A 57,671-nucleotide genomic window follows, 5' to 3' on the forward strand; every position below is an offset into this window, starting at 1 on the left:
GATACCCCGCGAAATATCCTCACGCTCAGCCAACGTCAACCCGCGACCACGCATCAACACTCTCCCTCACCTGGAACCACACATCATCCCAAGCGAGGCACTGACCCCTTTACCCCAAGGGTTGAGACCGGTGATCTTCTGGTGGGCACTCCGATGGTGCTAGATTCATCCCATGATGTTGAGAGGTTGATAGGTCACCCCCTTAGCAAGGATCAAGTCCTTGCTTTTAATAAAGGCGGCTTGCTTGTTCCTGACTCACATAAGTCAATTCAGTTGAAAAGTCTGAAGTCATTGCCAACGAAAGATCATCAAGGTCGGGATACCGGCGTGCTTCATATTACTCATATTCAGGATGTCCCAGATGCTTACGCTCAATACTTGGGATTTATATCGTCAGGTAAGGCACGGCAAGCTGGTTGGCGTCTCGATCAAGCTTTCACAGTATATGACAATGTGAGTCCTATTCAAATCTCCGACGCTTTAAAAGCTCCTGATAAAAAAGGATTTGATCCAAACTATGTTCAGATTTATAAGGTGCCTGAGAAAATTACAGTTCCAGAGACTCTTGTTTGGTCAGCGACAGGTACAGGAGTTCTGTTTGTCCTGCTAACATGCTGGGTCGCAGCTTCCCACACAAAAGCACTTCGTGAATATAGGAACTCACTTATTGCGATTGGGCTAAGCCACCGACTTTTATTTGGGATTACTTTGACGGTGTTGTTATTCGTTGTAGCAATTCCCGCCTTTGTTGGACTGGGAGTGGCTTTGCTCGCAAATCATTTGGCTTGGGGTATGATTCTTGAGTCTGGAAGAAGTGCATTTATTCCATGGGAGTGGATTATGAATGGAATGCTGATGACTGCTCTAAGTATTACGTTCGGCACCTTGGTTGGAGCTTTCATGCTTCGCAGGCAGTCCTGATTGCGTTGTATTTTTTGCCTACGCCATGAGAGGTGGATGTTACTCACCCTTCTCGCGTTTCAGCGCGTCAGTCCTGGTAGGGCGTGGCCTGGGGGCGTTTCGCGGTGCGGGTGTCGCCAGAGCTGCGGCCGGTCAACCGGCGGTGCACCCACGGCCCGACGTGGACCCGAGCCCACTCGCGGTCGGCGCGTAACTGGGTAGTCCACGTTTCGGGTGCGGCCGCAGGGAGGGGAACGTCCCAGTCAGGATCGTCCGGGGTGTAGCCCAACGCGGCGAAGGCAGCGAGCGCGACGCGGCGGTGTCCTTCGGGGGTCATGTGGATGCGGTCTGGTGCCCACATGCGCAGATCTTGTAGTGGTCGCATGCCCCATTGGTCTATGACGTGACAGCCGTGGGTGCGGGCGATGGTCCAGATGTTCGCGGTGTGCAGGGCGTGGCGTTGGCGGACGTGGCGCAGCAGGGGCGCGCCTCGGGTGTCGGTGGAGGTGGCGAGGATGACGTCGGCGCCGGTGGCGCGGATGGTGCGGACGGCGTGGTCGAGTTGGTGGGCGAGTGCGTCCATGTCGGCGTTGGGTCGCAGGATGTCGTTGCCGCCGCCGACGAGGGATACCAGGTCGGGTTCGAGGGCGAGCGCGGCGGGGAGTTGGCGGTCGGTGATATCGGTGAGGAGGCGGCCGCGTACGGCGAGGTTGGCGTAGTCGAGCTGGTGTCCTTCGCGGGCGGCGACCTGGTGCAGCAGGGCGGCGAGTCGGTCGGCCCAGCCGATGTATTCGTCGTCGTGGTCGGGGTGGGTGTCGCACATGCCTTCGGTGAAGGAGTCGCCGATGGCGACGTACCGCTGCCAGGGGGTGTGCGGTGGGTGCGGCAGCGTGGGGCTCATGGCAGCCTCCAATCGATGGGGGACGCGCCGAGCTGGGTCAGCAAGTGGTTGGCGCGGCTGAACGGGCGGGAACCAAAAAATCCCGAATGCGCCGACAGCGGTGAGGGGTGGGGCGATTCGATGCGGGGTACGCCGGGAAGCGCGGGGGCTAGGTTGCGGGCGTCTCGGCCCCACAGGATCGCTACGAGGGGTTGCCCGGCGGCGGCGCGTTCGGCGAGGACGGTGATGGCTCGATCGGTCACTGCTTCCCATCCTTTGCCGCGGTGGCTGCCGGCGGCGCCGGGGCGTACGGTGAGGGATCGGTTGAGGAGCAGGACACCGCGTTCGGTCCAGGGGGTGAGGTCACCGCAGCTGGGCGGGGGCACGCCGAGGTCGGTCGTGAGTTCTTGGAAGATGTTGACCAGGCTGCGCGGCAGCGGCCGGACATCGGGGGCGACGCTGAAGGACAGTCCAACGGCGTGTCCGGGAGTGGGATAAGGATCTTGACCGACGATGAGGATGCGCACTTCGGGCAGGGGGCGGGTGAAGGCGCGCAGCACGTGCTCGCCAGCGGGGAGGTAGCCGCGGCCGGCAGCGAGCTCGGCGCGAAGAAAGTCTCCCATCGTGTGGATCTGTTCGGTGACGGGTTCGAGGGCCTGCGCCCAGGTGGGATGGATCAGGTGGTGCAAGGGGCGAGGCGTGGACACCCGCCCACCCTAACGGTCGTGGCGGCTCCGACTCAGGGTGGGATCTGATCCCACTCAGGGAGGAATCCGGTTGTTCCCCTGGTGCGCTCCGTGGTTCGGGTTCTTACAGTGGGTAGCAGTGCGTCAGGGGCGGGTTCGGGTCGTCCGGGGTGGCGCCGGGCCGACGGTTCATCAGAGCGTCGGATGTCCACGACAGCAGGGATCATCATGGCACTTTTGGAACGTCGTACTGAGGGATCGGGCGGGCCGGGCACGGTCGCCGCTTCAGCGCGGGACCTGGTGAAGGTCTATGGCACGGGGTCGACTCAGGTCGTCGCATTGGAGAAAGTCGACATTGACATTTATGGCGGGGAATTCACTGCGGTGATGGGCCCGTCAGGGTCGGGGAAGTCGACGTTGATGCACTGCATGGCCGGGTTGGACCGGATCACGCAGGGGGAGGTCACTGTCGGTGGAACCCCGTTGGGCCGGTTGTCGGACAAGGAGCTCACCGCGTTACGTCGGGACAAGATCGGTTTTATCTTCCAGGCGTTCAATTTGATTCCGACGTTGACGGCGCAGGAGAACATTTTGTTGCCGTTGTCTATTGCTGGTCGTCAACCTCAGGAGGACTGGTATCGCACGGTGATTGAGACCACGGGCCTGGCCGATCGTCTCGGGCATAAGCCGAGCGAACTCTCCGGCGGCCAGCAGCAGCGGGTCGCCTGCGCCCGAGCGTTGGCTTCTCGACCGGACATCATTTTCGCTGACGAACCCACCGGCAACCTTGATAGCCGGTCTGGGGCGGAGGTATTGGGTTTCTTGCGGCGCAGCGTGGACGAGTTCGCGCAGACCATCGTGATGGTCACCCACGATCCAACGGCAGCGGGATACACCGATCGGGTGATTTTCTTGGCTGACGGGCATGTGGTCACCGAGCTGCGCCAACCCACCCCGCAGAAAGTCCTGGAAACGATGACCTCATTGGACCGTCAGACCGCTGCTGCGGTCCTGGGTGAGCGTCCGGGGGCCTGACGTCATGCTCAAGGCTTCATTCAAGAGCTTGTGGGCCCGCAAGGTCGCGTTGCTGTTGTCGACGGTCGCGATCATGTTGGGTACCGCATTCGTCGGGGGGTCGTTGACCTTCACTGACATGTTGGACAGCACATTCAAGGGCATCGTCGGCGGCAGCGTCGCTGACGTCAATGTCCAGGCCAAAGGGTCGTCTTTCAGCTCTGACGGGTCAGAACAATCAATCGACCAGACGGTGGTCGACAAGGTCGCCAAAGTTGAGGGAGTCGCGTCCGCTCACGGCACGATCGCGTCCAATAGCACCTACCTGTTGGGCAAAAACGGCAAGCCGATGACGACCGGCGCACCAGGCATCGGGACTAACTTCGTGGATGCCCCGGCGTCTGGTGGCCAGCAGGGCCTGGTCATGAAATCAGGACATCGTCCTGAAGGGTCAGATCAGGTGGTCATCGACCCCGAGTCGCTGACCAAGGCAGGGTTGTCTCTTGGCGACCGGATCAAGATTTACACCACTGGCAAACAAGGCGTTGTCGAAAAAACCATCGTCGGGACAGCCCTCTACGGCGCTAAAGGGTCCAGCGCCGGAGCGTCGTACGCGATCTTTGACACCCATACCGCCCAGCAGCTGCTCCTCGACGGCAAGGATGCCTACCAATCGATTTGGGTGGTGACCGCTCCTGGTGCTGACCCGCAGGAAGTGGCTCGCCGGATCAACGGCCAATTGCCGCAGGGAATGGAAGCGCTCAGCGGTAAGGAACTCTCGGAAAAAATCAATGAAGTGATTTCCTCCGGGCTGCGGTTCGTCACGGTGATGCTGCTGGTTTTCGCGGGAATTTCTCTCCTGGTCGGATCTTTCCTCATCGTCAACACCTTCACCATCCTGGTGGCTCAGCGGGCTCGTGAGCTGGCTCTCTTCCGCGCCATGGGGGCCTCCCGTGGGCAAGTGATGCGGTCAGTGGTCTTTGAGGCGTTGATCCTCGGCCTGGTCGGTTCGACTCTCGGCCTCGGGTTGGGACTCGCTCTCGCCTTTGGGATCTCCCAGGTCTTCGGCACATTGGGACTGGATATCTCCGGGAGTTCCATGCAACTCACCGGCCAAGCCGTGCTGGCGACGTACCTGGTTGGTGTTCTGGTGACGATCGGTGCCGCAGTGATTCCCGCGGTGCGGGCCAGCCGAGTGCCACCGGTGGCAGCAATGAGCGGCGACTTCGCCACCGGCGCGTCCGGTCTGGGATGGCGAGCTGTCGTAGGTAGCACAGTGACGGCGATCGGCGGTGCCGTCCTGGCCTATGGGTTGTTCGGTCAGCCCGAGTTCAACCGGATGTGGGCGATTGGTCTTGGCGCGCTCGCCCTGGTCCTGGGGATCGCCGCGGTCAGCCCGATTGTTGGTGCGCCGGTCATTTGGCTGATTGGCCGGGCTGGTGAGGCCGTGTTCGGGACGACTGGGCGACTCGCTGAGCTCAATGCCGCCCGCAATCCCCGCCGTACGGCGATCACCGCGTCGGCGTTGATGGTGGGATTGGCGCTGGTGACGGCGTTCGGGGTGGTCGCTGCGTCGGTGAACGTGAGCACCCAGAAAGCGGTCACTAAGAACCTGCGTGGTGATTTCGTGGTCACCAGCGCCAACCAGCAGCCGTTCTCCCCGTCCATCGGAGATGCGATGGCCAAGGTCGACGGGGTTGAGCAGGTCCACCGGGTTCGTTTCGTCCCGGGGACCATCGGCGGTGAGGAAACTTTCCTCGGGGCGATGCCACCGACGAGTTTCGACAAGATTCTCAAGCAGACGATGACGTCAGGATCTCTGTCGGATTTCGCCAAGAACACGGTGATTCTCCGGGATGAGTACGCCAAGGAGAAAAATCTGTCTGTCGGCAAGGAAATGGAGGTGACTCTCAATGGGAAACAGGTCGCCTTACGGGTCGCTGGCATCTTCTCCATGGAGAAGGGAGCTGGCCTGAATTCGGTGATCACGACCGTCGACACCATCGAAGGTGTGGGGATGCGCGCCACGGACAGTATGTTGACTGTCGACCTTCGATCGGGCGCAGACAAAGCGAGCGTGAAAAACAAACTGAACGACATCATTTCGCCGCTCCCTTTGGCGTCGGTCGCTGATCAAAAAGAATTCGCTGATTCGCAGTCGCAGCAGATCAACACGGTGTTGTATCTGATCTACGCTTTGTTAGGATTGGCGATTGTCATTGCGATCTTCGGTGTGGTCAATACCTTGGGATTGTCGGTGATTGAACGGACTCGGGAAATTGGTCTACTGCGTGCGGTCGGACTGAACAAGAGCCAGGTCCGGCGGATGATCGTGCTGGAGTCGCTGACGATCTCACTGCTCGGTGCCGTGCTGGGTATCGGTCTGGGACTCGTGCTGGGTATCGCCGCACAACGGGCCCTGGCCGGTGACGGGCTCAGTGATCTGGCGTTGCCGTGGGAACAGCTCGGGATCAGCGTGCTGGTGGCTTTCGTGGTGGGTGTGCTGGCCGGGCTATGGCCGTCAGTGCGGGCCACCAACCTGGATGTGCTCAAGGCGATTGCAGCCGACTGATTCTCGGATGCGCTTGTCCCGCGGTGGTTTTCTCGGGGCCGGCCGGGCTCTTCCTGCCCGGTCGGCCCCGAGGCGTGCTGACCCGCCCGTCGGGAACACGTCGAACAGTGGACATCTCATGACATCGATGTCATTCCCTGGCACAGTTGTATACATATGCCGGTCTGCAGAAGGGGTACGTCGATGGAGGTCGTCGCTGCCGATCGTGGCAAAGGCCAGGGTGAACTCGGAGAACTGCAGCGAGAGATCTTGGCGTTCGAGCGGCAATGGTGGAAGTACGCAGGGTCGAAGGAACAGGCCATCAGTGACCTGTTCAAGATGAGCGCGACCCGGTATTACCAGGTGCTCAACGCCTTGCTCGATGAGCCTGCGGCGCTGGCACACGATCCGATGTTGGTCAAACGGTTACGGCGGATGCGTGCGGCCCGTCAACGACAGCGTTCTGCGCGTCGCTCGGGCGCGCGGAGCTAACCTCAGGTTTGGACGCGACTGCCAGCTGTGAGCAAGCCTGAGTCCCAGTGCCTCAGAGCTCAGCAGCGAGGCGCGTGGCCTGATCGATGGCACGTTTCGCATCAAGTTCAGCAGCCTTGTCGGCGCCGCCTACGAGATGAGTGCGAATCCCAGCGTGGCGTAACGGTTCTACAAGCTCTTGGACTGGCTCCTGACCGGTGCACAGCACGATCGTGTCGACCTCTAGCAGTCGTTGCTGTCGAGGACTATCCGGGGAGGTTTTAGCGCCCTGGGGATGGGTGAATCGCCGGTGCCATGTCGTGGCGTGTGTGGCTACGGTGTGGATGCCCCGGCCGAGGGAAGCGCGAGCCTCGGTGGGGAGCCCGATCCAGGCGAGGGTGCCCAGGTGCGCAGTGGCCGCCACGAGAGGATGACTGCGCTGATGCATCTCTTCGGCAAGCTGACCGAAAAACCCACCCTGTCGCAGCATCGCCTGCGGTGACTGATCTTTTCCAGCGGGAGGAGTGACCGGCGGTGGGACAGGCACGCTCACGAGAAGTCCGGTGTCGTCGATGCGCTCGTATCCCACGCCAGTGAGGAGGTGGACTTTTTTGGCCCGTAATGACGCCCGGTGGATCCAGCCGGTGGTCGGGCCGAGTGAGTGGCCGATCGGGTGGTGGCTGCGCTGCATGAGATAGACCTCTCGCGGGCTGGGGGCGTGGCTCGCGCGGGTGAGGCCTCCTGGGTTGTTGTCGGGGTCGCCGACGCCCCATTCACGACGCCAGGTCGGCACGTCCAGAGTGGGGGATGTGGAGTGGGTCAGGTATTCGCAGACGTCGACGCCGATGCCGCCAGCGCCGAGGACAGCGACGCGGTGGCCGGCGGTGCGATCACCGCGAAGAAGTTGGGCATATGTGATGACGCGGGGATGGTCAATGCCAGGGATGTCGGGGATCCGAGGGGCGACGCCGGTGGCGAGGACCACGTCGTCGTACTGGCCGTGGATGAGGGTGGCGGCATCAATGGAGGTGTTCAGGTGCAGGTGAGCCCCGCTCTCCTGGATGCGATGGGTGAAATAGCGGATCGTCTCGGCGAACTCTTCTTTGCCGGGGATGGCGGCGGCGAGGGCAAACTGACCACCGATGGTGCTGGCCGATTCGTAGAGATCAACGTGATGTCCGCGGTCAGCGAGAGTGGTCGCCGCAGCTAACCCTGCCGGTCCGGCTCCGACGACGGCGATACGACGTGGGCGCGGCGTGGATGTGATGGTGAGGCTTCGTTCGTGGCCAGCACGTGGGTTGACCAGGCAGGACACCGGGCGGCCGGTGAAGGTGTGATCCAGACAAGCCTGATTGCAGGCGAGGCAGGTGTTGATGCGCTCCGGGTGACCAGCGGCGCTTTTGGCGACGAAGTGCGGATCTGCCAGCAGCGGGCGGGCCATGGAGATGAGGTCGGCTTGACCTGTGGCCAGGATCGTCTCGGCTAGATCAGGGGAGTTGATCCGGTTTGACGCGACGATGGGGATGCGCAGGTGGCTGCGCATCCGTGCCGTGGTGTCGACGAATGCGGCGCGAGGCACGCTGGTCGCAATGGTGGGCACGCGGGATTCATGCCAGCCGATGCCAGTGTTGATCAGGGTGGCGCCGACAGCCTCGACGGCAAGAGCGGTCGCGACGACCTCCTCCCAGGTTTGCCCTTCCGGTACGAGGTCCAGCAGGGACAGCCGATATTGGATGACGAAATCAGGTCCGGTAGCGAGACGGACCGCCTGGACGATGTCGGTGGCCAGGCGGCGCCGGTGGCTGGCGGTCCTGCCCCAGTCATCGGTCCGCCGGTTGGTGCGCAGGGCCAGGAACTGGTTGATCAGATATCCCTCGCTGCCCATGATTTCTACCCCGTCGTAGCCCGCTTCTCGAGCGAGTTCGGCAGCGCGAGCGAAGCCGTCAATCTGCTGTCGGATCTCGGTGGGGGAGAGCGCATGCGGGGTCAACGGGTTAATGGGAGCTTTGACGCGGGAGGCCGACACCGTGAGGGGGTGTCGGCCGTACCGGCCCGAGTGGAGCAGCTGGAGCAGGATCGCTGCCCCGTGCTCGTGAGTGGCGGCGGTGAGGGCGCGATGCTCCGGGACCTGCCGACGGTGGTAGAGCCCTGCAGCGCCGGGATAGAGCGATCCTTCAACAGTGGGGGAGACGCCACCGGTGACGATGGTGCCGACGCCGCCAGCTGCTCGTTCGGCGTAAAAAGCAGCCAAGTCGTCGACGGAGCCGGGCTGCCCTTCCATGCCGGTGTGCATTGATCCCATCATCACGCGGTTGCGCAGGGTGAGGAATCCCAGGTCGAGGGGTTCGAGCAGCCGGGGATACGAGGTCATGGGCGCCTCCTTCGGTCTCGGCTCGGACGCTAACACCACGCTCGGTCGGGAGGTGACGCTGTGTCGACGTGACCTGGGCCACCTGGTGCAGGTGGTCGCGGGGCGGCGATGTGGCGGCCGACCATTTGCACTCCCCAGGGGCGAGTGCTAATCATGGACTTAGCACTCTGGGCGCCCGAGTGATAACGGCAGTGTCGATTGCGACACCGGATCAGGCGTCATGGAGTGAGCAGGACAGCCCTGACCGGTGCCGGTGAGGCCCGGTGGCGACGGCGTGAACGGCGCGCCGTCCGATCCGGTCCGTCCGTCGCGGGCGCCGCCCGGTCGACATATCCGTTCGCGTGGGAGGAAACCACCGACAATGGCCAAGATCATCGCCTTCGACGAAGAGGCCCGCCGCGGTCTCGAGCGTGGCATGAACCAGCTCGCCGACGCGGTCAAGGTCACGCTCGGCCCGAAGGGCCGCAACGTCGTCCTGGAGAAGAAGTGGGGCGCCCCCACGATCACCAACGATGGTGTGTCCATCGCTAAGGAGATCGAGCTGGACGACCCCTATGAGAAGATCGGCGCCGAGCTGGTCAAGGAGGTCGCCAAGAAGACCGACGACGTCGCCGGTGACGGTACGACGACGGCAACCGTGCTGGCCCAGGCCCTAGTGCGTGAGGGGCTGCGTAACGTGGCCGCTGGCGCCAACCCGATGGCGCTCAAGCGCGGCATCGAAAAGGCCACCGAAGCCGTGAGCAACGAACTGCTCGGCATGGCCAAGGATGTGGAGACCAAGGAGCAGATCGCGGCGACCGCGTCGATTTCCGCTGCTGACACCCTGATCGGCGACATGATCGCCGAGGCCATGGACAAGGTCGGCAAGGAAGGCGTCATCACCGTCGAGGAGTCCAACACCTTCGGCCTGGAGCTGGAGCTCACCGAGGGAATGCGCTTCGACAAGGGCTACATCTCGGGTTACTTCGTGACCGACCCCGAGCGGATGGAAGCGGTCCTGGAGGACCCGTACATCCTGGTCGTGAACTCCAAGATCGGCTCCATCAAGGACCTGATCCCGATCCTCGACAAGACCAAGCAGGCCGGCAAGCCGCTGCTGATCATCGCTGAGGACGTCGAGGGCGAGGCGCTGGCCACGCTGGTGCTCAACCACCTGCGCCGCAACATCTCGGTGTGCGCGGTGAAGGCCCCCGGCTTCGGTGACCGTCGTAAGGCCATGCTCGGTGACATCGCGATCCTCACCGGTGGCCAGGTCATCTCCGAGGAGGTGGGCTTGAAGTTGGAGTCCACCGAGCTCGACATGCTGGGCACCGCCCGCAAGGTCGTCGTCACCAAGGACGAGACCACGATCGTCGAGGGTGGCGGTGACGCCGACCAGATCGCCGGTCGGGTCAAGCAGATCCGCGTGGAGATCGAGAAGTCCGACTCTGACTACGACCGGGAGAAGCTCCAGGAGCGTCTCGCTAAGCTGGCCGGTGGCGTGGCCGTCATCAAGGCTGGCGCGGCCACTGAGGTCGAGCTGAAGGAGCGCAAGCACCGCATCGAGGACGCCGTCCGCAACGCGAAGGCTGCCGTCGAAGAGGGCATCATCGCCGGTGGTGGCGTGGCGCTCATCCAGGCGGGCGACGCGGCGTTCGGCAAGCTGTCGCTCGAGGGTGACGAGGCCACTGGCGCCAACATCGTCAAGGTCGCCATCGAGGCGCCGCTGAAGCAGATCGCGATCAACGCTGGCCTTGAGGGTGGGGTTGTCGCAGAGAAGGTGCGTCACCTGCCTGCGGGGCACGGCCTGAACGCGGCCAACGGTGAGTACGTCGACCTGATCGCCGCTGGCATCATCGACCCGGCCAAGGTGACCCGCTCGGCGCTGCAGAACGCAGCGTCCATCGCGGCGCTCTTCCTGACCACCGAAGCCGTCATCGCGGACAAGCCGGAGAAGTCTGCTCCGGCGATGCCTGGTGGCGACGAGATGGGCGGCATGGGCTTCTGATCCGATTTCAGGATCAGCTGGAGCTCGTCGTCGAGGCCCCGGGAGTTTTCCCGGGGCCTCGGCCATGCTGGCATGCAGCCCTACGATCCGGCGTGGACAGTTGGAGTCTGGGCGCGCAGAGCAGCGTTATTGCGGGCTGACTGGCCATCCGCCGTCGCGGAGTCGGCTACCGACACGGTGCATCTCTTCCGGCGAGGGGACTTCGTCGGTGCGTTTCATGATTCCCGCGCCGACGTCGTATCGGTCCGCTGGGATCATGCCGTTGCGGACGAGCTCCTGACCGAGGTCCTCGACCTCGTCGTCAGAGAGACGGCGTCGCAGCAGCGCCATGAGCGGGATGTAGTCCTGTGAGGGGACACCGTGGGGATAACCGGCACGCACCCACGTGATGAATCGGTCCAGTGGGCCCATGGTCCCTCCCTTCGGCGCGGACATGCGCAGATCCAGGTGCACCGACCACGGTGATCGTCCGGGCGCGTCCTATCGCTCTTCCCCTGGCGCCGTAGCCGGTTGGGGACCAGCGTAACTCTGCACGGGCGATGGTGTTTCCCCGTTCCTCCTGCTGGTCAGGAAGGCGGGTTATCGGTGGAGTCCTCGTCGGCGGTGGTCGGCCACCCGCCGGCTGCCAGGTGGGACACCACCCGCTGGATGTCCTCGTCGGCAGCGTGGCCTTTGAGGATGTTTTCGATGGTACGGCGAACCTCATCTTCCGTGGGAGGCGCCTCACCCCGGGCTTCCCGGAGTTCGCACGCCGCCTGGACGATCTCAGCCTCGGTCAGATGGCGCTGCAGGACACCGAACAACGCGATGTAGTCCTCCTGCGGTATCCCCTGGGGATAGCCAGCGCGCAGCCAATCGAGGATCGAACGGAAGGTGAAACTCATGGGGACCTTTCGACACCGAGACGGTGAGGGGACACAAACTCACCGGGGATCACCGCATCGTAATGGTTGTCTCACCAGGGCTGCGACAACCGTCGCAGCGGTGGACGATCAAGGCACGATCCGGTAGCGATCGAGGGGTGCCGGTCTTACTTGGTTTTAGGGATGAACGTCGGAATGACGTACTCGAAGCTCACCTGCATGCCCAAACCAGAAGCAACGACGATCGCGATCCCGGAGCAGATGGCAAAGAGCACCACTGCGAAGATCGCAATGCCCAGAATCTTGCCGATCGGATGCGGTGAGCCATGGCCCACTTCGGCTTCGTCGCCCACTCCGTACGCCATGGCACGGACGCCGGCGGCGAAAAGAGCCGGCAGGCCAGCGCCAACGACGATGGAGACCATCAGGACCTTGCCTGCCGCAGTCGCGAGCAAACCCAACATGATCAGTTCCTCGTGATGTCGTGGAGCGGACGAACGTCACCTGCAGTTGGCATCGGGCGACCAGGGGTCACGCCTGCCGAGACCAGAGCGGACTCAGGGGCGGCCGGGGTAGGGCGGCTCTCACCGCCGTCACGGCTCTCGCCGGTCGACTCCTCCCAGTCATCGTTCACGTTGTTGTGGTCCACCGGTGCTCGGCGGGCCCGCAACCACATGTAACCGGACAGGGCGACCAGGATCAGGAAAACAATGCTCGGACCGGCGTAACCGCCGAAGGCGTTACCGATATACCAGGTGACCGCACCGACAATGCCGGCGCATGGGAGAGTGATCAACCAGGCAGCGGCCATGCGTGCCGCCACGCCCCAACGCACCTCTGCGCCGGGCTTACCGATGCCGGTGCCAAGGATCGAGCCCGTTGCCACATGGGTGGTCGACAGTGCAAACCCCAGATGGCTGGACGTCAGGATCACCGCTGCCGAAGCGGACTCCGCCGCCATACCTTGCGGCGAGGAAATCTCCACCAAGCCCTTACCGAGGGTGCGGATGATCCGCCATCCACCAAGGTAGGTGCCCAAGGCAATCGCGAAGGCGCAAGCGACCTTCACCCACAGCGGGATGCTGTGCGTGTCGCTCCACGAACCGTGGGCGATCAGCGCCAACGTGATGACACCCATGGTCTTCTGTGCGTCATTGGTGCCGTGAGCTAGGGAGACCAAGGAGGCCGTCCCGATCTGGCCCCATCGGAAACCGCTCTCCTTGTAGCGCTCGGCCACGCCTTCAGTGATCCGGAAGATCAACCAGGTGCCCACAGCGGCGACGAGGCCTGCCACGACCGGGGAGACCAGCGCCGGCATGATGACCTTGCCCACCACGCCATCCAGCTTGGAGCCATCACCGGACCAGTTGACCCCGCCCCAGCCGATGCCTGCCACGGTCGACCCAATCAGGCCGCCAAACAAGGCGTGCGACGAGCTGGAGGGCAGCCCCAAGAGCCAGGTGAGGAGGTTCCATACGATGCCACCCACGAGGCCGCACAGGATGATCAACAACAGACCTTGGCCGTGATCGGCCAGGAACTGTGCCTTGGGAGCACCCGTCTTGTCCTGGATGTTGATGACCGCATTGGTCACCGTGAGGGCTACCTCGACCGACAAGAACGCGCCGACGAGGTTAAGAACGGCGGAGAGGGCGACGGCGGTCTTCGGCTTCAACGCACCCGTAGCGATGGACGTCGCCATCGCATTGCCGGTGTCATGGAAGCCGTTGGTGAAATCGAAGGCCAGCGCCGTGATGACCACGAGGGCCACAAGCAAGAGAGCTACGTCCACGTGCCAATTGTGCGGCCCGAAAGTGGCGACATGTGCACCTGTCCGAGGTCGTTTCCTGGACGAAACGCTCTGACCTGGGACTGCCTCAGAATTGTTCAACGAAAGTTTGCTTAAGGGTCTGGGACGGTTTACCTGGACGGGTGCCCCACAGGCCTCTCACCCGTGCTGTTCACGCGGGAACAGCACGGGTGAGAGGGGGTGTGAGACGACTGTCTCACCGACGATCAGCGGGCGAACAACGTCGGGTTCGGCGTCGCCACGTCGGCGTCCTGAGAACCGGCACGGGAGAGGACCACCTTGATCTGAGCGGACATTCGCCTCGTGTCGCTTGCTGCGCCGGTGATCTGCTGGGTGTCGACCTGGAGCTGGGGGCTCAGGTGCCGCCTTTCGGTGGGGCGGCCGGTAGCCGTGACCATTCCACCGTGGGAGGACGACGACGGGCACCCCCGAAGTGATCCACAGGGGATCGCGGGGGTGCCCGAGGCGACTCAGGAGTTGCGTTCTTCCAGCGTGACCTTGATGTCTTGACGCTTGCCATCACGGACCACAGTCAACGTGACGGTGTCGCCGACCTGCCGCTCTCTGATTTGTGCGCTCAACGCCAAACCGCTGTCGACGGGCTCGTTGTCGACCGCGATCACAGGGTCGCCGACCTTCAGGCCTGCCTTGTCGGCTGCCGACCCCGGCGACGTTGAGGCGATCTTGGCGGCGGCGCGCTTGTCCTTGCCATCGTCGGCGACGGTGTCATCGACAGTCACTCCCAGCAGCGCATGTTTCGCCTTGCCAGTGGCGATCAACTGCCCAGAGACGTTCTTGACCTCATTGACGGGGATGGCAAACCCGATGCCGATGTTGCCGCCTTGCTGCCCTGGTTGCGCACCCATCGTGGCGATCGAGGAGTTGATCCCGATCAGTCGCCCTTGACCATCCACCAATGCGCCACCAGAGTTCCCCGGATTGATCGCGGCGCTGGTCTGGATGGCATTGGTCACCACTGGGTTGGCGTTGGGCGTTGCGCCCGGGGCTTGGTTCCGGGTGCGGACCGGACGATTCAACGCGCTGACGATACCGGTGGTGACTGTGCCAGACAGGCCCAACGGGTTTCCGACCGCCATGACTGGATCGCCGACGTGCAGTTTTGTGTCATCCCCTAACGCGATAGGGCGCAAGTTGTCGGGGGCATTGTTGAGCGTCAACACCGCCAGATCGGTGTCCGGGTCGGTCCCCACGATGGTGGCGTCGTACACCCGTTTGTCGTCCAGGACCACCGTGATCTTGCCGCCTTCAGCACCAGCAGCCACCACGTGGTTGTTGGTGACGATATGCCCCTTCTTGTCGATGATCACCCCGGACCCATCTCCACCTTGGGTGGCATTGGTGGCCCGAATCGACACGACAGAGGAACCCACCGCTTTGGCCGTCGCCGACCAGTCCGGGTGGGCCATATCGCTCTGTCGGACCACCGTTTCAGGAGTTTCCTCGCTGGTGGACAACTGCGCCGCGGCAAACAGTCCAGTGCAGGCCAGCGCCGCGACCACCACGACTCCCACCCCGATCAGCATCGTGCGACGGCGACGACCCGGCCGTTCGGGGGCCGGACCCACGGGAGTCGGGGAGCCGAACGCTTGCCCCGGGGGGGTCATCGGCCAGGGGCCAGAGCTGCCGGGCATCCCTGGCGAAGGGTTCCCTGGCGGGGGGAAGATCGGCGGGCCGCCTGGTGTCTGCTGCGTCGGCGGCCCAAAGCGACCATCTGCCGGTGGAGGCGGAAACAGTGGGCGGGTCGTCGGGTTATCGCCCTGCGCCCAGGTCGTGCTCTCACCGGTATGGGGGTCAGCGGGCCGTGGTGGGGGTTGGCCAGCCGGTGATTCCTGGGGGTTCTGGGGATGCTGCGGGTAAGGCCCTCCAGGAGCGGCAGCCTGCTGAGGTGGACCGGACGGCGGCATGGGCGGCCCCGACGGGGCAGGATGCTCCGTCTTCGGGACGTCGGGGTTGCTCATCGTGCTCCTTCGGTGTGCTGATCACGGGTAGTGCCCTCAGGGCGGTCGTCGTGTTCACGACCGGGTGTGGGGGTGCTGCGGGGCAGCTCGACGACGAACGTCGCGCCACCTCCCGGCGTGGCCCGTACCCCGACCCTGCCGGCGTGGGCGGTCACGATGGCCATCACGATGGCCAAGCCGAGCCCGCTTCCGCCGGAAGCACGGCCACGAGAGGGGTCGCCACGGTAGAACCGTTGGAAAACCCTTTCGATTTCATTCTCGGCGATACCAGGTCCATGATCTCGAACTTCGATGCGATAAGCCGCTCCTGCGTCGTGGCGTTGAGCCTTCGCGGCAGCGGAGCGGCCGGGTCGGCGGGCCGGTTTGGCTGTGGGCAGCGGGCCGACCGCGATCTCTACCGGCGAGCCCGCCGGGGTGTGCTGCAGGGCATTGGCGATGAGGTTAGTGACCACCTGGCGCAATCTGGCTTCGTCGCCGCGCACCATCGCTGGCCCCAGCTGACGATCGCCGAGGCCGATCAGGCGCAAATTGCGTTCGGGTTCCCTGGCCCTGGCGTCCTGAACTGCATCGGCTGCCAGCACGGTCAGGTCCACTTCGCCGATGTTCATCGGGCGCCGGTTATCCAAACGGGCCAAGGTCAACAGGTCCTCAACGAGGCCACTCATCCGGGTCGCCTCGTCCTCAATGCGTTTCATGGCCACTGCGGTCGCTTCCGGGCCAGAGGCAGCGCCCTGACGATACAACTCGGCGTACCCCCTGACCGTGGCCAGCGGAGTACGCAATTCGTGGGAGGCATCGGTGACGAAACGTCGCATCCGCTCCTCCGACGCTTCCCGGATGGAGAACGACGACTCGATCTGAGACAGCATCGCGTTCAACGACCGCGACAGGCTGGCGACCTCATCATCTGCGGGATGTTCAGGGACCCGTTGGGTCAGATCGCCATCAGCGATCGCCGCTGCCGTGTCTTCCATCTGACGCAGCGGCCGGAATGCCCGTTTGACTCCGAGGAACCCGACGGTGGCACTTGAGGCTGCGACCACCAGCCCGATGGCCAGAGACAAGGCCTGCAAGCGGGCGATAGTCTCGTCGATTCCTCGCAAGGGCATGGCGACCGCATAGACCCCGGAACCGTCCGTGAGTCGTCCAGCAACCACTTGCCATTTGGTGTCTGGGTCATCGCTGGACCCGACGATGAAGGGCTTGTTCCCGGTGACCCGCTGATCGTTGAAGGTCAGAGAGGGGATCGTCGGGGTGTTGTTTTCGTCAGCGGCAGCCAACCCGACTGGTGAGCCACCCTCCGAATTCATAAACAACAGCGCGTAGCTGGTGGGGACACCAGGGGTGTAGACGTGACCGCGGGTCGCCACCTGGTACAGGGAGTTCTCAGCGGCAACTTTGCCCGCTGAGTGCAATTCGGCAGCAGCACGGTCCATCAGGTAGGTGCGCAGCACGATCTGAGTGGCGACTGCGTTCAGCCCCAATGCGGTCACCAACATCACCACCAGAACCGCTACCAGACGCCACGTCAACGGCCAGGTCCGCAGCGGATCCGCCAAGTTACGGCGGGTCCGCTGGAACCACTCCCGGGAGGGGCGATAACGACGCTGGACTGTCTCGGTGTCTACCGCGGCCATCGGTGAGGGAGGCGGCGCGGGCACAGGCGACGTCACGGCGGACCTGTCAGCTGTTCTCTGGGGGCAGGCGCAGGACGTATCCGACACCCCGGCGGGTGTGGATCAGATGCGGCTCCTCCACATCGATCTTGCGTCGCAGGTAAGAGATGTACGACTCGACGATGCCTGCTTCCCCACGGAAGTCGTAATCCCATACGTGGTCAAGGATCTGAGCTTTGGAGAGCACTCGGTTGGGGTTGAGCAGGAGGTAACGCAGCAACTTGAACTCAGTAGGGGAGACGTCAATGACCCGCCGGCCACGTCGTACCTCGTGTGAATCCTCGTTGAGCTCTAGGTCGTGGAAGCGCAGCACCTCGTCCTCAGTGCTATCGCCTCGGGTACGCCGAAGAACCGCGCGGATCCGAGCCACGACTTCTTCGAGGCTGAACGGTTTGGTGACATAGTCGTCGCCGCCGACAGTGAGCCCCTTGACCTTGTCCTCGATCGAGTCCCGGGCGGTGACGAAGACGATGGGCATCAACCGCCCGGTCTCCCTCAGCCTGCGGGTCACCGCGAAACCGTCCATGTCCGGGAGCATCACGTCGAGGACCAGCAGGTCGGGCTGCTCCCGTTCCGCCACCGCCACCGCGGTGGAGCCGTCCCCCGCTGTGAACACTTCGAAACCTGCGAAACGCAAGGACGTCGCGAGGAGTTCTCGGATGTTGGGTTCGTCTTCAACGACGAGGAGGCGCGCTTCAGGGGTCGTGGTGCTCACACCATCAAGTGTGAGAGCGATCCCTGGACGTTTGCTGTGAGGCTCCCAGACGTAGGGCTGCCGCAACCTGATCGGCTGCCGGACATCACAAGAGCATCAACAGGGCCAAGAACATTCCAAAGAGTGCAAGAGCTAACGTGGTTAAGCCGATCGAAATCCAGCTCATCACGATTCCGGCCGTCACCTTGCCTGATCCACCAAGATCAGCGGCTTCAATCTCCTTTCGGGCTTTACTTCCCATGATGATCGTCACGATCCCCAGGATGAATCCCAATCCTGTCAAAGAAGTCAATATGATGGCGCCGATCCCTAATCCTAAAATCGCTCCAGCCTGGGGATGTTCGGGCACATGGAGTGGCTGGGAGGGCACCGATGCGGTGCCATACCCACGGTAGGGGACCTGGTCCTGCATCGTGAAGGAAGATTGCCCCTGAACGTGACCGGACGACGGATGGCCCTGCTGATGACCTACGGGTCCCTGATGAGGAGAATATGGCGGCAGACCCTGAGGGTGCTGGCCAGGGTAAGTCATGGGATCCCCTTTGTTGAGTCGTCATCATCTCGTGCAGGGATAGCCATCAACTATGGTCTTGACCCCCAGCGTCCAGGATAACCACGAAGTCCGTCAGCCGCTCTCGCCGATCAAGAACAGGGATGATGAAAGCCCGAGCACCCCCGCCCCACCCCGTCGACACTCCCGACGAGGGCTTCCGGAGGAGGCCACCATGACGTCAGCACACTGTGAACCGTTGCCAGGCATGCCCCACGAGCTGCACCTCTATGAAGTCGGCCCCCGGGACGGCCTGCAAAACGAAAAGACGACCGTTCCGGTCCACGTCAAAGCCGAATTCGTGCGAAGGCTCCTCGCTGCTGGTCTGCAAAGCATTGAAATCACCAGCTTCGTCCACCCCCGTTGGGTGCCCCAACTCGCCGACGCCACCGAACTACTCACCGCGTTAGGTGCCGAAGGCCTCGGCCCCAACCGACCTGTCCTCGTCCCCAACGAAAACGGTCTGAATCGCGCTCTAGACCACGGTGTCAGTGCCATCGCGGTCTTCGGCAGCGCCACCGAAACTTTCAGTCAACGTAACCTCAACAGGTCCATGACGGAAGCGATGGCGATGTTTACCCCGGTCATCTCCCACGCCAAAAATGCCAATGTCTGGGTGCGGGCCTACATCTCCATGTGCTTCGGTGACCCCTGGGAGGGACCGGTACCCATCCATCGCGTCGTAGATGTGGCACACCGCTTCATCGACCTCGGCGTCGACCAACTCTCACTCGGCGACACCATCGGCGTAGCCACCCCCGGGCACGTCGTACGTCTCCTCGATGAACTCGCCGCAGCTGGAATCGGCCCCAACCAACTCGCCGTCCACTTCCACGACACCTACGGACAAGCCCTGACCAACACCCTCGAAGCAATCCGATACGGCGTGACCACGGTCGACACATCCGCCGGCGGTCTGGGCGGATGCCCCTATGCCGCATCAGCCACCGGCAATCTCGCCACCGAAGACCTCCTCTGGGCCCTAGATGGCATGGGCATCCACACCGGTGTGGACCTGCCCGCCCTAGCCGACACCAGCCGGTGGATGGCCCAACAGCTCGGCCGCCCCCCGGCGAGCAAGGTGGTCACCGCGCTCGCCGGGGGTGCCAGCGACTACAACGAGTAGGACTCGACCAGAGCCATCAGCGAATTGGCGCGGGTGGACAGCTCTGCAGCGGCCCCGTCGGTGACCTGAGCAGCCTCCCGGGTGGCATGGGCGCTCGCGGAGATGCCACCCACCTCGCCGGCGATCCGACTTGCTCCAGACGCAGCCTCAGACACGTTCCGTCCCATCTCGTTGGTGGTAGCTGTCTGCTCTTCCACCGCCGAGGCAATCGTGGCCTGGGTGTCGTTGATCTGCGCGATGATCATCGAGATTTCTCCGATGGCAGCAACCGCTGCTTCCGTGTCCAACTGAATTTGTTCCACCTTGCGTGAAATATCCTCAGTTGCTTTTGCCGTTTCCTGCGCCAAGTCTTTGACCTCGTTAGCGACGACGGCGAAACCCTTGCCCGCTTCTCCAGCCCGGGCAGCCTCGATCGTGGCGTTCAACGCCAACAGGTTGGTCTGTTCGGCGATGGAGGTGATGGTCTTGATGACCTCACCGATCTGGGTGGAGCTGTCGCCGAGGGTGGCGACCGTGCCCGTGGCCCGATCAGCGACTTGCACTGCCCCGGCGGCGACCCCGGCAGCGTCCGTGGTGTTTTTTGAGATCTCGCGGATGGACGCGGTCATTTCTTCGGTGCCGGCGGCCACAGTTTGTACGTTGGTGGAGACTTCATCAGCGGAAGCGGAAACCGTCTGCAAGGTGGCTGCTGTTTCATCGGCGCTGTGGCGCAGGTCACGAGCTGCTCCTGCGATGACCCCTGACGCAGATTGCACCAAGGTGGCATTTTCCCGGACTCCGTCGACGGTGGTGTGCAAAGCGGCGATCGTGGCATCCAGACCAGTGGATAGCCGGCACAGTTCATCTGTTCCAGAGATATCGCATCGGGCGGTCAGATCGCCATGCCCCACACGCTCCACAGTGCGTTTCATGACCTCAATGGGGCGCAAGATACTGACAGCCACAGTGGTGACGCCACCCACGGCCAACACAATGGACAATGCCAAAACGATCAACAGAGTGAGGCGGCTTCGTTCGTATTGTGCGGTGGCATTGGCGCGTAGCTCGTCTGCGCGGGCAGTTTCTTTCGCGACCAGTTTCATCACGGCGGCGTCAGCTTTACCAGACGGGCCGATAGCGTTGGCGTCTCGATAGGTGCCGTATCCGGCAAAGTCCAGTTTGTCGCCGTAAGCCATCAACGGGTCAAGGACCGGCAGGTATGCCGTCCACGCCTCTTCCAGCTCTTTCACCAGTGACGCGTCAACCGTAGTGCTCCGATAGGCAGCTAGGTCTTTCTGGAACTGCTGTTGGGCAGTTTCCTTCCGTTTCTTGTGAGTGTCCTTGGCTTTGGGGTCAACGGAGGTGACATAGTTCAGCGTGCCAATGCGGACATCTTTCATGTCGGCGCGTAGCGCTCCGAGCTGGCTGACTGGCACCACCGAGGTGGTGTACATCTCTTCGGCAAGGGCAGAAACCCTGGAGAGGGACATCACGGAGAACGTGCCCAGACCCACCGCGATCACCAGTACCAGGCCGACCAGAGCGCCAAGACGCTGCTTGATCGACAGGCGTGACAGCCAGGTCAGGGCATGACGACTGGTCCGCGGCGGCGAAATGGTGGGGAAGGTGGGACTGAAGTCCGTGGTGGCCATGGGGGTCCTCATCGACGTGGCGGGGCGGATGTGCTGCTTCTATCGGTGTGGATCGGCAGGTTCATCAGATGTCCAAGAGAATCCCGTTTTTTCACTCAATCCGCGGGTTGCGGTGGGATGGAGGTGAAGTGCGCCGTAGCGTGGGCCACGTCGTCGACCTTGTTGAGGAGTTGCAGATGCGCTCGGGAATCGTCCCTGACCAGATGGATACCGCGGTACGGCCGCAGGATGACTTATACGGCTATGTCAATGGAGGTTGGCTCGCCGACGCGACGATCCCCCAGGACCGCAGCAGCTATGGCACCTTCGACATCCTGCGGGAACGCGCCGAATTCGACATGCGCGCCCTCCTGGAAGAGTCTGGGGACAGCGACGGGGCATCCCCTGCACCGGGGACCTTGGCACGTCGGTTGTACGCGGCTTTCCTCGACGAGCAACGGGCCGACCAGCTGGGCATCACCCCGATTGCCGACCTGCTCGCCCAGGCAGATCAGGTCGACGATGGTGCTGCCGCAATGGTCTTGCTGGGTCGGTTGCAGCGGTACGGCGTGGGGGGTCTGGTGGAGGCGTACGTCGACACTGACCGGGGCCAGCCAGACCGATATGTCACCTATTTGGAGCAGGCTGGGATAGGGCTACCTGATGAGTCCTTCTACCGGGAAGAGGAATACGCGCAGATCCGAGAGGCATACGTTGCCCACGTGACCCGGACCTTTGTCGTGGCGGGCATGTCGCAGGCTGCCGCCGAGGCCGATGCTGCCGCCGTGATGACTCTGGAGACGGCACTGGCTGCGGGACATTGGGACAACGTGGCCTGTCGGGACGTGGTGAAGTCCTACACCCTGACTGATCTGTCCGGCCTGGAGGAGCTTGCTGGTGCTGTCCCGTGGCGGGCCTGGCTTGATGCGCTGGGCGCGCCAGAATCGGCTGCCACAGCTCTAGTGACACGTCAGCCGTCAGCATTGCAAGCCTTGTCCGAGCAGATCAGTGCGGTGGCGGCACCGGTGTGGCGGGCCTGGGTGCGCTGGATGATCCTGCACGCCTACTCGCCGTACCTCACCCGAGAGCTGTCTGCGGAGAGTTTCGACTTCTATGGGCGGGTGCTGTCCGGCATCCCGGAGCAGCGGGACCGCTGGCGGCGAGGGGTGGCACTGGTCAACGACCTCGTCGGTGAAGATGCCGGACAGCTGTACGTCGCCCGACACTTCCCAGCACACGCGTCCGAACGGATGTCCGTCCTCGTCGATAACCTCATCGAGGCCTATCGCCGAGACATCCGCGACCTGGCGTGGATGACTCCAGACACCAGGGAACGAGCGTTGGCGAAGCTGGACTCGTTCACCGCAAAGATTGGGCATCCGCAACGGTGGCGTGACTACTCAGGCCTGAAATTTGATGCTGATGATCTGGTCGGCGCGGTCCAAGCAGCTCAGAACTTCGAAGCCGACCGGATGTGGGCCAAGCTTGATGGTCCCGTAGATCGGGACGAATGGTTCATGAACGCGCAGACCGTGAATGCCTACTACAACCCGGGGATGAACGAAATCGTCTTCCCGGCGGGGATCCTCCAGCCGCCATTCTTCGATGTGGACGCCGATGACGCCGTGAACTACGGGGCGATCGGTGCTGTCATCGGCCACGAAATCGGACATGGTTTTGATGACCAGGGCAGCAGGTACGACGGCCGCGGTGAGCTCGTTGACTGGTGGACCGCTGAGGATCGAGCGGCATTTGATGAGCGCGCGCAGGCGCTCATTGTTCAGTACGACGGTTTTCACCCGCGCAATCTGCCCGACGAGAAAGTCAACGGAGCCCTCACTGTCGGGGAAAACATCGGTGACCTGGGCGGAGTCACTATTGCGCACCTGGCCTACCGGATTTCATTAGCTGGCCACGAGGCGCCGGTGATCGACGGGCTGACTGGTGACCAACGATTCTTTGCAGGGTGGGCTCAGATCTGGCGGATAGTGTCACGCCCGGAGGAAGCCAAGCGCCGGTTGGCTCTGGACCCGCACTCGCCGGGGGAGTTCCGCGCGAACATCGTGCGTAACCTCACTGAGTTCCATGACGCCTTCGAGGTGCGGGAGGGTGATGAGTTGTGGCTGCCGGAGGATCGTCGGGTGCGGATCTGGTGAAAATGTGCTGATGAGTGAGGTCGGCCCTGCCGGGATGTTCTAGCAGGGCCGACGCTTACCAGCAGATGAATAGCAGGGCGATGATGATGGTCAGTGGTGCGAAGAAGTGCATGGGGATGAAGAAGAACGAATGCTGGTTGCGCAGCCTGGCTCTCAGTTGGCTGGTTTCGTGGGCGACCACCATGTTTGCTTGGTAGTAGGCCTCATCGAATGACTGCGGTGGCGCGTGTCCGGGGCCGAGGGTGAAGGCGCCGGCAGCCACTACCCCGTGGAGTTCTTCCGTGCGGGCTTGAGTGAACTGGTCTGTGCGCCTTCCGGGAAGGACGGTATTCAGATAGTGGCCTAGGAACCAACACGCAGTGCCGCCTAAGAGGGTGAGCAGGACCGCGAGCGTCCGGTAGGCCCACAATGACGAATGCGGATTGAGAATGAGGAACGTGAACGTCCCGCCAAGCACGAACACCGGGGCGAGAATCCCCCAACCACGCCAGATGATGATCACATCGCCATAAACTAGTTGATCGCTCATGCTTCTTGCCGGGGCTGTCCACGGATGAATCGATTCTGTTGTGCCCCATCTCACCTGGCCATCTGTCCCTGGATGCACAGTTCGTCGCTCGGCGTGGCAGCGCCGGTCCGGCGTACCCGATAGCCTGGTGAAGCCGGCCGCACGGGCGGACCGGCCGATGACGTCCGTGTGAAGGTAAGGTCCCACAGTGCCTACAGGCAAAGTGAAGTTCTTCGATGAGCAGAAGGGCTTCGGATTCGTCTCCTCCGACGAGGGGGGCGACGACGTGTTCGTGCCCGCGAAATCTCTCCCGCAGGGAGTGACCAGCCTCAAGGCCGGCACCAGGCTGGAGTACAGCATCGCCGCTGGTAAACGCGGCACGCAGGCGATGCAAGTCAAGGTGATCGGTCCGGCGCCGTCCGTCGCTGCCGCCGTGCATGCCAAGCACCGCAAGGCTGCTGAGGAGATGGCAGTCATCACCGAAGACCTGATCAAAATGCTCGACAAGATCGGCAACAGCTTCCGTCGCGGCCACTACCCCGACCGCAAAGAATCCGAGAAGGTTGCGGCGGTGTTGCGTGCCGTGGCCAGCCACCTGGATGGGGCCTGATGGCCAGCCGTGACGCGATTCTGGCCGGTGCCGTCGACCAGGCGCGGGACGCGGCAGTAGCTATCGCGGAGCCAGGGACTGTGGGCGACCACCTCGGCGTACGGATGGAAGCTGAGCGTCTAGCCACGCATTTGTTTGTGTGCACTGCTCCGGCCTATCGGGGCTGGACGTGGGCGGTCACTGTGGCACGGGTGCCGCGGTCTCGTCGGGTCACTGTGTGTGAGGCGCATCTGCTTCCCGGGCCTGATGCCTTGCTCTCCCCGGATTGGCTGCCTTATGCCCAACGGTTGCAGCCGGGCGATGTCGGTCCCGGGGATGTCCTGCCTTATCAAGCAGATGATGCCAACCTTGAGGTGGGTTTCGAAGCCACCGGCCAGGACGATGTCGACCAATTGGCCCTGACCGAGTTGGGCCTCGGTCGGGTCCGAGTGCTGTCCCCTGCTGGGCTAGAGGCGGCCGCGCAACGGTGGTACGACGGCAGTCATGGACCGAGTTCGGCGGATGCGTCGAAGGCACAAGCCCACTGCTCGTCATGTGGTTATTTCCTGCCCATGTCGGGGGCATTGCGTCGGCTTTTTGGGGTGTGTGCGCATGCGTGGTCGCCCAGTGATGGCACCGTGGTCAGCCTGGACCACGGATGCGGTGCCCATAGCGAAACCGATGTGGTGGCTGAGCCACCGGTGCCGGTCAGTGCGCCGTTGGTGGACGACCTCTGCTGGGAGAGTTTGGTCGAGGGGCGAGCCTGATCTGTCGTCGATGTCCTGGCGGTGACCAGATCGCCTACAGGGATATGGCGAGTCACACGCCGGAGGCGTTGCCGCGTCCGCGTCGGACGTAGACATATCCCAGCCCGCCTAGGACCAGCCCAGCCACGCAGCACCAAGGCCACCAGGAGCGTTCACCGGTGTGCAGGCTGGGGATGGTGAGGGTGACCAGCAGGGCTATCGCCCACCAGGCCAGCAGGGGAGCGAGTAACCAGGCGATAGGCCACCGTAGCGGCTCTGGGTCGGGCCGCCAGCGACGTGGGGATTTCCTGGTCACCTGTCCACCGTAGCGGTTGATGATCGAGCCTGTCCGATCCGTGATTCATCATGCTCGGGGCGGTTCGCCTCACCAGCCGAACGTATTCCATGACTCCGCCGACGACCCCCTACGCTGTGCAGTTATGTCACTCCCTGTCACGCCCACACCTGGGAAAACTCGACGTGCTCTTGACGAGTTTTTCCTGATCAGCCGCCGTGGATCCACGATCAGACAAGAGATTCGCGGTGGCGTTGCCACCTTCTTCACGATGGCGTACATCGTGGTGCTCAACCCGTTGATCATCGGCACGGTCAAAGACGGGACCGGGATGTATCTCGGTGGGGGGACAAGCCCCAATTTGGCGATGGTTTCTGCGGCGACGGCGTTGATCGCCGGGGTGATGACGGTCCTGATGGGCGTCGTCGCGAACTTCCCGATGGCGTTGGCGACCGGGCTGGGGCTCAACGCTTTCGTTGCTTTCAGCATCGCGGCGCTGCCCCGGATGACGTGGGCCGACGCGATGGGACTCGTGGTCCTAGAGGGTGTCATCATGCTGTGCCTGGTGCTCAGCGGCTTCCGTCGGGCAGTGTTCCGGTCGATTCCCGGTCAGTTGAAGACGGCGATCAGCGTCGGCATCGGCTTGTTCATCACGTTGATTGGCTTGTACGACGCGGGGATCGTCCGGAAGGCTCCGGCGACGCCGGTGCAGCTGGGGCCGGGTGGTTTCCTCGCGGGGTGGCCGAGCCTGGTCTTTGTGGTTGGACTGATGGCGATCATCGTCATGATGGTGCGGCAGGTGAAAGGTGCCATCCTTTACGGCATCGTCGGCGGAACCCTGTTTGCCATGACGGTGGAGGCGGTGGCCCATGTCGGTGGGCAGACTGATGAGTCTGGGAAGGTCGTCAAACCGACTGGATGGGGGCTGAACATCCCCAAGATTCCCGAGCACATCATCTCTACCCCGGACTTCGGGCTGCTCGGCCAGATCGATGTGTTCGGGTCGGTAGGCAAGATCGGCGTCGTGTCGGTAGCTCTGCTGGTGTTCACTCTGATCTTGGCTGACTTCTTCGACACGATGGGCACGATGGTCGCGATCGGATCAGAGGCGGGTTTGCTTGACGAGGAGGGCAACCCGTTAGGCACTGAACGGATTTTGGTCGTCGATGCGGCTGCTGCCATCGCTGGTGGGGCGGCAGGGGTGTCGAGCAATACGGCGTATATCGAGTCGGCATCTGGTGTCGGCGCTGGCGCTCGGACCGGTCTGGCTTCGGTGACCACGGGTGTCCTTTTCCTCGCAGCCACGTTCTTGGCGCCCTTGGTCGAGGTCATCCCCTATGAGGCGGCAACGCCCGCCTTGGTGATCGTGGGCTTCTTGATGATGCAGCAAGCCGGTGAGATCTCTTGGCGCGACCCGGAGATCGCGATCCCCGCGTTCTTGACGATCGTGTTGATGCCGTTCACGTACTCCATCACGGCAGGAATCGGTGCCGGGCTGGTCACTTACGTCGTGATCCAGGTGGTCACGAGGCGAGCCCGGCAGCTGCATCCGCTGATCTGGCTGATCGCGACACTGTTCGTCTGCTATTTCGCGATCGATCCGTTGCGGCAGCTCTTGGGAGCGTCCTGATCGCTGGGGGCGTCTGAAGTCTCGTAATCCGTTAAGGATGACTAACCAGTATGCTTGTCGCACATAAATTCCCATGGCCTGATGTCAGGGCTTGGGGTGTGATGTGCTGCTGGCAAGGGGAGATCATGGGACGCTCGGGCGGTGACAGTCGCGATCTGAAGGTCGATGTCACCGCCCATGCAGCGCCGGAGCACTCTGAGGACGATGTGCTCGATGACAAACCCCGAGACCTCGACGACCTGGCCCGTCAGGGACTTGAGCTGCGCCTGGCCTGTCAGCTCATTGCCCGCCGAATCCGTTATGAATCGACCCCGGATCTCATTGCTCCTCACCAGTTCGCTGCCCTGGCCAGGCTGGAGGACGGCGAAAAAGCTCCGGGTGAGATCGCCGAACTTGAACGGGTCAGCCCGCCGAGCATGACCCGCACTGTCACCAAACTTGTGGAGGACGGCTACGCCCGCCGTACCCGCCATCCCACCGATGGCCGGGTCGTGCTGATCGGACTGACGGACGCTGGCCGAGCATTGCTTGAGGAGACTCGACACCGCAGAGACCTGTGGATGACTTCCAGGTTGGGGAAACTCAGCCCTGACGAGATCGCGCTGGTACCTGATGTGGCTCGCATCCTCACCCGCGTCGCCGCATGGTGATCGGTGCGGTGACGGTGGTCCTGCCCGTCAGGATCAGCGACGGCGAGAAGATGCGGTGTGTGACGCCGAGACGACATGGTCAATGCACCTGGTCAGTGCGCTGACATCGTCCGGTTCGATGGAGGGAAACAAGGCCACCCGCAGTTGATTGCGGCCGAGTTTGCGATAGGGCTCGACATCGACGACTCCATTGGCCCGTAAGGCCGCCGCGACCCATGGGGCATCCACGGCTTCGTCCAGATCGATGGTCGCCACAACGTGGCTGCGCCATGCTGGTTCGGCCACGAAACACTGTGCGTAGGGCGTCGCGGCCACCCAGTCATAGAGGCGGGTTGCGCTCTCGGTGGTACGTCGGGTGGCCCAGTCCATACCGCCGTGATGGAGGAGCCAGCGGACTTGGCTTTGCATCAACACCAAGGTTGTCAAGGCTGGGGTGTTGAGAGTTTGGTTGCGACGTGATGACGCGATCGCCGTGGATAGTCGTAGCGTCGCTGGGATCCATCGGCCGGTCGCTTCGATGTGATCGACCCGCTTGATGGCTCGCGGAGATAAGAACGCCCACCATAGGCCGCCGTCAGAGCCGAGGCATTTTTGGGGCGCGAAGTAATACACATCGGTCTGGCTGACATCAACGGGTAGACCTGCGGCAGCGCTGGTGGCATCGACGAGGGTGAGGGTGTCCTCGCTGGTTCCTGGGGGGCGCAGCACGGGGGCCATCGCTCCGGTGGAGGTCTCGTTGTGCGGCCAGGCCAGCACGTCCACGTCAGGGTCTGCTTCGGGAAGGGACACCGATCCGGCTGGCGCCCGTCGGATCTGGGGTGTCTCCAGGAATGGGGCTTGCTCGGTCACCTCGGCGAACTTCGCGGAGAACTCCCCAAAGACACAGTGTTGGGCGCGTCGACGGATCAGGGAGAACGCTGCCATATCCCAGAAGGAGGTGGTCCCGCCGTTACCCAGCACCACCAGGTAGTCCTCGGGTAGTTCAAACAATGTGGCCAGGTCCGCCCGCAACCCACCGACCAGCTCGGTGACCGGAGGTTGCCGGTGGGAGGTGCCCAGCACCTGACTGGCCATCAGATCGGTGAGCTGCGCGGGACGAATCAGGCTGGGGCCACACCCAAAGCGGCCGTCGCGGGGGAGCAGCGGGGCGGGGATGGTGGGCAGGGATACAGCGGTCACCGGGTCATCATCGCCCAGGACCGCTCCGCTGTCAGGGGGTGTGTCGTGGCAAGGCGGCTGATGTCATCGGGCTCGTGGTGGGGGGATGTCCTCCCAGCCGGGCACTTCCGTTGCCGGTCGGGCTGGTTCACCGACGTACGTCGCGACCGGTCGGATGGGTCGACCGAGAAGTTTCTGTTCCAGGATGTGGGCTGACCAGCCGGCGGATCGAGCGCAGATAAACATGGGAGTGAACAGTCGTGGTGGGACGTCGGCGCCATGGAAAAGGACCGCGGCCCAGAACTCCATGTTGACGCCAATGGGTTGGTCAGGTCGGCGCTCGGCGAGGGCGTTGAGCGCGGCAGTTTCCACGGCTTCGGCGATTTCGCAGAGCGGTGCGTCGAGCCGCCAGGCGAGGTCCCGGACTGCGCGGACCCGGGGGTCTTCGCCTCGATAAATGCGGTGCCCGAAGCCCATGAGTCGTACGCCGCGTTCCAGCAGTCCCCGGACGTAGGCGTCGGCATCATCTTGCAGCGCTGCTTCTTGGATCATTTTGAGCGCTCGGGAGGGTGCGCCGCCGTGCAACGGGCCGGAAATCGCGCCCACGGCCCCAGAGAGGCACGCTGCGACATCGGCGCCGGTGGATGCGATGACTCTGGCAGTCAGGGTGGAAGCGTTCATGCCGTGTTCAGCCGCCACGGTGAAATATCCGTCGAGAGCTGCCACATGGGCCGGGTCGGGATCCCCGCGCCAGCGGGTCATGAATCGACCCACCACAGTCTCGGCGGTGTCGATCTCACGTTCGGGTACGACGGGCAGGTCAGCACCTCGTGCCGATTGCGCGATGAACGACATGGCCATGGTGGCGGCGCGGGCGAGTTGCTCACGTGCGGTGACGGAGTCAATGTCGTGCAGCGGCCGAAAACCCCACACTGGTGCGAGCTGAGCGAGCGCGCTTTGTACGTCGACGCGGACGTCGCCGGTGCGCACCGGGAGGGGGAATCGTTCGGCGGGGGGCAGGCCGGAGCCGAAGCGACCGTCGACGAGGAGCCCCCAGACCTCGCCGAAGGTGACGTTGGCGACCAGTTCGTCGACATCGACGCCGCGGAAGCGGAGTCGACCGGAATCATGGTCGGCCTCGGCGATGGCCGTGGTCAGCCGGTCGGGAGTTTCGGGCGCTGAGGGCATGAAAGTCATTGTCGCGCAGAGTTGCTGCAGCTTCTTCCTGGGGTGTCCGCGTTGAGGGTCTCCGGAGCTCTCTCGAGATGTCATCCCGTGAGGAGGGCTGCGACGTCACGATTGCGGCGTGGTGTCTGGGCAAGCGTGGTGACGGGGGAAGCCGTCGGGAACAGGCGAAGGGCCGAGACGAGTGAACGTCTCGGCCCTTCGCGACCGACGTGGAGGTCGGTCGGCGCTGACTGCCAGGGGGTGCGTCAGCGCGTGCCACCGACGAGTGTGACCTAGCTCGGGGGTCCTAGGCCACACCCGTCTGGTGTGCTTGAAGAATAAAGCGTGAGCTGAAGCGGATTCAAGTCTTTGCCCAAATATGGCGTGTCTCTTGCATGGTGAATTCTTGTGCACCGGAGACTCGTCCGAAATGGCGGTTTCCTTGGGCGGCTGAAGGGTTCCCCAGAGGCCTGAGGGGAGTGGACGCCACACTGACTCCTGATGCCGCTGAGATGGGATCAAACAGGCGAGGCGGGAAGAGATCCATGGGGTCGTGATGTTCTTCTCTTCATACGCAGCGAAGCCGGAGTACTTTTCCCCGGACGAGGTGTGTTCGTCCTCACCCGTCGTGACCGAGAGCACGTCCACCTGAGAGAATGTCACTGTGACCGAACTGATCGACACCACGGAGATGTACCTGCGGATCATCTTCGAACTTGAGGAGGAAGGGACGCCGGTGCTGCGTGCCCGCATCGTGGAGAGGATCGGTCACTCCGGCCCCACGGTGTCCCAGACTGTCGGGCGGATGGAGCGCGATGGTCTCCTCACCGTCCAGCCTGACCGAAGCCTGCTGCTGTCCCAGGAGGGGCGACTGCGAGCGACGCGGGTGATGCGCAAGCATCGCATCGCCGAGCGACTGCTCGCTGATGTCATTGGACTGGAATATGAGTTCGTCCATGCGGAGGCCTGTCGCTGGGAGCACGTGATGAGCGAACGAGTGGAGCAAAAGATCCTGGCGTTGCTCGAGGAGCGAACGCATAGCCCATACGGGAATCCGATTCCGGGGTTGGAAGAGCTTGGTGTCCGTCCGGGGCGCGGAAAGAACGCACGCCTGATGCGCCTGATCGACCTGGACCTCGCGCAGCCACGGCAGGTGGAGATCCGCAAGATCGGCGAGTTCGTGCAGGACGACACCGAGGTTCTCGCGCTATTGGGGGCGGCGGGGGTGACGGCTGGGACGGTCGTTGAGGTGCTGCGCGACGAAGGCGGATGGCGGATTGGTGCCGAAGAAGCTGCGGTGGTGGATGCTGACGTGGCGGCGCAGCTGTGGGTGGTCGAGGCCACATCCGTTGGTCGGTAAGCAGACGGGCGCTAGCCCGGGTCTGAACGGGGGCACGCGGTCGGGGTGACCCCATGGGACGAAGCGGGGCGCTGAGGGTGGCTCCTGGGGTGTGTCGACACCTCGGGAGCCACCCTTTGGCATTCCGGTCTCAGGTGGGCGCTGAGTGTGCCGATGGGAGGGGGACGAGCGTCTTGATGATCTGTCCAAGGTCTCGCCAAGGTCACGCTTGTGACGCAGTTCACACTTGCGAACTCACCGTTACTGAGCTGGGAAAAAGCAGTCAGTTCGATGAGAAGTGTGACCACACCTTGTACTTTCTGTGATCTGAGCGTGACATCGCAGCCACTCGTGCCGTAATTTCAGGTCGTCACCCACCCCTGGGGTGGCTCCAGACGCGGATCGCCACATCCTGCCAGCCGCAGACGGATCAGCATGGCAATCACGGTCGGCAGGAGTGAGTGAGCCCTCGGGCTCCGCGTAAGACACGTTCCACCTGATCGCGGTCCTTCGTCGCGGTCGTCCCGGAGTTCCGGGCGGATCGAGTCTTGCAGCGCAGGCGGCCGGAGAGGTCATTCATCCGTGTCGAATCGCACTGTTGGGCGCCATCGAGCCCCGGGATCAAGTAATCCTGTCGCTTCTTTGTCCTCGGCTGTTGTTCGTGGCGCTCGCCCTGCTGTGGCCGCCACCGCGACTGTCGCTGCCACTGGCGGTATCGCCATTGTCGGCCTCACGGGCACGGCGAACGCCGCCCAGGCCGCCCCGAACGCCCCCACGGCCGAAGCCGTGGTTCTCTCCGGTGACACCAGCGCGAGCGTCTCCTACGGCGCCCCGGTGATGGCTACTGACGAAGACCACGCGCAGGTCGAGAAGGACGCCAAGACCACGTCGTTCACCGCGGTCACTCTTTCTAACCGCGCCAAGCCCGCTCCGCAGGCTGACGAAGAGGCTCCTAGCCGCTCTGGTGGTGCTATCGACACCATCGGTGGCAACTACAACCAGGCTCCGGCCAGCAAGGGCCGCAACATTCCCGCGACCGGTGGCGTGCTCGGTATCGCTGCCAGCCTGAGCGGTATTCCGTACGTCTGGGGTGGCACCAGCACCGCTGGTTTCGACTGCTCCGGGTATGTCCAGTATGTGTTCCGCCAGGCTGGCATCAGCCTCCCGCGGACCTCCGGTCAGATGCGTGCATCGACCACATACATCTCCAACCCCCAACCGGGTGACCTGGTCTTCTTCGGTGACTGGCACGTTGGCATCTACGCTGGCAACGGCATGATGTATGACGCACCCACCGCTGGTCAGACCACTGGTCTGCACAAGATTTGGTCCAGCGGAGTCTCCTACGGGCGAGTTGGCTGACCTCACGCTTGACCCTTGAGCGGGGCGAGGATATCACTCCTCGTGTGGTCGGCGGCCTTTACGACATGTCGTAGGGGCCGCCGCTGCTCGCAGGTGCGCCGGTGCGCAGTGCATGTGTCTGCCCTCCATAGTCACCACGCCAGCATTCCGATGTGAATCTCACATCTGTCGATGCTGCTCCGCCTTGCACTCGACTGCCGAGGAAACTCAGGGGTTCCTCGGCAGTTCGTCATGCCCCAAAATGGGAACTACATGACCACTGCCCACCCTGCCGCGGCTGCCGCGATGCTGCACAGCAGCATTGACACCGTCAGGACCAGCGCAGTGAGTGGCCTCGTGGCCCGCCATAACCGCACTGCCTCAACGGAAGCTGTGCTGAAAGTGGTAAAACCCCCGAGAAAACCGGTACCCACTACAGTTTTCAGCTCAATCTGACCCGGTGCCCACCGAACGACCACGGCGGTGAGTATGGCCAGCAGGAACGATCCGGTGATGTTGATCAGCAACGTCCCTATCGGGTAGGGGCGCCGGTGTCGGGCTGCGATTTCACTGTCGACGATGAAGCGCACCACCGCGCCAGCGCCCCCAGCGAGAGGCGCCAAGATTCCGGTGATCACGACGCCCGCACCCCGTATCTGTCGTACAGACGATCCACACACCACATCCCCACCGCAGCTGCGGCCACGCCGGTCGCCACGCTCACCACGTCGTAAATCATGGCGAGCTGCCACCGACCTGTCGCACCGAGCGAGATCGTTTCCACCACAAATGTGCTGTACGTCGTCAACCCGCCGAGGACTCCAGTGCCTCCACCCAACCGGACCATCCTGCGACGGCCTTGATCCGGTCCGGAACGGGCCAACCACTGCAGCAATACTCCTAATGCGGCGGCACCAGACATATTGATCAGCCACGTGGTGACCGGAAAACTCCCGACGGGGGAGGGGTACGCCGTCGACAGCCATGCCCGCCCTGCTGTCCCCACAGCGCCTCCCAGGAACACCACTCCCAGCAGGACGGGATCCCGGTGAGCGGGCTTGGCCGCCCCTCTCATGTCACCAGCCGATCCGTCACCAGCCGATCCTTTGATCACCCCCATGGCGCTTCGCCGTGCCAGTCGACCACATGCCCAGGAACCACCACCACTGGCCGGTGCTGGTGATGTGACAACCGCGCCGCTAGCGACCCTTCCAGGAAATCCCGAGCGGAGGACCAACGACCAGCGGAGCGTGAACCCACCACGATCGCCCCCGCTCCCACCGCCCGAGCCAGATGAGTCAAGGCCCGGTCGGCTCGTCCCGCCAAAAAACGCCACTGCCAAGCCACCTCCGACTCCGCCAGTGCGGCGTGGACCTGCGCCTTCACGGCGGTCTCACGGGCCATCCATGAGTCATCCACCCCATCAACGGCGACCGGTGCGTGTTCAACCCGCCCATCAGGATGTTCCGTCATGACCATCCGAGTCGGATCGACATACGCACACACCAACGACCCACTCATCGCTTCGGCCCAGGTCGCTGCGGTCAGGACCACGAGGGGCGCCTGACCTGGGACGACACCGACAACTAACGGATGACCTGCGACGGGTTCGATCCGGTCGAGCCCTGGCTGCGGGGGAGAAGCCATTGTGTGCTCCGTCCTCGAGGCGTGCCAACCTGCCCGCCTCGCTTGAGGGGTGCAGGAACCATCAGCCACCGAGGCGGTTCGAGCATCACGATCGCCATGCTCGGGCGGGATCCATCGCCACTGATCACCTTAGCCACCCTGCTGATGAGCCGTCCACGGCAGGGTCCGATATAGCTCAGCACGCTTGGGGCACAAGAAATCACCGCATCATCACGGTAAAAAAGCACGACATCGTGATGTATGGGGCGTGTTACAACGGCAGAGGCCACCGTGACCGCTACTCTCACCAGCAGACAACCGTTCAGCGACACCTCAGGTCGCCGAGCAGCGAGCGGTCCGAGACTACGGTCCGGACGCGGAAGGGATCGCCATGAGCATGGCGAACACGACGGTCCGATTCCTGCATACCAGTGACTGGCAACTCGGGATGACCCGACATTTCCTCGAAGGCGAAGCCCAAGGCCGCTACGGTCAGGCCCGCCTGGACGCAGTCAGAGCCATCGCTGACCTCGCCCGGGAACGCCACTGCGACTTCATTGTCGTCGCCGGTGATGTATTCGACTCCAACCTGGTCTCCTCCCAAGTGGTACGGCGTGCTTTCGACGCTCTCACCGAGATCGACGTCCCGGTCTACCTTCTCCCTGGCAACCATGACGCTCTCAACGCAGCGTCGGTCTACCGCAACGATGTCTTCCGCGCCGAATGTCCCTGTCACGTGCACGTCTTAGATCAGCCAAGAGCATGGCCGGTCGCGCCCGGCGTGGAGATCATCGCGGCCCCACTCACCTCCAACAGCCCTATCGCAGACCCGACAGATGCCGTCCTGAGCGATCTGCCTGCCGACGGTACTCGACGGATCCTCCTAGCCCACGGTCAAATCGACCAGATCGACCCCGATGCTCGATCAGTCAGCGCGATTCGACTAGCGCCCCTGGAAGCCGCCCTCCGCGAAGGGCGGCTCCACTATGTCGCCTTAGGTGATCGCCACTCCCGGTTGTCCGTGGGCCACACCGGCGCAGTGCACTACAGCGGCACTCCCGAAGTGACCTCCTTCCGCGAAGAATTCCCCGGCGATGTCCTCATCGTCGAACTTCCGCCTGACCGCCCAGCCCACGTCGACGCCGTCCACATCGGCCGGTGGCATTTCGTCACCCTCGAAGCTGACGTATCCACCGCCGCTGACGTCACCGACCTAGACCGACGACTCGGCGAACTCCCCGACCCTGAGCGCACCGTCGTCAACCACATCCTCACCGGCACGTTATCCCTGAGCGACCATGCCGCCCTCGAGGAGATCCTCGAGAGACACACTGATCGGCTCGCTTCTTGCCGCGCGTGGCAACGCCACACCCGCATCGCCGTCCATGTCGACGGCGCCGAACTCAGCGATCTCGGTGTCGGCGGGTACGTCGCCGATGCCGCGGCCGATCTGGCCGCCCGCGCCGCCCGCGACACCGACCGCAACCTGCCCACCGGCACGACGTCAGACAGTGAGGCACCCACCGCGACCGACGCGCTCGCCTTGCTCTACCGACTCGTCACAGTAGGTGCACGATGAGGATCCACCGCCTGAACGTCACCCACTTCCGCGGTATCGACACCCAGGAGGTCGTCTTCCCCGACCAAGGGGTCCTCGTGCTGCAGGGCGCCAATGAAGTCGGCAAATCCTCCCTCGTCGATGCCCTCGACATGCTCATCGATCACAAGGACGACACCACCCGACGTCACGTCAAAGCAGTCCGCCCGATCGGACGTGATGTCGCCACCACTGTCGCCGCCGACATCACTGCCGGGCCTTACCGATTCAGCTACCGCAAACGCTGGTTTAAACAACCCGCCACCGAACTCGACATCACCTCCCCCCGCACCGAACACCTCACCGGCGTTGAAGCCCACGAACGAGTCCGAGAAATCCTCACCGAAAACACTGACATGGCGCTGTGGGGCGCTCTGCGATTGCTGCAAGCCACCGCACTAGACCAGGTGGCACTCGCAGACAGCACTGCGCTCGCAGCAGCGTTAGACACCGCCGCTGGGACGACCGCTGCTGCTGCCGGTGGGGACGGCGACACCATCATGGCTGCCGCTGAGGAGGAGCTGCGTCGGTACTACACCCCGGGTCGTAAAGAGACGGGGGAATTACGCGACGCTCTGGCCTCGCTGGCTCAGGCTGAAGAAGCTGCCGCTCAAGCTGACCGGGAGGTGCGCGAGGTCGAGGACGACGTACGTCGTCATGAAGCGCTGTCCACGGAACTCAACGTGGCACGCACCCGGTGGGGCACGGCGCAGGAGCAACTCCGGGAGATCACGGCACAGTGGTCACTGGTCGAAGATGTCCAGGGCCGACGAGCTGCCGCAGCCACCCACGCCGAAGCAGCAGCCCGGGAGGCGGCGTACGCCCAAGACCGGCGCCGAGAACGCCACGACCTGATCGCCGAGGAGGAACGACACACCGGTGACCTAGAACGAGCCGTGGCCCTTGCCGAAGAACGACGGGTGGCTTTGCATCCGTTGGAACGTCGCCGCGATGACCTTGAAACGGCTCATCAGGATGCCCAAGCGCAGGTCGAACGGCTCGCGCGGGATGTGGAATCGGTGGAAAACGCCGAGGAACGAGCTCGTGCTGAACGTCTTGTCGAGTCTGCACAGACCCGGCGTCAGGCGGTCACAGCCGCTGATCAACGCCGTCAGGAAGCAGCCGCTGCCGTCGCGGAACTCCCTGAGGTCGATGACAGGATTGTTCGGAGCTTGGAAAAAGCCGCTACCGCCGTTGAAGTCGCTCAGGCGCGCAGCGATGCCCAAAGCGCCCAGGTTGTCCTCGAAGGGCTGGGCGATGCTGAGGACATCCTCGTCGACGGGCAGCCACTGCAGCTGCACGCGGGGGAACATCAGGCTTACCCAGTGGATGCACCCTTCGACGTGGAGATCCCCGGTCGGGTGCGGTTGAGGCTACGTCCGGCGGCAGGGCATCGGGAACGCTCCGACGACGTATCCGCCGCTCGTAGCGAATTGGCCGGGATGTTAAGGCAGTTCGGGGTCGACGATGTTGAAGCGGCCAGGCATTTAGCTGATCGACGGCGCGATGCTCAGGCTGTGCTCGCGCACGCAGAAGATCGGCTTGTGGGGCTACTAGGCGAGGACACCCCACAGGACGTCGAGGACGCGGTGACCGCCGCCCGAGCCGCCGTAGACCGGCTCCGTCCCGCCGCCCACCAGCCGACCCTCGTCCTAGATCGCGATCTGACTCAACTGCGAGCTGATCTGCGCGCGGCCCGTGATCAGGCCGCCGAACTCGCGGCAGCACTCGCCGGAGCTGACCGTGCGGTCACGGCGGCCCGCGAAGAGCAAGCAGTGGCAGCTGCTCAGGTCGAGGGGCTGCGAGGGGTGTTGCTGTCGGTGCGGGAAAGGCTGTCTCGGCATCGGGCACAACTCGCCGATGATCAGGTTGACCTGGTTGCTGCGCAGGCCACGGTGCAAGCTGACTCGGCTGTTGCGGCATTGCAGGAGGTTGACGGGCAACTTGCGGAGTTGGACGCGACCGGTTTGGGGCAACGTCGGGAGTCGGCGATGCAGGCGGAGCGGGCTAGCGCCGAACGGGTCGACCGGCTTCGGGAGGACCAGATTGGGGTGTCGGCACGGTTGGAGCAGTCCGGTCGTCAGGGTCGATACGATGCGCAGGCCACCGCCCAAGCAGATCTGGAGCATGCTCAGGACCGGGCGGCAGCTGTCCGCCGTCGGGCGGCAGCGGCCCGCATGCTGTGTGACACGTTGGAGGCTCGCCGGACTCAAGCACGGGCGGCGTACATCGAGCCATTTTCGGCAGCGTTACGTCGCTTCGGGACCGTCGTCTATGGCGCTGACATGGATGTCGAAGTTGATGACAGGCTCGCGGTCACGGCCCGTTTCCTCGGGGGACGGCGGGTGCCCTATGAGTCGTTGTCCACCGGAGCGCGAGAGCAGCTGGCCATCCTGACTCGCTTGGCTGCCGCGACCTTAGTGGACCCAGAACACGGGGTCCCCGTCGTCATTGATGATGCACTGGGATGGTCTGACCCTGAGCGGCAACGACGTATGGTCGCCGCTTTTGGGATGCTCTCTGAGCGGGTGCAAGTGGTCTTGTTGACCTGTGAGCCGGGCCGGTACGACGGGGTCCCTGGAGCGCATCACCGTACTTGGGATGAGTTGCACGCAGCGTTGCGCAGCTGACCGGGACCGGCGAGGGGAGGGGGCGGGATGAGGTGCGTCCAAAACCGCTGGGATACAGTATCCTTCCCCCCGTTACACCCTCGTACGACGTCTGGAGTCCCGTGGAGAGCACCGCCACCGCCGAAGAGACGTCACCACCTGCCACCCCAGCATCACCGCCAGCTGACGCTGGACCGGTGACGCCGGTGCCGGAATCGGTCGACAACCGACGTTTCAGCAGCACCGTCGGCGCAACCCTTTTCGCGTCTCGGTGGTTGCAAGCGCCGTTGTATTTCGGGCTCGTGGTGGCGCAACTGTTCTATGTGTTCACTTTTATGAAGGAGTTGTGGCATATCGCCAGCCACATCACCTCCATGAAGGAATCAGACATGATGTTGATGGTGCTAGGGCTTGTCGACGTGGTGATGGTCGCCAACCTGCTCATCATGGTCATTGTCGGTGGCTATGAAACGTTTGTGTCACGGGTCGACTTGAAAGATCACCCCGATCAGCCTGAATGGCTGAGCCATGTCAACGCCAATGTGTTGAAAGTCAAACTGGCGATGGCGATCATTGGTATCAGCTCAGTGCATCTCTTGAAGACCTTTGTCGAAGCTAAGGGCTACTATCTGTCGATGGGCTCCACCGCGACCGCGTTGCTGCTCTCTCAGACCGCCATTCACCTGGCCTTCATCCTGTCCGCGATGGGCCTGGCCTGGATCGACAACTCGTCTCGCAAGTCAATGGGGCACTGATCTCGACACTGCGGGATTGAGACCAGTGAGGCTCTGCCCATGCAGAGGCAGTATGTATCTCTCTGGGTTGAGATCTGCTGCTTGTGCGTGAAGCGTGCTACTGACACAGCTCTCGCCCAATAGAGCAACTTCCCATAGCCTGCGGAGCCGATCTGACTGCGCCAACCTGACTGGCGTACCTTCACGTTCATGACCTTGAACCGATGTCTGATATGCACGACTGGTGACATATTTCTCTGAAACCACCACGGCGACATGCAACAGAGGGTACCGTGTGACCCCGAGATTAGTCATGAGGAAAATCGTAAGAATTATCCCCCCTGCTGGTCAGGCAACAAAAGAATGATCATGCCTGCGGATCCACTGCCCAGGCATGGCGTCGGAGGGTTTGGATGATGGCATATCTCGCTTTGATGCGGATGGGTTTAAAGTCTGCGCTGTCATTTCCTCGCGCGCTCGCTTCAGATGCACTATTTGCAGTATTAAATATCGCGGTACTGGCAAGCCTCTTGCTGGCATTTATTCCTGCTGAAGCAAAAACCCTGCGTCACCAGGTTGTCCTGTATGTCATGTGTGTTTCTGGCATAGGAGCAGGCACGCCCTTGAATCGCATTCCAGACTTCACGACAAGCCTGACTGACGGCACATTCGTTCGATTCCATGTTCGCCCGCAGAGCCTTTATTCGCAGTTTTATTTGTTTGAATTAGGGGCGATGTTGCCACGTTTTATGCCTGCCGTTTTTATTATGATTGGTGCTGCCGTATTCGAGGGTCACCCCAGCGGTCTTTGGCGGATCGTATGCGGCATTGGCAGTGCGCTGATGGGGGGCGCCCTGGCCGCTTCCATAGCTGTCACTTTCTACATATTGACCGCATTCACAAAGCGAGACTCTGGTCCGCGTGCCTTACTGCAGGGAGTTTCGGCTCTGCTCAGTGGGCAGATGGTTCCCCTATCATTTTGGCCAGGCGGCTCTTCATGGATCACTCTTCAACCATTCGCATATACTGCTGATCAGCCAGCAAATATCCTCATGGGAAATTCATCTATGACTGCAGTTTTAGGTGCCCAGGTTTTATGGACAGTGCTTTTCTCTGCGATAGGAATGATCGTGGCGGAGCGCCACTTCCGTCTTCGCGAATCAGTGGGGGCCTAGCCATGTGGTGGATAACGACATACCGGCTCGATCTTAAGACTCAGGCTTCCTATCGTCTCGACTTCGCTATCCAAATTATTATTTGGGTACTTTATGCATCGCTACCGTTGCTGGTTGTCGGCGTGATGGTGGAAAAATTCCCAAACTCGGGTATGAATATCAGCCAAGTGGCGCTTCTATACTGTGCAGTGCAGATTGGATATGAAACATCTCGCATGCTCGAACGCGCGCTGGATGATTTTCATACGGAGACATCCAAGGGTCATTTGGATCGCTTACTCGTTCGTCCGAGAGCATTGCTGCCAATGATTATTTCTAGCCGCATCTTTCCACGCCGTATTGCTGGCATCACTGCTGGCCTAGCCGGGGGTGTTATCGGTATGTCTGGTAGGGAAAATATCGAAGATGCTCTTTTCCTTCTTATAGTGGCAATCATCTCCTCAGGGCTTGTTTTCAGCGGCCTTCTCACGATCTACGCGGCCAGCTGTTTTTTGACAGTGACGCGCAACATGTTTGCAGATGTTGTGACAGGTTCCCTGGTCACCCTTTCCCTGGCGCCCATTGAAAACTTTGCCACACCATTGCAGTTTCTTGTGTCGTATGTCATCCCTATCCGAACGACCCTTCAAAGTCCGATTAGATCGATTGACGATGGGGTTGCCTTTCAGCTTTTCGCTGATGTTATTATTCCCATTGCCAGCGCTGCTGCATTTTATGCATTTTCCGTCGCTATTTTTCAATATTGTCGCCGATTTTATCAGAGCCCAGGTGCGTAATTCATGATCATGATCAAGGACCTTGAATATTCCTTTGCGAGGACTAGAAAAGCGAGGAAATCTGGGGGTGCTCGCTTATCAATCACAACATTAACAATTCCTGATGGAGGATGGCTGCACCTCACGGGGGTGAATGGATCCGGCAAGTCGACGCTTGTCAAATTAATTCTCGGTATTCTGCGACCGGATCATGGGAAAGTTCTCGTGTGCGGTCACGATGCGTATCACAACCGACGGATTCTCATGCAAGACACGGGTGTGGTGTGGGGTCACCGATCTACTCTGTGGTGGGACGCTAGTGCTCAGGATGCGTTGGGGGCTCTTAATGCGATCTATCGATGCAAGGCCGAAGGAGTGCGAGAGCTTCAGCGCCAGCTAATTAGTCGCCTCGAAACCCAGGATTACATGTCGCGACCAATCCGGACGCTGAGTTTGGGTCAGCGGCAGCGTGTGGAGATTCTGGCCTGTCTGGCCCACGCACCAACGCGAATCTTCCTTGATGAGCCATTCGTGGGTCTCGATACGAAGGGAGTGGAGTGTGTGAGAAGTACCTTGGAGGAGTTTTTCCCCCATGCCACGCTTGTGATTATTGATCATGATTCGAATGCACTCACTCGGTGCGAACGTATCGACATGGCTGACATCACATCTAAGACAGCGACTCAGGACTAAGGATTCTTTATGTCATCTGGGGCAGGTGAGATCCTCTGCGCATGTGAGGAAGCGTCCGTGTACCTGCTGATAAAAACTCTCGCTGATGGGGTGCTACGCAGGAAGGCCAGCCACTAGCGCCATATTCTCAATCTGAGGTCAGCGTGGACTCTTGTCCAGGCTGTTCAGTATGTGCAGCAACGTCGCGCGATGCTTTTTAAATTCGGATAGTCCGCGTGGAGTTGCGAAGACAACAGTCTCAGAACCTCCTTCTTTCCTCGCCTTGAATGTCACTATCAAGCCTTTGTCTGATAGAAGTTTGAGTTGTTTCGACAGGTGTTGTGGGCTGATACCGAGTACTTCTTGCAGGTGTGCATGCGTAGTTTGGTTGGTCCCGGCGAGCAGTGCCAGAATTTTGAGACGGATAGGTGAATGTATGAGTTTGTTGAATTCTTCCATCGCTACCGGCGCCAAATAGTGATCAGCATCGCGGCAAAGAGTATGACGCAGGGGCTGGCGAAGCAGAAGTAGGGAAGTGCCGGCGCTGTCTGTAGCGGACCCCACCAAATGAACGCCAATAATGAAGCACTCATACTGCTTAAGTAAGTGGGAATCCCTCGAATGTTAGGGCCATTAGAAGTTCTGCTGTAAAAAGCGATCCAGGCAGTTTGCAATATGCCACATATTAAAAGTGGGAGTCCGCTTCGAGCGAGGTAAGCGGCAGTGAGAAGCAGTGCGCCAGCAAGCACACTCATGATGCCGAGCATCATCACTGTCTTGGTGGGTCGGTGCTTCTGAGAGCTCAGTGCATCGAGCTCGGCGAAGAGTGAAGCAGCGTCGTTGCTGTCCATAGAGAAAAGCTATCGGGTACTTGTCATATTGGCAAGTACCCGATAGTCCGGGTGTACAGTCCACGTGAGGTGATCGCACGCCTCGAGTCACTGGTGGGCAACATTTGCCGCTGCATCTCGCACAGATTGGGCCATCAATTTGCTACTCTCACAGGAAAGCTTGTTGGGAGTAATCTGAATGGCGCAGATGCAGGAAAGATGACCTCATGCTGCTGTGGGTTTCCTCGACACGTTCGGGGTTCACTTGCCTCAACGGCAAGATTATTGAAGGAGACCATTGGCGTGACTTCCTCAAAAATCAAACGTCCGTCATTTTTTAGTGCAATTATTGGCCATTTCGTTATTGGTGTATTAATGGCAGTCCCTCAAGGTTTAGGGTTTTATTTTCTGTCTTGCTATTCTGGAGGGCCCGAAGTGAGCTCGAGGGACGTCGCCATGGCCTTATTGATTGAAAATTTGCTGGTGCAGCCAGGGAGTGTTTGGGTCGAACGCATTGTCGATAATATGGCGGGGAGGGATCAGGCGGGAAGCTGGGGGAAAACATGCTCGCTGTTAGTGCTCACTCTCGCTGCGAGCGGATTTTCTGCACGTCTAGTTTTTGGGGACATTGCGACGACATCTCTGTATGTTGTCGTCAGCGCCTTGGCGTGCATCATATTTATGCTCTTTTTTGGGAAGCCGTGGCTTGACGGTGCGACGATGGAAGATGCAGAACGCAACTGGAGTGAGACAAAAGCTTTAGCCAATGAGATGTTTGCGGAGGAAATAGATTTTCTCCGCAAGGGAGGTCGGCGGCAATGAGGTGCCCAGACCAGTTGCCTGTCGGCCTCTCCCTCTGACGCATTTCATTTTGAGTGAGTGCTCGACCTCGCTGATTCAGCATGCCAGCAGCGACAACACCGCTTTTCGTGAATGGTGGAGTGTGTCAGCGAGCAGGCACTGAGGTCACTGGCACCAATGCGGACAGATCACGGCGGCGCATTTTGCCCGAGGGGTCACGCGGCACTGCATCGACAAAAGTGACACCAGCGAGGTGTTTATAGCGGGCGGTACGATCGGCGACGTACTGCAGTAGGCCTTCTTCGCTGGGGCCGCTACCCGCAGACACGCCTCGCACGACCAGCGCGTAGGGCCGTTCGTCGGTGCTGTCTTCCACTGGGACCCCCACCACGGCGGCGTCCGAAACCCCGGGATATTCCCGCAGCAAAGCTTCCAATTCAGCTGGTGCGACCTGATATCCGTGACATTTCAGCAGTTCCTTCAGTCGGGCCACGATCGTCACGCATCCCGCGGCGTCGACAGTGACCATGTCGCCGGTGTGCAGCCAGCCGTCTTCATCGATGATCACCGCAGTGGCTTCTGGCGCGCCCACATAGCCGGACATCATGTTGGGGCCGCGCACCCACAGCTCCCCAGGAGCTGTCCGTCCCTGCTCGACCGGGTCGACATCAACACCACTGACCGGATCAACCACGCGGAACACCACACCTGGGACAGCGGTCCCCACCGAATCTAGCGGCATCCGGGTCCCCGGGCGCATCACATGAGTCACCGGCGCCATCTCCGTCAACCCATAGCCTTGCAGGACATCCACGCCTAACCGCACCGCAATGGCACGGGCCACTGCCGGATCCAAGGGCGCTGCCCCGCTGATCACCAACTGCAAGGAATGCAACCGGTCTGGGTCCGCAGATGGATGTGCCGCCAAGATAGTCGCAACCGGCGGGACGATAAACGCCATCGTGACCTGCTCCTGCTCGACCACATCCACAGCGTCAGCCACGTGAAAACGTGGCATCGTCACGATCGTGTCTCCCCGTGCGAGACCCCCAAACAAGACCGTCGACATGGCATAGACATGGCTGAACGGTAAAAAAGCCAATGTGGTCTGCTCGGCAGGCCAGTCCAACGCTGACGCGAACTGCACCACGTTCGCCGTCAACGCCCGATGCGTCAACCACACCGGTTTAGGCAACCCTGTCGTGCCCGAAGACATCGGCAAACATGCTGCCGCCGCTGCCGGATCAACGGGTACGTCGCCGGCCACGTCATCGGGGCCGTCCCCGCCAGCCAACGACGTCCACGACGTCACTTCAGCTGAGCAGTCTCCCGCAGCAGACAGGTCATCGCCGACCATCACCACCCGAGACAACGCCAACCCAGCCGCTTCCGCCGCCGCTACCCCCACCGCAGCGACCCGGACATCAGTGACCACAGCGACCGCTGCTGTCGCCGTGAGCTGTCGGCTGATTTCCTCCGCTGTCCCGACGATCGACACCGGAGTCATGGCCGCCCCACACCGGGACAGGGCCAACGCCAGCACGGCATACTCCACACCGTTAGGCAGGTGCACCGCCACCACATCGCTGGGGGAGATCCCCCACCGCTGCAATGCCCCTGCGAGGCGCGACACCTCGCCAGGAAGATCGCCGTACGTGACGGACCGGCCCGTGGAACGATCCAGCACCGCCACCCGCCCCGGATCGAACCGGGCCGTCACCTCCAGGAGGTACTCATCGAGCCGCCCCGAGGGGAGGTCGAGGTCGGGGTCGGCACTTCGATACTCCACGGTGACCCTCCCACCGGCGCGATCGTTCAGGTCACATCGTAGATGCCGCAACCGCCTCGGTCCGCCCTCGGGCGCCGACACGATGCCCCGCACGCCACACTTCCCAGGTCAACGGCATTCCCGGCCGGTACGCCAAGTGAGTCGCTGACGGGGCATCCAAGACATGCAGGTCCGCGCGTGCCCCCACCCGCACCACGCCCAGGTCGTCGCGGCGCACCGCCTGCGCCCCACCAGACGTCGCCGCCCGCACCGCCTCAGCGACAGTCAAGCGCATCTGCAACACCGCAGTGGCCACACAGAAATTCATCGACGTCGTATAACTCGTGCCCGGGTTGCAGTTCGACGCGATCGCCACAGATGCGCCCGCATCAAGCAACGCCCGCGCCGGAGCCAATGGGGCACGTGTTGATAGGTCACACGCAGGCAGCACCGTCGCCACCGTCGTCGACCGGACGTCAGCGAGCGCGGTCAGGTCATCAGCAGTCAGGAAGTTGCAGTGGTCTACGCTCGCGGCACCTACGTCGATCGCTAAAGCGACGCCACCGGAATGGCCGAGCTGGTTGCCGTGTACCCGAAGTCCCAACCCGGCATCTCGGCAGGTCGTCAAGATCCGTCGGGATTCCTCAACGGTGAAGGCCCCCTCCTCGCAAAAAACGTCAGCCCAGGTCACATCGTCGCGCACCGCATCAAGCATCGGTCCGCAGACCACGTCGACGTACGCCGACCGATCCGGCCCGGCGCCCTTCCCGGCGTACTCGTTGGGGATGAGGTGGGCACCGAGGAAGGTCACCTCGTCGACGAACTCCCTGGCGAGTCGGGCTGCCCGCGCCTCCTGTGGGACCGACAACCCATAGCCGGTTTTGGTTTCCAGGTATGTCGTGCCGCCAGCGACGGCGTCAGCGACCCGGCCCGCGATGAGCGTCCGAAGCTGATCGTCGCTCGCCGCCCGCGTCGCAGTGGTCGTCACTGCGATCCCGCCAGCGGCATATGACCGGCCAGCCATTCGGGCAGCGAATTCGCTGGCGCGGTCCCCGGCGAACACCAGATGTGAATGCGAATCGACCCAGCCAGGAAGCACGGCCCGCCCACCGACATCACAACAGATGTCTGCGGCAGGTGCCCGATCGGCTGGGCCGACCCAGACAATCCGGCCGCCCTGCACCACCACGGCCGCATCAGCCAGCACCCCACCGTCATAGCCGAGCGTCGGATCCTCATGGACCTGGTCGTCGATGGTCCACAACTCACCGATGCCGGTGATCAGCTCGGCTGGGCCGGTGTCGGGCATCACTGTTCCTGCATCGGGATACGGACCCCACGTTCGGCAGCCACCTGGCGGGCCCGCTCATAGCCAGCGTCGACATGGCGGATGACGCCCATGCCGGGGTCATTCAGTAACAGTCGGGACAGTTTCTGCTCCGCCAGGTCCGTCCCATCAGCCACCCCGACCTGACCAGCGTGGATGGACCGGCCGATACCGACACCACCACCGTGATGGATCGACACCCAGGTCGCGCCCGAACTCGTCGACAGCAAAGCGTTCAGCAACGGCCAATCAGCGATCGCATCGGAGCCGTCGATCATCCCTTCAGTTTCCCGGTACGGCGAGGCCACCGACCCGGAATCCAAGTGGTCCCGGCCGATGACAATGGGGGCTTTGACCAGGCCGTCCCGCACCAATTCGTTGAAACGCACTCCAGCCCGGTGTCGTTCGCCGTACCCCAGCCAGCAGATCCGCGCTGGCAGCCCCTCGAATTCGACGTACTCCGCTGCCGCGTCCAGCCAGTGATGTAGGTGGGTGTTTTCTGGGAACAATTCTTTGATCGCAGCGTCAGTGACGGCGATATCTGCTGGGTCACCAGAGAGTGCCGCCCACCGGAACGGACCCAACCCCTCACAAAACAGCGGACGAATATATGCCGGGACGAACCCGGGAAAGTCAAACGCCCGGGCATACCCGGCATGGCGGGCCTCATCACGGATCGAATTGCCGTAATCGAAGACTTCAGCGCCCTCATCGCTGAACTCCACCATCGCCTGCACCTGAGCCGCCATTGACTCACGGGCTTTCTTGGTGAAGCCCACCGGGTCAGCTGCAGCTTCCTGCGCCCACTGCTCCACCGGCACCTCGAGCGGCAGATACGACAATGGGTCGTGCGCGCTGGTCTGATCAGTGACGATATCGACGGTGATCTCCCCGGCTCGGTGACGGCGCACCATCTCCGGGAAAATCTCCGCAGCGTTACCGACCACACCCACCGACAACGCCCGCCGTTCAGCTTTCGCCGCACCCAGCCGTCGTACCGCGTCATCAATGTCCACAGCGATCTCATGCAGATACCGTTTGTCCACCCGCCGCTGCAAGCGGTGCTCGTCCACGTCGACAACCAGCGCCGTCCCCCCGTTTAAGGTCACTGCCAATGGTTGCGCCCCGCCCATTCCGCCACACCCGCCAGTCAGGGTGAGCGTGCCCGCCAAACTCGGCTCGGACAACCGGCCGGCTGCACACAACTTGCGTGCCACCGCATAGAACGTCTCATAGGTGCCTTGCAGGATGCCCTGGGTGGCGATGTAAATCCACGACCCGGCCGTCATCTGGCCATACATCATTAACCCCTCGGCCTCCAGACGACGGAACTCCTCCCACGTCGCCCAGTCACCGACCAGATTCGAGTTAGCGATCAACACCCGCGGTGCCCACTCATGGGTGCGAAACACCCCCACTGGCTTGCCTGACTGCACCAGCAACGTCTCATCCGACCCCAAGTCACGCAAGGTCGCCACGATCGCGTCGAAAGCCTCCCAGGACCGACAAGCCCGCCCCGTCCCGCCGTACACCACCAAGTCATCCGGCCGCTCCGCGACCTCGGGGTCCAAATTGTTCATCAACATCCGCAAGGGAGCCTCGGTCTGCCAGGACCTGGCGGACAACTGCGTACCGCGCGGCGCGCGGACCTCACGGGCACCGGGAAGGGCCATGACTGCTCCTTGCTGAGAAAAGAGACGACACGTCGTGGGGCCCCGTCCGGTACGACGACGGGCCGCCCCCGTGACCGTATGCAATCGCCTTCCCACCCGACCTGCCAGGCAGATCACCACGAAGCCGTCTCAGATCTGAGACGTCAGGACGGCCGTCGATGTGCCAGTAGGGCATCAAGGACGAGATGATCCCAGGTATGGACGACACCCAGGTGCTCCCCGTGGTCGAGATCCCCCCGCTGTCCGGCTGGCAGCCCACCCCCGACGGGGTGTGGACCGGCCGCTGCGACGGCGCCAGCTCCGCCCACGCCAGATGGCATCAACGCATCCGCCCCTGGGAGCCAGGCAGCATCCAACGCGGCGACGTCGCCATCCTCGGATTCGCCTCTGACGAAGGCGTACGCCGCAACCACGGCCGCCCCGGCGCCGCCCAAGCCCCCGACATGATCCGAGCAGCGCTCGCACCCATCGCGCTGTCCTCCATGTCGCCCCGAGCCTGGGAAGGGCTGTCCTCCTCTTTGCTCCTCGAAGCGACCGCGATGTCCTCAGCTGGCCTGGCCATGCCCATGATGATGCCGATGTCCGGCACCGAACGCCCCGCCGACGCACGCCCACTGGACCTGCACGACGCCGGGACAGTCCACCTCATCGATGACGACCTGGAAACCGGCCAAGAAATGCTCGGCCGCGTCATCGCTGAACTCCTCGACAGCCACCGCCTCACCGTGGTCCTCGGCGGCGGACATGAAACCGCCTATGGCACCTATCTAGGGCTGCACGGTTCCCGCCGAGGCGAACGCGCCCGCATCGGCGTCATCAACCTCGATGCACATTTCGACCTGCGTGACGAAGACCGCGCCACCTCTGGGACCCCCTTCGCGCAGATGGCCCGCCGAGAGCTCGCCGCGGGACGAGACCTGCGCTACCTCGTCCTTGGCGTGTCCCCGACCTCCAACACCCGCGCGCTGTTTGAAACCGCCCATCAACTCCAGACGACCTACCTGCTCGACACGCACTGCACCCCACGGCACCTCTCCCATATCGAACACCTCGTCGACCGGTTCGTGCGCGACGTCGACATCGTCCACCTGTCCATCGATGTCGACGTCCTCCCCGCGTCCATCGCCCCTGGCGTCAGCGCGCCCGCCGCATTCGGGGTCCCCCTGGAGACCCTCCTGGAGATCTGCCATCGCGTCTCCGAAAGCGGCAAACTCGCCGTCGTTGACGTCGTCGAAGTGTCCCCGCCGTACGACGTGGACGGCATCACCTGCCGCGCCGCAGCACGACTGGTCAGCACCCTCGTGGAGGCCCTCCCGATCTCATAGCCCGCTCATCCCTGCGGGACATGCGCCTCAATATCGGCCACCCACAATCGGGCATTGGCATCCGACGGCATCCGCCAGTCGCCCCGCGGTGACAACGACCCACCCGCCATCACCTTCGGGCCATTCGGCACAGCTGACCGCTTGAACTGCTGCGTCGCAAAACGCTGCACAAATGTCGTCAACCAGCGCCGAATCGTCGCGAGATCATAAGCACCCCGCTCCGCCATCGGATATCCCGCTGGCCACTCACCCCGCTGCGGATCTGACCAGGCATGCCACGCCAAGAACGCGATCTTGTGCGGCGGATACCCGCGCCGCAACACATGGAAAAGCGCAAAATCGTGCAACGCATACGGCCCAATCAGGTCCTGTGTCGACTGCACCTTCCCGTCCGGTCCCGCCGGAACCAACTCCGGGCTGATCTCAGTGTCCAACACCGCCTGCAACACCCCACCGACCTGATCTGAGAACTCCCCAGAAGCAATCACCCACCGGATCAGGTGCTGCATCAATGACTTCGGCACCCCCGAATTCACCCCGTAATGGGACATCTGGTCGCCTACGCCGTACGTACACCACCCCAACGCCAACTCGGACAGATCGCCCGTCCCGACGACGATGCCCCCACGGGCATTCGCCAACCGGAACAAGTAGTCATAGCGCAAACCCGCCTGGACATTCTCAAAGGTGACGTCATACACCTCCCGACCCCGCTCCCCGCGGGAATAAGGATGCCCCAGGTCAGCGAGCATCTGCGTTGCCGCTGGACGGATGTCAATCTCTTCAAAAGACACCCCCAGCCCGCGACACAACTCCTCCGCATGCCGACGAGTGTCCACAGACGTCGCAAACCCCGGCATCGTGTACGCCAAGATGTCACTGCGCGGACGCCCCGCCAGATCCATCGCCCGCGCACACACGATCAACGCATGGGTGGAATCCAGCCCTCCGGACACCCCGATCACCAATTTCGGCGACCCAATCGCATCCATCCGCTGCCGCAACGCACTGACTTGGATGTGATACGCCTCGTAACAATCCAACGCTAGTTTCTCCGCATCGTCTGGGACGAACGGGAACCGATCCACCACTCGCGCCAAACCAATGTCCGTCCGCGGCGGATTCACCGCAAACTCCACCGTGCGAAAACCCCCCGTCACTGACTCCAACGCCCGACGGTTGTCATCAAAACTGCCCTGTCGGCGCCGCTCCGCGACCAACCGATCCACGTCCACGTCGACCACGCTCGACTGCGGACCCGTCGGGAAACGCGGCGACTCACCCAGCAGATCCCCAGCCTCAAAAACAAACGTCTGCCCATCCCACGACAAGTCAGTGCTCGACTCACCTTGACCCGCCGCGGCATACACGTACGCCGCAACACACCGGGCGCTCGCTGCCTCAGCGAGGCGTTGGCGCTCCCGAGCCCGCCCCACAGTGATCGGTGACCCTGACAGATTGACCAGGACTGTGGCCCCAGCGAGCGCGGCGCGGGCGCTCGGCGGGACCGGCACCCACATGTCCTCGCAGATCTCCACGTGCACCGTCAGCCCGGGAATGTCGACGGCATCGAAAAGCAGATCCGGTCCGAAGGGGACGCGGTGTCCAGCGACGGTGATGTCCCCCCGGATGTCGTCGCCGGGTGCGAAGTGTCTTTTTTCGTAAAATTCCCGGTAGTTGGGCAGGAATGACTTGGGGGCTACCCCCAGGACGCGACCACGGTGGATGACTACGGCACAGTTGTAGACCCGGTTGCGCCAGGGCAGAGGGGCTCCGACGATGAGCACCGGCCCCAGAGTCGCGCTATCGCGGACGAGGCGTTCCAGAGCGTGGTGGACACCGTCGAGGAGACTGCTGTTGAGCAGCAGATCGTCAAGGGCATAACCGCTCACGCCGAGTTCGGGAAAGACCGCTAGAGCGACGCCTTGGGCGGAGAGCTCCGCGGCGTACGTCAGGATCGTTTCGGCATTGCGGGCCGGATCAGCGATGGCGGTCGGGACGGTTGCGGCCGCCACCCGCACGAAGCCCTGGTCGTAGGCGGAGAAGAAGTCCACAGCCGGAAGTGTAGAGCGGCGCCCCGCAGGACGAGGGATACGTCTGCGGGGCGCCGGGAGGTGGGGGAGGAGTGGGCTGTGCTCCGATCAGGGCCTGATCTCGGCGGGAGGTGCGGCGCCGCGACCAGCATCCGGGGGAGGTGCGAGGCCACCACCGTTGCCAGCGCCGCCCCCGCCACCGCCGCCGCCAGGGGCGGGTGGGATCGACGGGTGGGCGGGACCGGTCGGGCGTGCCGGTGCGCTTGGCTGCCCGGGAGCAGACGGTACGCCGGTGGTGGGGATCCCGGTGACACTCTGTGACGGAGTGGGCAGGAATGTCCCGCCGCCGGTGGGCGTCGGGCCGCCCGGGTATCCCGTAGTCGGCGCCACCGGTGGGGCCACTGGTTGATGGGGTTGTGTCGGCACCTGAGTGGGTTCTGGTGGCGCTGGTGGACGTTCGATGATGTTGCTGATGCTGGTGCCCTTCTCGTCGGAGTGGGCCACCGGGTGGCCTAGTCCAAACTCGATCACCGTGATGGTGCCCATCGCAATGGCAAACATCGCCAGCCCACCGAGCCAGGCCTGTCGGGGCACCTGGAAGCGGCGGGTGGCCCGACCTTCGACGTACGAGCCGTCTTTGTCTTGGGAGAGCACCTGCGTTTTTGTGGTGCGGGGCGTGGATGACGAGGAGTCAGCGCCCTTGGCCTTGTCCTTGCCCAGTCCGTAGGAGCGCAGGAACTGGTGCACCCGGTTGGCCATGTTGGTGTATTGCGCGGAGGCGATGGTCGAGACAATCGAGGCGATGGCCGCGCCGATGAGGGTGCCAGCCACGCCCAGTTTGGAGGCGACCAGGGCGGCGCTCATCGCCGCGCAGGCACCGCCAAACAGTTGCGGGACGGTGACGCCGATCCGGGAGGGCTTGTCGTCGTCCTCTTTTGTGGATTCGGCGGCGGTGTCCACCACTGCGGTGGCTGCTCCGGTCGGTGCGGGCGCCATCGGGGCGGGCACCGGAGCGGTCGCTGCCGGGACTCGGGCGGTCGGTGCTGGCGCAGCTCGACGTGAGGTTCCGGCGAGCTGACGGGTCGCCTGGGTCTGCGGGTGCCCTGTCGGTACGTCGTGGGCCTGGGTGCGGGGGGCACCGGGCACGCGGGGCATCGCGGCGGAATGAGGGTCGACGGGATGATGGGGGCCGCCGGTGCCCCGCCGTGGATAGGGCGACGGATCGGGGGTTTCCGTCCAGGCCCGGGTGCGTCCTTCAGAGGCGTCGTAGGGTTGCTGCGGTGGTCGCCCTCGTGGTGGTCTGCGGGGATGATTGTGCGTGGACTCCGTGGGCGCGTCCCGGCCGGTCATGATCTCCTCCCTGTACGACGAAGACCGCCCTCGCGAGTGCCCGCCATTGGCCACGGTGCACGCGAAGCGGTCTGAGCGCCATAACTATTACCTTCTTCGACCCTGGCCCCACGACGGACACATGTCAAACTCCTGTCTCACGTCGGTGGTGCAGGTCGAACTCATCGTGTCCTTGAGGAAAGCACATCCTCCTCGGACGAACGCTGGCAGGTCGCCGGTGGCGTGGGCGGCGCCGATGGGGTGTCTGACCGAGCGCCCCGAGCCACCGCCACAGACATGCCCACTGCGACCGCCGACAACGCTGTCAGCCACAGCACCAGCATCGACCAGCCACCCCGGTGGAAGACCACTCCGGACAGATATCCCACGACAGACGAGCCCAGGTAGTAGCAAGCCAAGTAGGTGCCGCTGGCTTCAGCGCGGTCCCGCACCGCCAACGCCCCGACCCACCCGGAGGCGACCGCGTGGGCGGTGAAGAAACCGGTAGTGAATAACGCGGTGCCCACCACCACAGCCCACAGCGATGGCACTGCGATCAGCGGTAGTGACAGGACACACACTGCTGCCCCGACCAGCAAGACTCGGGGTCTGCCATGTCGCACCGTCAACCGCCCAGCGACAGCCGAAGCCGCCGTCCCAAAGAGATAGAGCAGGAAGATCGACCCGACTTGGGCTTCCCGTAGACCGAAGGACGAGACGAGACGGTATCCGAGGAAGTCATACACCGAGACAAACACCCCCATCAGCACGAATGCCACGAGAAACAGTCCCGCCAACTGCTGATGCCGCCAATGCTGTCGAACAGCCCGCCACTCTTGACCGGCAGAGAGCTGTTTAGGCACGAACCGTCGTTGCGCTGGCATCACCAGGATCGTCGCTGCTGCACACAGCGCCGCAAACACGGTGGTTGCGGCCAACGCCCAACGCCACGAAGCGAACTCCAACACGCCTGAAGGGATCAACCGGCCCAGCAGGCCACCGATCGTGGTGCCGGCGACGTACTGACCCATCGCCGGTGCGAGGTGGTCCCCATGGATTTCCTCGCTGAGCCAGGCCATCGCCGTTGCGGGCACTCCGGCAAGCAGCAAACCTTGTACGGCGCGCCCCGCCACCAACCAGGTCAGATCAGGCGCCCAAGGCAACAGCAGCCCCAGCACGGACGCTGACAGCGCTGACACTGCGATGACCCGGCCGCGACCATATCTCTCGGAGAACACTGAAGCCGGCAAGATCGCCAAAGCCAGCACCCCGGTCGTCGCGCTCACCGTCAACGACGCCTGCGCAGGATCCACTCCCAACCCGTGGGTCAACGCTGGCATCAAAGCCTGGGTGCAATACAACGCGTTGAACGACGCCAGCCCCGCTGCCAGCAGCGCCACCACGGCCCGGGCATAACCGGGCTCCCCTCTGCGAAGGCCATCGGGCAGTTCGGCCCGCTCCAGAGACTCATCCATACCGGCAAGCGTCCCCCGTCCTTCTTCTTAGCGGAAATGCATGACTGACCGTAATTTCATGCTTTTTCTGCATCAAACCAGGTCAACCTCGCTATTCTGGCGCAGTGCTCGCTGACGACCTGACCTGGTTCCTCACTCTCGCTGACTGCGAACACATGACAGATGCGGCGGCTCTGCTCGGCATCCCCCAATCCACGTTGTCCCGTCGGCTCTCCCGCCTCGAATCTGACCTCGGCGCTGACCTCTTCGACCGGCACGGTCGCCAACTCACCCTCAACTCTCGCGGCCGGGTGCTCCGTGACCATTACCTCGCTGCCCGCAGAGAACTCGACCGAGGAGAAACCGAGATCCGGCGCCTCCTCGACCCAGAGACCGGGACGGTTCGGTTCGGATTCATGCACTCGCTGGGGCCCTGGCTAGCGCCACGCCTGCTACGGGCATTCCTCGCTCGCCACCCCCGCACCGACGTACGACTCACCCAGGGCACCGGCACCGAACTCGCCGCACACCTCGACCATGACGACTGCGATGTGGTGCTGTGCTCACCACGGCCCGTCGATCCCCGCTGCGGATGGCAGGTGGTGCGCCGTCAACCATTGGCGCTCGCTGTCCCCGACGGTCATCACCTGGCAGGGCGCCACCGTGCCCGATGGAGTGACGTGGCAGGAGAGCCGCTGGTGACGACCCCACCCGGGTTCACCACTCGGGCACTCCTCGACGCCCTCGACGCCCGGGCTGGGCGGCGAAGTTGTCCCCGATTCGAGTCTGCTGAATTAGCCACCGTCGCCGGACTTGTCAGTGCCGGCTTCGGAGTGGCAGTGCTTCCCGCAGACGATCCCGCGCTGCAGGTGCCCGGGTTGACGATGGTGCCGCTGGTGACCTCGCTGCGTCGCGTCGTCGGTCTTGCCTGGACCCCGCAGGCAACGCACAATCCCACGGCACGAGCGTTCATCGACGTCGCCCGGGATCTCAGCTGGGATCGGCCCTGATCGACTCATCCTGATATAACGTCACCCGCCCAGAACGGATCGTTGACGGCAGATCGATCAACCGCTGATTGTCACTACCCCGCCAGGCCAGCTGCAACGTCCGACGATTCTGCACATATGGCCCGTCGACCAGGACGTCGACCAGGCTGAGCAGACTCGCCACGTCTGGGTCGGTGCTGGCCTGCCGCAGTAGAGCTTCCACGCGATAGCCCGACCAACACCACACATCCAACCCGTCGTCATGTGCCGCCCGCGCCAAGGCCGCCGCCGCCACGGGCTGACGGCTCGGTTCGCCCCCGCTGAGGGTCACCCCAGTCAGCAGCGGATTAGACCGCCAATCCGCGATCATCTCCGACACCGGCACTGACACGCCGCCGTACGGGTCCTGCGACTGCGGATTGTGACAGCCAGGGCACGCCAACGGGCATCCCTGAGCAAAGACGACGTACCGCAGGCCAGGCCCGTCGACAATAGAGTCGTGGGTCCGACCTGCGATACGCATCCTCACGATCGGTGACCGGTCACGACTGGGCCGCATCGGGAATGCCGTGTTTGACGCGGTCTTCAACTTCGGCGCGTTTGGCGTCATTAAACCGGTCCAATGTGCCCACCAAATAGCCGGTGATCCGCCGGATCCTCTCAAAAGGCACCTGATCGGCGTCCTGACGGCCGCACCCTGGGCAGGTGTCATCAATGACACCGGTATAGCCGCAGATCGGATCCCGATCCACTGGGTGATTAATTGATCCGTATCCGATGCCGCTATCCGCCATATGCCGCACGATCCGCTCGAAGGCGGCCGGGTTGCGCGTGGGATCCCCGTCGACTTCGACGTACGTAATGTGACCGGCGTTGGTGAGCGCATGGTAGGGCGCTTCCACCGAGATCTTCGTCGCTGCGGGAAGTGTGTAACCCACCGGCACATGGAAACCGTTGGTGTAGTAAGCCTTGTCCGTGACACCGGGAATGGTCCCAAATCGCGCCCGATCCAATCGGACGAACCGTCCTGACAGCCCCTCTGCCGGGGTGGCCAACAAAGAGAAGTTCAACTGGTGCTCCACTGCTGCTGCGTCCATCCGGTCGCGCAGATGTCGCACGATCCGCAAGCCCAATTCCTGGGCTGCAGGATCCTGACCGTGATGATGACCGGTCAGCACCGTGAGGGTCTCCGCTAGCCCGATGAACCCCAACGACAGGGTGCCGTGCTTGAGAATCTCACCAATCTCGTCATCCGGTGACAACCCATCGCTGCCCAACCAGACACCCTGCCCCATCAGGAACGGGAAATTGCGCACCCGCTTATGCCGTTGGATTTCGAAACGTTCCAGCAGTTGAGCGATCACCAGGTCGGTCATCTCGTCCAGCAGCGCGAAGAAGGTGTCGACGTCGCCGTCGGCGCGCAACGCCAACCGGGGGAGATCCACACTGGTAAAAGACAGATTGCCCCGGCCATTGACAACCGCTTGTTTTGGGTCGTGAATATTGCCCAGCACCCTAGTGCGGCATCCCATATAAGCGATTTCTGTCTCCGGGCGATTCGGGTCGTATCCTTCGGCGTTAAACGGCGCGTCCTGGAAAGAGAAATTCGGGAAGAGACGTTGTGCGCTCACCCGGCAGGCCAGCCGGAACAGGTCATGGTTCGGGTCGTCCTCGTCGAGATTGACGCCCCGCTGCACCCGGAAGATCTGGATCGGGAAGATGGGGGTCTCGCCGTTGCCCAATCCCGATTCGGTAGCCAACAACAGCTGCTGTACCACTAGCCGCGCCTCCGGGGACGTATCAGTCCCGTAGTTGATGGAGGAAAACGGGGTCTGCGCTCCGGCTCGGGAGTTCATCGTGTTCAAGTTGTGGATGAGCGCTTCCATGGCCTGGTATGTCGCCCGCTCAGTGTCCCGGCGAGCTTCGGCGTGGGCGAAGGTCACCACCGCGTCGATATCCGGGACGGATAGCTCGGGGACCTCCCGCGCCAAAGCCTCCCGGGTGATCGCGCTCTGTACGACGGTGGGCTCCCATTGGGGGCGTACGCCTTCGGCCTGCCAGCGTTCCTGGACTGCTGCGACGACACTTTCCCACCGGCTGCGGTCTTGACTTTCCGCGGCGCACCGGCCGGTCAACGCCCGGATCAGGTTGTCGGTGTAGGCGCGAGCATAGGTCAGGCGCACCCCATCTGCCATGGCCCGATCAA

Annotated in this window: 51 protein-coding genes and 1 riboswitch (1 of these 52 running past the window's edge); of the genes, 22 read left to right on the forward strand and 29 right to left on the reverse strand. The window is 62.7% G+C overall.

Annotation, left to right across the window (positions count from 1 at the left end; all coding sequences use genetic code 11):
- On the forward strand, positions 1 to 921 hold a 921-nt coding region (locus KEM60_RS08270; protein ID WP_219107069.1), incomplete at its 5' end, for an ABC transporter permease.
- Between the two features lie 67 nt (positions 922 to 988).
- Here KEM60_RS08270 and KEM60_RS08275 read toward each other — a convergent pair.
- Both KEM60_RS08275 and KEM60_RS08280 read right to left on the reverse strand, forming a co-directional pair.
- Positions 989 to 1,801: an SGNH/GDSL hydrolase family protein gene (locus tag KEM60_RS08275; RefSeq protein WP_219107070.1), complete on the reverse strand. Its 813-nt coding sequence runs from the start codon at positions 1,799 to 1,801 to the stop codon at positions 989 to 991.
- The gene (locus KEM60_RS08280) at positions 1,798 to 2,487 is read right to left on the reverse strand and encodes a uracil-DNA glycosylase (RefSeq protein ID WP_219107071.1); all 690 of its coding nucleotides are present in this window, start codon (positions 2,485 to 2,487) and stop codon (positions 1,798 to 1,800) included. The genes KEM60_RS08275 and KEM60_RS08280 overlap by 4 nt, the downstream gene beginning before the upstream one ends.
- Before the next feature lie 207 nt (positions 2,488 to 2,694).
- Here KEM60_RS08280 and KEM60_RS08285 point away from each other — a divergent pair, with 207 nt between their 5' ends.
- From KEM60_RS08285 to KEM60_RS08295, 3 genes are all read left to right on the forward strand, one after another.
- Complete coding sequence (locus tag KEM60_RS08285; RefSeq protein ID WP_219107072.1) at positions 2,695 to 3,501, forward strand: ABC transporter ATP-binding protein; 807 nt, start codon at positions 2,695 to 2,697, stop codon at positions 3,499 to 3,501.
- 4 nt (positions 3,502 to 3,505) lie between these two features.
- Entirely contained in the window at positions 3,506 to 6,052 is a 2,547-nt protein-coding gene (locus KEM60_RS08290) for an ABC transporter permease (RefSeq protein WP_219107073.1), read from the forward strand.
- A gap of 183 nt (positions 6,053 to 6,235) precedes the next feature.
- Positions 6,236 to 6,523 carry a DUF3263 domain-containing protein gene (locus KEM60_RS08295; protein ID WP_219107074.1) on the forward strand — a complete coding sequence of 96 codons (288 nt, stop codon included), beginning with the start codon at positions 6,236 to 6,238 and terminating at the stop codon, positions 6,521 to 6,523.
- Between the two features lie 52 nt (positions 6,524 to 6,575).
- Here the strand turns inward: KEM60_RS08295 and KEM60_RS08300 are convergent, their stop codons facing one another.
- On the reverse strand, positions 6,576 to 8,873 hold the full coding sequence (locus KEM60_RS08300) for an NADPH-dependent 2,4-dienoyl-CoA reductase (RefSeq protein WP_219107075.1): 2,298 nt from the start codon (positions 8,871 to 8,873) through the stop codon (positions 6,576 to 6,578).
- 361 nt (positions 8,874 to 9,234) lie between these two features.
- On the opposite strand from KEM60_RS08300, the gene groL reads away from it, so the two are divergent.
- A complete protein-coding gene (gene groL, locus KEM60_RS08305) occupies positions 9,235 to 10,860 on the forward strand; it encodes a chaperonin GroEL (RefSeq protein ID WP_219107076.1) in 1,626 nt (541 codons plus the stop codon).
- 126 nt (positions 10,861 to 10,986) lie between these two features.
- Here groL and KEM60_RS08310 read toward each other — a convergent pair whose 3' ends face one another.
- From KEM60_RS08310 to KEM60_RS08350, 9 genes are all read right to left on the reverse strand, one after another.
- Positions 10,987 to 11,271, reverse strand: coding sequence for a DUF3349 domain-containing protein (locus tag KEM60_RS08310; RefSeq protein ID WP_219107077.1), 285 nt, complete (start codon positions 11,269 to 11,271; stop codon positions 10,987 to 10,989).
- 155 nt (positions 11,272 to 11,426) lie between these two features.
- Positions 11,427 to 11,744, reverse strand: coding sequence for a DUF3349 domain-containing protein (locus KEM60_RS08315; protein ID WP_219107078.1), 318 nt, complete (start codon positions 11,742 to 11,744; stop codon positions 11,427 to 11,429).
- Positions 11,745 to 11,890: 146 nt separating this feature from the next.
- Entirely contained in the window at positions 11,891 to 12,187 is a 297-nt protein-coding gene (locus KEM60_RS08320; protein WP_219107079.1) for a hypothetical protein, read from the reverse strand.
- A 2-nt stretch (positions 12,188 to 12,189) separates the two neighbouring features.
- Positions 12,190 to 13,515: an inorganic phosphate transporter gene (locus KEM60_RS08325; protein ID WP_255574399.1), complete on the reverse strand. Its 1,326-nt coding sequence runs from the start codon at positions 13,513 to 13,515 to the stop codon at positions 12,190 to 12,192.
- Between the two features lie 224 nt (positions 13,516 to 13,739).
- A complete protein-coding gene (locus tag KEM60_RS08330) occupies positions 13,740 to 13,931 on the reverse strand; it encodes a hypothetical protein (protein WP_219107080.1) in 192 nt (63 codons plus the stop codon).
- 72 nt (positions 13,932 to 14,003) lie between these two features.
- The gene (locus KEM60_RS08335) at positions 14,004 to 15,512 is read right to left on the reverse strand and encodes a S1C family serine protease (protein WP_255574400.1); all 1,509 of its coding nucleotides are present in this window, start codon (positions 15,510 to 15,512) and stop codon (positions 14,004 to 14,006) included.
- Positions 15,509 to 17,185 (reverse strand): cell wall metabolism sensor histidine kinase WalK, encoded by a 1,677-nt coding sequence (locus KEM60_RS08340; RefSeq protein ID WP_255574401.1) that lies wholly within the window; start codon positions 17,183 to 17,185, stop codon positions 15,509 to 15,511. The genes KEM60_RS08335 and KEM60_RS08340 overlap by 4 nt, the downstream gene beginning before the upstream one ends.
- A gap of 10 nt (positions 17,186 to 17,195) precedes the next feature.
- On the reverse strand, positions 17,196 to 17,903 hold the full coding sequence (locus KEM60_RS08345) for a response regulator transcription factor (RefSeq protein ID WP_219107081.1): 708 nt from the start codon (positions 17,901 to 17,903) through the stop codon (positions 17,196 to 17,198).
- A gap of 85 nt (positions 17,904 to 17,988) precedes the next feature.
- Positions 17,989 to 18,252 (reverse strand): hypothetical protein, encoded by a 264-nt coding sequence (locus KEM60_RS08350; RefSeq protein ID WP_219107082.1) that lies wholly within the window; start codon positions 18,250 to 18,252, stop codon positions 17,989 to 17,991.
- Positions 18,253 to 18,628: 376 nt separating this feature from the next.
- Here KEM60_RS08350 and KEM60_RS08355 point away from each other — a divergent pair, with 376 nt between their 5' ends.
- Complete coding sequence (locus KEM60_RS08355) at positions 18,629 to 19,579, forward strand: hydroxymethylglutaryl-CoA lyase (protein WP_255574402.1); 951 nt, start codon at positions 18,629 to 18,631, stop codon at positions 19,577 to 19,579.
- Here the strand turns inward: KEM60_RS08355 and KEM60_RS08360 are convergent.
- Positions 19,567 to 21,210 carry a methyl-accepting chemotaxis protein gene (locus KEM60_RS08360; protein ID WP_255574403.1) on the reverse strand — a complete coding sequence of 548 codons (1,644 nt, stop codon included), beginning with the start codon at positions 21,208 to 21,210 and terminating at the stop codon, positions 19,567 to 19,569. The two genes, KEM60_RS08355 and KEM60_RS08360, sit on opposite strands and share 13 nt — an antisense overlap.
- Positions 21,211 to 21,278: 68 nt before the next feature.
- Between KEM60_RS08360 and KEM60_RS08365 the strand changes: the two genes are divergently transcribed.
- Entirely contained in the window at positions 21,279 to 23,345 is a 2,067-nt protein-coding gene (locus tag KEM60_RS08365) for a M13 family metallopeptidase (RefSeq protein ID WP_370626333.1), read from the forward strand.
- A 55-nt stretch (positions 23,346 to 23,400) separates the two neighbouring features.
- On the opposite strand, the gene KEM60_RS08370 is transcribed toward KEM60_RS08365, so the two are convergent.
- Entirely contained in the window at positions 23,401 to 23,874 is a 474-nt protein-coding gene (locus tag KEM60_RS08370; protein ID WP_219107083.1) for a hypothetical protein, read from the reverse strand.
- A gap of 187 nt (positions 23,875 to 24,061) precedes the next feature.
- Between KEM60_RS08370 and KEM60_RS08375 the strand changes: the two genes are divergently transcribed.
- Together KEM60_RS08375 and KEM60_RS08380 are read left to right on the forward strand one after the other, a co-directional pair.
- Complete coding sequence (locus KEM60_RS08375; protein WP_219107084.1) at positions 24,062 to 24,463, forward strand: cold-shock protein; 402 nt, start codon at positions 24,062 to 24,064, stop codon at positions 24,461 to 24,463.
- Positions 24,463 to 25,209 carry a DUF3027 domain-containing protein gene (locus KEM60_RS08380; RefSeq protein ID WP_219107085.1) on the forward strand — a complete coding sequence of 249 codons (747 nt, stop codon included), beginning with the start codon at positions 24,463 to 24,465 and terminating at the stop codon, positions 25,207 to 25,209. Before KEM60_RS08375 ends, KEM60_RS08380 begins: the two co-directional genes overlap by 1 nt.
- Positions 25,210 to 25,261: 52 nt before the next feature.
- On the opposite strand, the gene KEM60_RS08385 is transcribed toward KEM60_RS08380, so the two are convergent.
- Positions 25,262 to 25,504, reverse strand: coding sequence for a DUF2530 domain-containing protein (locus KEM60_RS08385; RefSeq protein WP_219107086.1), 243 nt, complete (start codon positions 25,502 to 25,504; stop codon positions 25,262 to 25,264).
- 124 nt (positions 25,505 to 25,628) lie between these two features.
- On the opposite strand from KEM60_RS08385, the gene KEM60_RS08390 reads away from it, so the two are divergent.
- Positions 25,629 to 27,113, forward strand: a complete 1,485-nt coding sequence (locus KEM60_RS08390) for an NCS2 family permease (protein WP_219107087.1) — start codon at positions 25,629 to 25,631, stop codon at positions 27,111 to 27,113.
- 125 nt (positions 27,114 to 27,238) lie between these two features.
- Positions 27,239 to 27,763: a MarR family winged helix-turn-helix transcriptional regulator gene (locus tag KEM60_RS08395; protein WP_219107088.1), complete on the forward strand. Its 525-nt coding sequence runs from the start codon at positions 27,239 to 27,241 to the stop codon at positions 27,761 to 27,763.
- Between the two features lie 33 nt (positions 27,764 to 27,796).
- Here the strand turns inward: KEM60_RS08395 and serC are convergent, their stop codons facing one another.
- Entirely contained in the window at positions 27,797 to 28,942 is a 1,146-nt protein-coding gene (gene serC, locus KEM60_RS08400; protein WP_219107089.1) for a phosphoserine transaminase, read from the reverse strand.
- A gap of 63 nt (positions 28,943 to 29,005) precedes the next feature.
- Positions 29,006 to 30,109, reverse strand: a complete 1,104-nt coding sequence (locus tag KEM60_RS08405; RefSeq protein WP_219107090.1) for a citrate synthase 2 — start codon at positions 30,107 to 30,109, stop codon at positions 29,006 to 29,008.
- Positions 30,110 to 30,752: 643 nt separating this feature from the next.
- On the opposite strand from KEM60_RS08405, the gene KEM60_RS08410 reads away from it, so the two are divergent.
- Complete coding sequence (locus tag KEM60_RS08410; protein ID WP_219107091.1) at positions 30,753 to 31,448, forward strand: metal-dependent transcriptional regulator; 696 nt, start codon at positions 30,753 to 30,755, stop codon at positions 31,446 to 31,448.
- 561 nt (positions 31,449 to 32,009) lie between these two features.
- Positions 32,010 to 32,789 (forward strand): C40 family peptidase, encoded by a 780-nt coding sequence (locus KEM60_RS08415; RefSeq protein WP_219107092.1) that lies wholly within the window; start codon positions 32,010 to 32,012, stop codon positions 32,787 to 32,789.
- A gap of 248 nt (positions 32,790 to 33,037) precedes the next feature.
- On the opposite strand, the gene KEM60_RS08420 is transcribed toward KEM60_RS08415, so the two are convergent.
- From KEM60_RS08420 to KEM60_RS08430, 3 genes are read right to left on the reverse strand one after another with little or no spacing between them, the layout of a single operon-like run.
- The gene (locus KEM60_RS08420; RefSeq protein WP_370626334.1) at positions 33,038 to 33,406 is read right to left on the reverse strand and encodes a CrcB family protein; all 369 of its coding nucleotides are present in this window, start codon (positions 33,404 to 33,406) and stop codon (positions 33,038 to 33,040) included.
- The gene (locus KEM60_RS08425) at positions 33,403 to 33,843 is read right to left on the reverse strand and encodes a CrcB family protein (RefSeq protein WP_219107093.1); all 441 of its coding nucleotides are present in this window, start codon (positions 33,841 to 33,843) and stop codon (positions 33,403 to 33,405) included. The genes KEM60_RS08420 and KEM60_RS08425 overlap by 4 nt, the downstream gene beginning before the upstream one ends.
- A 35-nt stretch (positions 33,844 to 33,878) precedes the next feature.
- Positions 33,879 to 34,415, reverse strand: coding sequence for a universal stress protein (locus tag KEM60_RS08430; protein WP_219107094.1), 537 nt, complete (start codon positions 34,413 to 34,415; stop codon positions 33,879 to 33,881).
- A 45-nt stretch (positions 34,416 to 34,460) separates the two neighbouring features.
- Positions 34,461 to 34,543, reverse strand: a riboswitch (Fluoride riboswitch).
- A gap of 242 nt (positions 34,544 to 34,785) precedes the next feature.
- Between KEM60_RS08430 and KEM60_RS08435 the strand changes: the two genes are divergently transcribed.
- The 6 genes from KEM60_RS08435 (at position 34,786) to KEM60_RS16890 (ending at position 41,957) form a co-directional block, all read left to right on the forward strand.
- Positions 34,786 to 35,973: a DNA repair exonuclease gene (locus KEM60_RS08435; RefSeq protein WP_255574404.1), complete on the forward strand. Its 1,188-nt coding sequence runs from the start codon at positions 34,786 to 34,788 to the stop codon at positions 35,971 to 35,973.
- Entirely contained in the window at positions 35,970 to 38,621 is a 2,652-nt protein-coding gene (locus KEM60_RS08440; RefSeq protein WP_219107095.1) for an AAA family ATPase, read from the forward strand. Before KEM60_RS08435 ends, KEM60_RS08440 begins: the two co-directional genes overlap by 4 nt.
- A gap of 101 nt (positions 38,622 to 38,722) precedes the next feature.
- Positions 38,723 to 39,355 (forward strand): TIGR00645 family protein, encoded by a 633-nt coding sequence (locus KEM60_RS08445; protein ID WP_255574405.1) that lies wholly within the window; start codon positions 38,723 to 38,725, stop codon positions 39,353 to 39,355.
- Between the two features lie 392 nt (positions 39,356 to 39,747).
- Positions 39,748 to 40,509 carry an ABC-2 family transporter protein gene (locus KEM60_RS08450; RefSeq protein ID WP_219107096.1) on the forward strand — a complete coding sequence of 254 codons (762 nt, stop codon included), beginning with the start codon at positions 39,748 to 39,750 and terminating at the stop codon, positions 40,507 to 40,509.
- A 2-nt stretch (positions 40,510 to 40,511) separates the two neighbouring features.
- Positions 40,512 to 41,285 carry an ABC-2 family transporter protein gene (locus KEM60_RS08455; protein WP_219107097.1) on the forward strand — a complete coding sequence of 258 codons (774 nt, stop codon included), beginning with the start codon at positions 40,512 to 40,514 and terminating at the stop codon, positions 41,283 to 41,285.
- A gap of 9 nt (positions 41,286 to 41,294) precedes the next feature.
- Complete coding sequence (locus KEM60_RS16890) at positions 41,295 to 41,957, forward strand: ATP-binding cassette domain-containing protein (protein ID WP_370626347.1); 663 nt, start codon at positions 41,295 to 41,297, stop codon at positions 41,955 to 41,957.
- 138 nt (positions 41,958 to 42,095) lie between these two features.
- On the opposite strand, the gene KEM60_RS16895 is transcribed toward KEM60_RS16890, so the two are convergent.
- On the reverse strand, positions 42,096 to 42,395 hold the full coding sequence (locus KEM60_RS16895) for a transcriptional regulator (RefSeq protein WP_370626348.1): 300 nt from the start codon (positions 42,393 to 42,395) through the stop codon (positions 42,096 to 42,098).
- Between the two features lie 674 nt (positions 42,396 to 43,069).
- On the opposite strand from KEM60_RS16895, the gene KEM60_RS08470 reads away from it, so the two are divergent.
- Positions 43,070 to 43,588, forward strand: coding sequence for a hypothetical protein (locus KEM60_RS08470; RefSeq protein ID WP_219107100.1), 519 nt, complete (start codon positions 43,070 to 43,072; stop codon positions 43,586 to 43,588).
- 124 nt (positions 43,589 to 43,712) lie between these two features.
- Here KEM60_RS08470 and KEM60_RS08475 read toward each other — a convergent pair whose 3' ends face one another.
- The 3 genes from KEM60_RS08475 to KEM60_RS08485 are packed head-to-tail and all read right to left on the reverse strand — an operon-like array spanning position 43,713 to position 48,335.
- A complete protein-coding gene (locus tag KEM60_RS08475; protein ID WP_219107101.1) occupies positions 43,713 to 45,356 on the reverse strand; it encodes an AMP-binding protein in 1,644 nt (547 codons plus the stop codon).
- Positions 45,357 to 45,387: 31 nt separating this feature from the next.
- The gene (gene hutI / locus KEM60_RS08480) at positions 45,388 to 46,644 is read right to left on the reverse strand and encodes an imidazolonepropionase (protein WP_219107102.1); all 1,257 of its coding nucleotides are present in this window, start codon (positions 46,642 to 46,644) and stop codon (positions 45,388 to 45,390) included.
- Complete coding sequence (locus tag KEM60_RS08485) at positions 46,644 to 48,335, reverse strand: urocanate hydratase (RefSeq protein ID WP_219107103.1); 1,692 nt, start codon at positions 48,333 to 48,335, stop codon at positions 46,644 to 46,646. Before KEM60_RS08485 ends, hutI begins: the two co-directional genes overlap by 1 nt.
- Before the next feature lie 197 nt (positions 48,336 to 48,532).
- Between KEM60_RS08485 and hutG the strand changes: the two genes are divergently transcribed.
- Positions 48,533 to 49,660 carry a formimidoylglutamase gene (hutG, locus tag KEM60_RS08490; protein ID WP_219107104.1) on the forward strand — a complete coding sequence of 376 codons (1,128 nt, stop codon included), beginning with the start codon at positions 48,533 to 48,535 and terminating at the stop codon, positions 49,658 to 49,660.
- A gap of 5 nt (positions 49,661 to 49,665) precedes the next feature.
- Here the strand turns inward: hutG and KEM60_RS08495 are convergent, their stop codons facing one another.
- From KEM60_RS08495 to KEM60_RS08505, 3 genes are all read right to left on the reverse strand, one after another.
- Entirely contained in the window at positions 49,666 to 51,714 is a 2,049-nt protein-coding gene (locus KEM60_RS08495) for an NAD(+) synthase (protein ID WP_219107105.1), read from the reverse strand.
- An 87-nt stretch (positions 51,715 to 51,801) separates the two neighbouring features.
- Positions 51,802 to 53,043: a hypothetical protein gene (locus tag KEM60_RS08500; protein WP_219107106.1), complete on the reverse strand. Its 1,242-nt coding sequence runs from the start codon at positions 53,041 to 53,043 to the stop codon at positions 51,802 to 51,804.
- A gap of 161 nt (positions 53,044 to 53,204) precedes the next feature.
- Complete coding sequence (locus KEM60_RS08505) at positions 53,205 to 54,497, reverse strand: MFS transporter (protein WP_219107107.1); 1,293 nt, start codon at positions 54,495 to 54,497, stop codon at positions 53,205 to 53,207.
- Between the two features lie 104 nt (positions 54,498 to 54,601).
- Here KEM60_RS08505 and KEM60_RS08510 point away from each other — a divergent pair, with 104 nt between their 5' ends.
- Positions 54,602 to 55,486, forward strand: a complete 885-nt coding sequence (locus tag KEM60_RS08510) for a LysR family transcriptional regulator (protein WP_219107108.1) — start codon at positions 54,602 to 54,604, stop codon at positions 55,484 to 55,486.
- Here KEM60_RS08510 and nrdG read toward each other — a convergent pair.
- Both nrdG and KEM60_RS08520 read right to left on the reverse strand, forming a co-directional pair.
- Complete coding sequence (nrdG, locus tag KEM60_RS08515) at positions 55,467 to 55,988, reverse strand: anaerobic ribonucleoside-triphosphate reductase activating protein (protein ID WP_219107109.1); 522 nt, start codon at positions 55,986 to 55,988, stop codon at positions 55,467 to 55,469. The two genes, KEM60_RS08510 and nrdG, sit on opposite strands and share 20 nt — an antisense overlap.
- 19 nt (positions 55,989 to 56,007) lie before the next feature.
- Positions 56,008 to 57,671, reverse strand: partial view of an anaerobic ribonucleoside triphosphate reductase gene (locus KEM60_RS08520; RefSeq protein WP_219107110.1) — the 3' portion only. Its footprint extends 808 nt past the window's final position; the window shows 1,664 of its 2,472 coding nt (coding positions 809-2,472); its start codon lies off the right edge, out of view; it ends in the stop codon at positions 56,008 to 56,010.

It is taken from the genome of Austwickia sp. TVS 96-490-7B (assembly GCF_019331795.1).
GTDB lineage: Bacteria > Actinomycetota > Actinomycetes > Actinomycetales > Dermatophilaceae > Austwickia.

What these genes read in the sequence shown, in the direction of transcription:
- KEM60_RS08275 (WP_219107070.1), bottom strand. Translation starts at nt 1,801, where the DNA reads ATGAGCCCCACGCTGCCGCACCCACCGCACACCCCCTGGCAGCGGTAC.
- KEM60_RS08285 (WP_219107072.1), top strand. Translation starts at nt 2,695, where the DNA reads ATGGCACTTTTGGAACGTCGTACTGAGGGATCGGGCGGGCCGGGCACG.
- KEM60_RS08290 (WP_219107073.1), top strand. Translation starts at nt 3,506, where the DNA reads ATGCTCAAGGCTTCATTCAAGAGCTTGTGGGCCCGCAAGGTCGCGTTG.
- KEM60_RS08295 (WP_219107074.1), top strand. Translation starts at nt 6,236, where the DNA reads ATGGAGGTCGTCGCTGCCGATCGTGGCAAAGGCCAGGGTGAACTCGGA.
- KEM60_RS08300 (WP_219107075.1), bottom strand. Translation starts at nt 8,873, where the DNA reads ATGACCTCGTATCCCCGGCTGCTCGAACCCCTCGACCTGGGATTCCTC.
- groL (WP_219107076.1), top strand. Translation starts at nt 9,235, where the DNA reads ATGGCCAAGATCATCGCCTTCGACGAAGAGGCCCGCCGCGGTCTCGAG.
- KEM60_RS08310 (WP_219107077.1), bottom strand. Translation starts at nt 11,271, where the DNA reads ATGGGCCCACTGGACCGATTCATCACGTGGGTGCGTGCCGGTTATCCC.
- KEM60_RS08315 (WP_219107078.1), bottom strand. Translation starts at nt 11,744, where the DNA reads ATGAGTTTCACCTTCCGTTCGATCCTCGATTGGCTGCGCGCTGGCTAT.
- KEM60_RS08320 (WP_219107079.1), bottom strand. Translation starts at nt 12,187, where the DNA reads ATGTTGGGTTTGCTCGCGACTGCGGCAGGCAAGGTCCTGATGGTCTCC.
- KEM60_RS08330 (WP_219107080.1), bottom strand. Translation starts at nt 13,931, where the DNA reads ATGGTCACGGCTACCGGCCGCCCCACCGAAAGGCGGCACCTGAGCCCC.
- KEM60_RS08335 (WP_255574400.1), bottom strand. Translation starts at nt 15,512, where the DNA reads ATGAGCAACCCCGACGTCCCGAAGACGGAGCATCCTGCCCCGTCGGGG.
- KEM60_RS08355 (WP_255574402.1), top strand. Translation starts at nt 18,629, where the DNA reads ATGACGTCAGCACACTGTGAACCGTTGCCAGGCATGCCCCACGAGCTG.
- KEM60_RS08360 (WP_255574403.1), bottom strand. Translation starts at nt 21,210, where the DNA reads ATGGCCACCACGGACTTCAGTCCCACCTTCCCCACCATTTCGCCGCCG.
- KEM60_RS08365 (WP_370626333.1), top strand. Translation starts at nt 21,279, where the DNA reads ATGTCCAAGAGAATCCCGTTTTTTCACTCAATCCGCGGGTTGCGGTGG.
- KEM60_RS08370 (WP_219107083.1), bottom strand. Translation starts at nt 23,874, where the DNA reads ATGAGCGATCAACTAGTTTATGGCGATGTGATCATCATCTGGCGTGGT.
- KEM60_RS08380 (WP_219107085.1), top strand. Translation starts at nt 24,463, where the DNA reads ATGGCCAGCCGTGACGCGATTCTGGCCGGTGCCGTCGACCAGGCGCGG.
- KEM60_RS08390 (WP_219107087.1), top strand. Translation starts at nt 25,629, where the DNA reads ATGTCACTCCCTGTCACGCCCACACCTGGGAAAACTCGACGTGCTCTT.
- KEM60_RS08395 (WP_219107088.1), top strand. Translation starts at nt 27,239, where the DNA reads ATGGGACGCTCGGGCGGTGACAGTCGCGATCTGAAGGTCGATGTCACC.
- KEM60_RS08405 (WP_219107090.1), bottom strand. Translation starts at nt 30,109, where the DNA reads ATGCCCTCAGCGCCCGAAACTCCCGACCGGCTGACCACGGCCATCGCC.
- KEM60_RS08425 (WP_219107093.1), bottom strand. Translation starts at nt 33,843, where the DNA reads ATGAGAGGGGCGGCCAAGCCCGCTCACCGGGATCCCGTCCTGCTGGGA.
- KEM60_RS08430 (WP_219107094.1), bottom strand. Translation starts at nt 34,415, where the DNA reads ATGGCTTCTCCCCCGCAGCCAGGGCTCGACCGGATCGAACCCGTCGCA.
- KEM60_RS08435 (WP_255574404.1), top strand. Translation starts at nt 34,786, where the DNA reads ATGAGCATGGCGAACACGACGGTCCGATTCCTGCATACCAGTGACTGG.
- KEM60_RS08440 (WP_219107095.1), top strand. Translation starts at nt 35,970, where the DNA reads ATGAGGATCCACCGCCTGAACGTCACCCACTTCCGCGGTATCGACACC.
- KEM60_RS08450 (WP_219107096.1), top strand. Translation starts at nt 39,748, where the DNA reads ATGATGGCATATCTCGCTTTGATGCGGATGGGTTTAAAGTCTGCGCTG.
- KEM60_RS08455 (WP_219107097.1), top strand. Translation starts at nt 40,512, where the DNA reads ATGTGGTGGATAACGACATACCGGCTCGATCTTAAGACTCAGGCTTCC.
- KEM60_RS16890 (WP_370626347.1), top strand. Translation starts at nt 41,295, where the DNA reads ATGATCAAGGACCTTGAATATTCCTTTGCGAGGACTAGAAAAGCGAGG.
- KEM60_RS16895 (WP_370626348.1), bottom strand. Translation starts at nt 42,395, where the DNA reads ATGGAAGAATTCAACAAACTCATACATTCACCTATCCGTCTCAAAATT.
- hutI (WP_219107102.1), bottom strand. Translation starts at nt 46,644, where the DNA reads ATGCCCGACACCGGCCCAGCCGAGCTGATCACCGGCATCGGTGAGTTG.
- KEM60_RS08485 (WP_219107103.1), bottom strand. Translation starts at nt 48,335, where the DNA reads ATGGCCCTTCCCGGTGCCCGTGAGGTCCGCGCGCCGCGCGGTACGCAG.
- hutG (WP_219107104.1), top strand. Translation starts at nt 48,533, where the DNA reads ATGGACGACACCCAGGTGCTCCCCGTGGTCGAGATCCCCCCGCTGTCC.
- KEM60_RS08500 (WP_219107106.1), bottom strand. Translation starts at nt 53,043, where the DNA reads ATGACCGGCCGGGACGCGCCCACGGAGTCCACGCACAATCATCCCCGC.
- KEM60_RS08505 (WP_219107107.1), bottom strand. Translation starts at nt 54,497, where the DNA reads ATGGATGAGTCTCTGGAGCGGGCCGAACTGCCCGATGGCCTTCGCAGA.
- nrdG (WP_219107109.1), bottom strand. Translation starts at nt 55,988, where the DNA reads ATGCGTATCGCAGGTCGGACCCACGACTCTATTGTCGACGGGCCTGGC.